Origin of the sequence: Sediminicoccus sp. KRV36 (assembly GCF_023243115.1) — a bacterium.
Lineage (GTDB): Bacteria > Pseudomonadota > Alphaproteobacteria > Acetobacterales > Acetobacteraceae > Roseococcus.
This window is the reverse complement of record NZ_CP085081.1, coordinates 4,490,001-4,546,643: the sequence shown is the minus strand read 5'-3', so window position 1 is coordinate 4,546,643 and position 56,643 is coordinate 4,490,001. Positions and strand designations below refer to the sequence as shown.

Sequence of the window (56,643 nt, the reverse complement as noted above, 5' to 3'; positions counted from 1 at the left end):
GTTTCGCCGGCGGCGGGCTGTGGCAGATCGTGGATGGCGGTGCCACCGAGACGATCAATCTGGGCGGCGCGGTGATCCACGCATCCGATTATCTTTTCGTCTGACGACATTGGAGCTCGATGAGCTCTGGGGCGTGCCGCTTCGGTGGCACGCCTTTTTTGTGGCTGCACGGGTCCAGCCCGTGGCGCATCGTGCAGCTGGCTCTTTCGGCGCCGGCCTGGAACCGCCTATAAGTGCAGCATGCCCTGGGCCTCTTCGCGCGTCCTGCTGAACCTGTCCCTGGATGGCCTGCTGGCCGTCCTTGCGCTGCCGCTTGCCCTGTTGCTGGCCGGCCCGGGAAGCACTCCGCCCCATGGATGGTGGGGTCTGGCCTTGCCTCTCGCGGTGTTGGTCCTGGCGCCGCCCGGCTGGGCCCTGGGCTTGCCGCGCCAGTATTGGCGCTATTCCGGCGTGCAGGATCTGCTGGCCGTGCTTGGCGCATGCGTGGTCGCGGCCTTGCTCTTCACCGCGACGCTCTGGCTGGCCGGCCAGTGGCATTCGCCCAATCTGGCGTTTCCGGCGCTGCATGCCGTGGCGTTGACCGGGCTGCTGGGTGTGCCCCGCCTGGTCGGCCGCGTCCGCGCCATCCGCCGCGCCGCCGAGGAGGGCGGGACGCAGCCCGTGCTGGTGGTCGGCGGGGTGGATCAGGCTGATCTCTTCATTCGGGCACTGGCGCAGGAGCGCCGGCCCGCCTATCGCGTCCAGGGCATCCTGGCGCGGCGCTCGCGCCAATCCGGCCGACGGATCCAGGGCCATCCCATCCTCGGCACGCTGGAAGAGACCGACGCCGTGCTGGAACGCCTGCGCGCCGAAAGCCGCCTGCCGGCGCTTCTGGTGCTTGCTTCCCCCGATCTCAACGGCGCAGCGCTGGAGGCGGTGCTGGATGCAGCGGACCGCCACGGCGTGCCGATCCGTCGCGCGCCCCAGCCTACAGCCCTCGGCCATGCCGCGCGCGGCAGGGATGAAGCGACGCGCATCGATCTGCGCCCCGTCTCGATCGAGGAATTGCTCGACCGTCCGCAGGTTCCACTGGACCGTGAGGGGATGGCCCGGCTGGTGCAGGGGCGCCGCGTGCTGGTTACCGGCGCGGGCGGCACGATTGGTGGCGAATTGGCGCGGCAGGTGGCCGCCCTCGGGCCTGCCATGCTGACGCTGCTCGATCACGGCGAATACGTGCTCTACGAGATTGACCTGGAACTCTCCGAGCGCCATCCCAATGTGCCGCGCCGCGCCATGCTCGCCGATGTGCGGGATGAGGCGCGGATGCGCCGTCTGATGGAGGAAATCCGCCCCGAGCTGGTCTTCCACGCGGCGGCCCTCAAGCATGTGCCGATGGTTGAGAATGATCCCCTGGAGGGTCTGCTCACCAATGCGCATGGCACGCGCATCGTGGCCGATACGGCGCGGGCGGCCGGTTGCGGGCTGATGGTCTTCATCTCGACCGACAAGGCCGTGAACCCGACCAGCGTCATGGGGGCCTCGAAGCGCCTCGCCGAAATGTATTGCCAGGCGCTGGACCGGGATGCGCGCGCCACGGGCCAGGGCATGCGCTGCATCACCGTGCGCTTCGGCAATGTGCTGGGCAGCACCGGCTCCGTCGTGCCGCTGTTCCGCCGGCAATTGGAGCGCGGTGGGCCGCTGACAGTCACGCACCCCGATATGCGGCGCTATTTCATGACCGTGCGCGAGGCGGTGGGCCTGGTGCTGCAAGCCGCCGTGGTCGGTGCCGTGGACCGTGACGATGCGCCCCCGGAACTCCGCGAGGGCGGGATTTTCGTGCTCGACATGGGCAGCGCGGTGAAGATCGTGGACCTCGCGCGGCGCATGATCCGGCTCGCCGGCTTGCGGCCCGAGGAGGATGTGGAAATCCGCTTCACCGGGCTGCGCCCCGGCGAGAAACTCTTCGAGGAAATGTTCCACGGCCAGGAGCCGCCGCGCCCCACCCAATTCGATGGCTTGCTGGTGGCCACGCCGCGCACGGCCGATGCCGCACTGGTCGGCCGCGCGCTGGACGAGATCGCCGCCGCGGCGCGCGGTGGGCATGGGCGCATGGCCCTGGCGCAGCTGGCGCGGCTGGTGCCGGAATTCGACCATCAGGACGGCAAGGCTGCGCAAAAAAGCAGCCTTTGACGACGGGCTGACACCTTCGGTCACACGGGTTGAATCCCCGGGGGCTTGATCCATCCGCGGCGGTGGATCACGAAGCTGGGATGAACCACACGCCCCCGATCCCGTCCACTGGCCCATCCACTGGCCCTTCCGCTGGCCCATCCGCCAACCACGCCACGCGGCCCATCGCGCTTTTCGACATGCAGGCCCAGCAGGCCCTGATCCGGACCGAGCTGGACCGCCGTGTGGAGCATGTCATCTCCTCGGGCCGTTTCATCAACGGGCCTGAGGTGGCCGAGCTGGAAGCCCGCCTCGCGGCGTTCTCGGGCGTGCATGCGGTCGGCGTCTCGTCCGGCACCGATGCCTTGCAGATCGCCATGATGGCCGAAGGGATCGGCCGGGGTGACGCCGTTTTCCTGCCCGCTTTCACCTACACCGCGACAGCCGAGGTGCCGCTGGTGCTGGGTGCCACGCCGGTCTTCGTGGATGTGGACGCGGACAGCTTCAACATGGATCTCGCGGATCTGGAGCGCCGGATTGCGCTCGTCCTCGCCGAGGGCAAGCTCCGGCCGCGCGCCATTGTGGGGGTGGATCTGTTCGGCCTTCCGGCGGATTGGGATGCCATCCGGATGATCGCCACCCGGCATGGCATGTTCACCCTGGATGACGCGGCGCAGGCTTTCGGCGCCACGCTGCACGGCAAGTCCCTCGGCCAGCATGCCGATGCGACGACGTTGAGCTTCTATCCCACCAAGACCCTGGGCTGTTACGGCGATGGTGGCGCAATCCTGACCCCATCGGAGGAGCGCGCGGCGCTGTATCGCTCCCTGCGCACCCATGGTGAGGGTGGTGGGCGGTATGAGGTGCTCCGCATCGGCATGAACGGGCGCCTCGATACGATCCAGGCCGCCATCCTGCTCTGCAAGATGGATCTCTTCGACCAGGAGCTGAAGGACCGCGCCAAGGTCGCCGCCTGGTATGGCGCGCGCCTGGCGGGCCGTGTCGCCTTGCAGCGCGTGCCGAATGAGGCGCAGAGCGCGTGGGGCCTCTATACCATCCGCTGCCGGGACGCGGCCGAGCGCGCGCGCGTGCAGGAATCGCTCAAGGCCGAGGGCATTCCCTTCGGCGTCTACTACCCCAAGCCGCTGCATCATCAGCCGGCCTATGCGGCAAGCCATGCCGAGGCCCTGGCCGGCGGCGCGCCCCCGCTGCCGGTGAGCGAGGCGCTGTGCCACCAGGTGATGTCGCTGCCCATGCACCCCTATCTGACCGAGGACGAGGTGGATCGCGTATGCGGGGCGGTGTTGCGTGGTCTGGGTCAGACCGCCGCACCGCGCAACTAAGGATTGCAATTCGCCTCCTGGTGACGGTTTCATGGCAGCTCCTGATGGAGGTTCAGTGCCATGCGCCGCCGTTCCCTGCTTGCCGCCTCGGCTGCGCTTCCGCTGGGTGCGCGGGCCCAGGCGCCCGAACCGGTGGATGTGCTCCTCGTGCTGGCCGTGGATGTCAGCCGCTCGATTGACGAGGATGAAGCGCGGCTGCAGCGCGAGGGCTACCGCAACGCCGTCAGCGATCCGCGCGTGGTGGAGGTCATCCGCCGCGGCATGATTGGCGCCATCGGCCTCGCCTATGTCGAATGGGCGGGCTTTGAGTATCAGCGCCTGGTGTTGCCCTGGACGCGTATCGGCGCGCAGCGCGAGGCCGATGCCTGGGCCTCGGCGCTGGCGGAGGCGCCGCGTGCCTCGCTCTCCTGGACTTCCATTTCGGGTGGCATTGATTTCGCGCGGCGCGCCCTGGCCGAGGCGCCTTTCGAGGGCACGCGGCGGGTGATTGATGTCTCAGGCGATGGCGTGAACAATTCCGGACGGCCGGCTGAACTCGCGCGGGATGAGGCCGTGGCGCAAGGCATCGTCATCAACGGGCTGCCCATCATCAATGACCGGCCCACCTTCGGCCGGATGCCCCAGGTTCCGCTGGACCAGTATTTCCAGCAGAGCGTGATCGGCGGTCCGGGCGCCTTCATGATCGTGGCGGAGGATTTCGACGCCTTCGGCACGGCGGTGCGACGCAAATTGATCCGGGAGATCGCTTGACGCCCCGCCGCGCGGCGCGGAAAAAGGTGGGATGGAGCCCATTCTCGAGAATACCCCGAATGTCGAGACGGTGCGCTGGGCCTATCGCTTCATCCTGGGCCGCGAACCGGAGAATGAGGCGGTCCTGGCCCATTGGGCATCGCTTGCCGATGGGCGTGTCATCCTCGCCTATTTTGTTCAATCGCCAGAGGCCCTGACGCAACAGGCGGCGGGCTTTCCCGCGCATGGCGCCTGGATCGCGGGCCCGCTGACAGCGGATGCGATCCAGGCCGCGTATCATCTGCGGTTCAATGCATCCCCCTCGGCCGAGGAAATCGCTGTTGAGGTGGCGGCCCATCGCAGCCTTGCCGCTTTTCGCCGCGCCTTGCTGGCCAGTCCGGAGGCGAGCGCCGCCGCGGCCGCCAGGCTGCCCGCCGCGGTCCCGCAACCCGCCAGTGCCGTCCCGGACAATTCAGGCCAGATCGAGGAGCACGGCTTCACCGTCCTCGGCCAGAGCTTCACGCTGCGCGGTGACCCTGCCGATGCCTATTGGCGCAGCCTTGTGGGTGGCGCGCCGGACCCAAGCCTCGAGCGACTTGCCCGCCTGCTCAACGCCGCTTTCCCGGATGGCGGCGCCGGGCGCGTCCTGGTGGATGCGGGCGCCAATATCGGGTTGACCAGCCTCGCCATGGCGATTGGCGCGCCCTATCACGCCGACCTGCTGTGCTTCGAACCTGATGAACGCAACCACGCCCTCCTGCGGCGCAACCTTGCGGCGCATGACCTGGGCCGGGCGCGCGTGCTGCCGGTGGCTCTGGCGGAGCGCGACGGCACGGCGCGGCTGCGCTGCGGCGCCGGCAACGCGGCCACCAGCGTCCTGATCGAGCCGCATAGCCGGGCCCAGAGCAATGGCGCGGTCTTCAAGCAGATCGAGGTCCGCCGCCTGGATAGTGTTCTGGCCGAACAGGGCGTGCAGCGGCTGGACGTGCTCAAGATCGATGTGGAGGGTGGCGAGACTTCGGTCATGCTGGGCGCCGCGGAAGCCATGGCGCGGGACAAGCCCTTCATCTTCGTGGAGTTCAACCTCTGGACCCAGATGACCGTCGGCGCGCGCAACCCGATGGAGGTGCTGGAGGAATGGCGCGCCGCCTTCCGTCACATGGTGGCCTTCGGCCCGACGGGGCAGCCCGTCCCCATCATGGATCATGACGGGCTGCTCTGGGTGCTGCACACGGTCATGACGGAGCGCGGCAGCGTGGATGACCTGATCCTCTGCGACCGGCTGGACTGGCTGGAGCGTTGGAATTGAGTGAGGCCGATGAGCGGCTGACCCCACCCATGGTCCGGTGGGGATATCGCTTCCTGCTCGGCCGGGACCCTGAAAGCGAGGCGGTGATCGAGGCCTGGTGCGGGGCCGGCAGCCTGCGGGCCCTGCGCGAGGGGATCCTGGTCAGCCCGGAGATGGCGGCACTTGCGATGGCCGATTTCCCGGAGCGGGGCGGCTGGATTGACAATCAGGCGACGGATGAGGCGGTCCGCGCCTGCCTGATGCTGCGCGACGGGACGGCGCCGGATGATGAGCAGGTTCAGCTGCTGCGGCTGCGTTGCCCCAGCTTGCGCGCCCTGCGGCGCTTCCTGCTCGGCAGCGCTGAGATCGCGCACCGGCTGCCGCGCCCGGATGGCCCGCGCAGCCGCAGCATCCGGCTGCTTGGCCAGGATTACTCACTGAAGGGCGACAGCCGCGAGCCCGAATTCATCGCTGCCCCCGGCCTTGCACCTCGGTTGGCCGCCTTGCTGCGTGCCGCCTGGCCCGATGGTGGTGCTGGCCGCGTCCTGCTGGAGGCAGGGGCCGGCATCGGCGTCAACACGCTCGGTCTGGCCGCCGGTGCGCCGCGCCATGCCGCGCTGATCGCCCATGAGGCTTCGCTGCGGCGGGCAGCGGCGCTTGCGGAGAATCTCGCCGATAATGGGTTGGAAGCGGCCTCGGCGCGCGCAATTTCGATGGGCCAGGTGCAGGAGGCCATGCAGCGCGAGAGCCTGCAGCGCCTCGATTTTCTACGACTGAACGAGGCTGATGCCGCGCGCCGGGCGCCCGAAATGGCGCCATGGCTGCTGGAACGCGGGGTCCTGACCATCGTCAGCTTCGACCTCGCGGAACTGCTCAGCGAGGCTGGCCCTGGGCCACGGGACTTGCTGGCCGCCTGTGTGGCGGCCTTCCCGCATGTCGTCGCCTTCGATGCGGCGCATGAGCCGCAGCCCCTGCTGGATGGCGTGGAAATCAATACCGCCCTGCATCGCGCCCTGATGCGCCCCGACCGCCGGGACGAATTCCTGCTCTGCCCGGACCTCGACTGGCTGGAGCGCTATGTGGCGCAGTGACGCGCCACGCCCCTCCCACCCTTTGGCCGCATGGCGCATGTTGCGCGATCGGGGCGGCCGAGCAGAACGGTATCTGACCCATGGCCGAAGCCGTCACGATCCTGGGCGCGGTCCGCGCCTCCGCCGCCCTGATGGCGCGGATGGAAGCCGATACGGCCATGCAGGAGGCCGCGACGCGCGCCGCCGAAGCCTGCATCGCCGCCCTTCGCGCGGGTGGCAAGGTGATGATCTGCGGCAATGGCGGCAGCGCCGCCGATGCGCAGCATTGGGCGGGGGAGTTGGTGAGCCGCTTCCATTATGATCGCCCTGGCCTCGCGGCCATCGCGCTCAGTACCGACAGCTCCATCCTGACCGGCATCGGCAATGACTATGGCTATGACCGCGTCTTTTCCCGCCAGGTGGAGGCGCTGGGCCAGAAGGGTGATGTCCTGTTCGGGCTGACAACCTCGGGCCGCTCGGCGAATATTCACGCGGCCATGCGCGCCGCGCGTGAGCGGGGCATCCTCACCGTGGGCTTTACCGGGAACGGACCCGGGACGGCGGAATTGGCTGCCCTGTGTGACCTGCTGATCCGGATCCCCAGCGCATCAACGCCCTCCATTCAGGAAGGGCATGAGGTCCTGGGCCACGCCATCTGCGCCATGGTCGAAGCCGCGATGTTTCCGCGCAAAGACTGAGCGCCGCGCGCCTGGCAGCGGCTGGAAGGCCTCTGCCGCGGCGCTGCTGTCAGCGTGACGCGCTCAGGCTGAACAGCCAGGCCAACCCTGCCTCAGCGTTCCACTTCTTCGATGGCGAGGCCGAAGGCGCCGGCTCCTTCGGTCAGAAGATCGGCCAGGCCTTCCAGGCCTGAAAGATAGGCGCTGGCATCGCCGCGGGCATTGCGCTCGGCGGCGAGTTTCAGCGCCTCCTGCCATTCCTCCGGCTCGTAATCGCCGCGTCCCATCCAGGCGAGCGCGATGAGCGCCACCTGCTGCTCCTCGTTCAGCTCGTCGATGTAATCGGTGAGCATCTCCTCGGTGATTTCGTCTTCCTCGTCGTCATCGAGTTCCTCATCATCGTCATCGCCGCCGATGCGGGCCTCCTCGGCCTCTTGCACGGCATTGGCCAGGTCTACGACGGTCGCGACGATCTCCAGGCTGATGCCGAGATCGAAGCCCTCCTCCTCTTCCTCCGCTTGCGACATTTGAAGGTCCTCCATGTGTCTGCCCGGGGCGGATCATAGCGCCCCCGGGGAAAATCTTCGACCTTCGGCTTATGCCGAGGGCGGGTCCCAGGCCGGAGCGAATTCCGGGTTCACGAAGCGCCGGTTCTTCGGCAGGGCCGGGAGGGCCGCGAGATCCGTCGCGCTCAGCACAAGCCGCGTGGCGGCCAGGTTCTCCGCCTGGCGGGCTGCGCTGCGGGCCTTGGGCACGGCCGCGACCAGGTTCTTGGAGAGCAGATAGGCCAACGCCACCTGGGCCGGCGTGGCACCGAGGCGGGCGGCGATGCCGGTCAGCACCGGGTGCTCCAGAACCTCACCCTTGCCGAGGGGGGTATAGCTGGTCATCACAATTCCGGCCGGCTGCGTGATGTCGAGCAGGGTTTGCTGGCCGAGCATGGCGTGCTGCTCCACCTGCAGGCAGGCGATGGGGGCGATGTCGAGCGCCAGGGCCTGCCGCAGCAGGGCACTCGGGAAGTTCGAGACGCCGACAGCCCGGGCCAGCCCCGCCGCATGGATCTCGGCCAGTGCCGTCAGCACGGAGGGCAGGTTCAGCGCGGGCGAGGGCCAATGCACCAGCAAAAGATCCACATAAGGTTGCTTGAGCCGCTCCAGCGAGGCGGTGAAGGCGGCGCGGAAGGCTGGCCCCTCGGGCTTGTCATGCCAGATCTTCGTGGTGAGGAAGATATCGCCGCGCGGGATGCCGCTGGTGGCAAGGCCGGCGCCGACGGCAGCTTCATTGCCATACATCTCGGCCGTATCAATGTGCCGGTAGCCCAGGCCCAGGGCCGATTCCACGGCCTCCTCGCAATCCTGTCCCTTGAGCGGCCAGGTGCCGAGGCCCAGGGCAGGCATGGTCATTCGGGCGGTGGTCAGCAGGGGCGTGCTCATCGGGCGGAGAGGTCCAGGATGCCGACGAAACCGCTTTCGGTTCCGAAGGCGAGGTGGGAGCCGGCGGGGTTCCAGGCCAGGGCGGAAACCCCCCCATGCCCGGGCGGGGCCACCGGCAGGACCCGCCCCGTATTGATGTCGGCGAGCAGCACGAGGCCATCCTCGAAGCCGGCGGCCACCATCTCATGCACGGGGTGGCACAGCACCTGGGTGCACATCACGCCATCGCCGCCGGCGAGTTCGGTGGGCGCCTTGCCCATCGGCCCGCCGCCGAAAAACGGCCAGAGCACCACCGCCTCGGCGCCGCTGGTGGCCAGCCACTTTCCCTTGTGCGTGAAGGAAAGGCTGTGCGTCTTGGACGGATAGCCGGACATGCGCATGTGCTGCCCATCGCTCAGCCGCCAGCCATGCAACGACATTTCCTGCATGGCGGTGACGACATGCCCCCCCTCGGGATGGATGGCGATGGCTGCGTGGCTGCCCTTCCATTCCAGCAGGCGCGGCTTGTCTTCCTTCGCATTCACGAACCAGAGCGAGGCGCCGTTGTAATGGCTGGCGGCGACGCGCTTCCCCTTCATGTCAAAGGCAATGCCGCCGACCGTGGAGGGATGCGCCAGCGATTTCAGGGTGGCGCCCTTCGCGTCGAGAACATGCACGGCCTTGGCGACGGAAGCGGCCCGGATGCCGCTTTCATGCGCCACCACATGCTCCACCCATTTGCTGCCGAATTTGGCGAGTTCCGTGGCCGTGCCATCGGGGGCGATGCGCATCACGCGGCCATCATCGCCACCGGTCAGCGCGCCATCCTGGCCATCGGCGCAGAGGGAGAGCACGGCGCCTTTATGCGCCGGCACGCTCAGCCAATCCGCGGGCGCGCTGACCTGGGCGACCCGCACCGTGCCGTCACCAAGGCCGGCATGAAGTGAGCGGCCCTCCCGCCCGAAGGCGAGGCCAATGACCCAGGCGCCCAGCGCATGCGAGGTGCCGCGCTGGCCCAGCAGGAATTCGATATCGGTGCTCTCGGACATGGCCTTTCTTGCCGCGTTCCGCGGGCGGTGGCAACGCGGCCCCACCGCACGGCATACACCGAGCCGGATGGATGCGCGTCCGGGTGAGCATGGCAATCCGAGCGGCTTATCCGGTCACTTCACCGGACATGACCCGTGCCTCTGGGGCTGCTGAAACCGGTCTGACGGTGAGAGGGCTTTGCCCCCTCGCGTTGTCTCCGCTTTGCGGCCAACCCCACCAGCAAACCCGATTTCTTGGAACTTCGCTTGTACAAATCCCCTGATGAAGGTGCAGGAAACGCGTTTCCTGCCGGGGTGTTCGAGGGGCTGGCCCCTCGATTTCGTCACGCGGGTTTTCAGCGGCTGCTGCGCACGTCCCACGCGCGGCCGTTGGCGGCGCAAGCTCCAGCGGGTTGCTTTTCAGATGTCCTGAACGACCGAAGCGATACCGCTTCAACGCATGATGCTCTAATATCCAAACGATGCGCGCTTTTCTCTGGCTTGCCGTTCTCCTTGCCTGGGCCAGCCCCGGCTTTGCGGAATCGTCGGAAAGCATGACCCTGGGCGGCCAGGCGCGCACGGGGACAGATCAGCGCGCGGTGCGCTTCACCTTCCTCTGCTCCGCCAGCCGCGGGCCTGATATCACGGGTGTGCTTGGCCTGGACCTTGTGGTGCCGGCGCATGACACGCTGCGCGCGGTGTTCGATTTTGATCCCTTTGAAGGTCCGGATGCACGGGCGGGACGCCTCACCCAGTTGGAGAGCGCAGCGGAAGCCGGCTCAGGCGCGATGCGCGCCATGGTCAGCGGTTCGATCGGCGTGGATGCGGATTCGCCCTTCATCTTCAGCGTCAATGCGGCGCGCCGGCGCGATGCGGCCCGCCTCGCTGAGTTGAGCCGGCTCCTCGCGCCGCTGACCACCGGGGCCTCGCACCTCATCTGGACCCAGGGGAACACACGCGCCGGCGGGCCTGCCATCACGGCGCGGCTGGAGGCCAGTGCCGAGGATGCGGCGCGGCTGCGCGCCCTGCTGGGCCCCTGCCTGCCGCGATAGCGGCGCGGCGCGACCGGCTTGGTATCACGCGCCTTGCGGATCAGCCTGCAAGGGCGGCAAGGCGTGAACATCCCGGATCATGCGGCACGACAAAGGCCCCAGGCCCTGGGCACTTCATCCGCCAGGGAGCGATGCTGCCTGGCCCCTGCTCCAGGACACCTGCTCCAGGGCACTGGCGCAGAGGCATCCGGGCTGCTCCGGCCGGCTCGGTGGCGGGCGGCGAAGTTCAGCGGCTGGCGCTGGTGCGGCGGATGGGCGTGCCCGGGAAGTTGCGGTTGAACTGGGCCTGGCGGGCGGCGCGGGCGGCGCGCTCGGCCGCGGTGCCGGAGCCCTGGGCGGCCTGCATCCGCTCCAGCGTCGAGAAATCCTGCGGCAGGTTCCAGCCCTGGCCGAACACCACGCCATTCGGCGCGATGCCCTGCGCGGCGGCGCCATGGGCGAAGGCCGCGCCAGCGAAACCGGCGATCAGCAGGGCGGCGGTCAGGGTGAAGCGGCGCATGGGGATCTTCCTCGTCTCGGCGGCGGGGGGATTTCCCCGCCGGTGAGAGAAGAATTAGCGCGCGGCCCTCAATAGGCGTGAGGGCAAGAAATCAATAGCCGCGATAGGCAAGGCCGATCAAATGGCATTGCTCCAATCCGCCGGCACGAAGCGGAAGCCATCCCCCATGCGCTGGATGAAGCCATTGGCCGGGAAGGGGAAATGATATGCCGTCATCCGCGCGCGCTCGGCCGCGATGCGGGTGAAGATGGCCACGCGGCTGGCGGTCGCGGTCGGCCCGTCAATGTCGAAGATGCTGCTCCAACCAGGATTGCGCAGGAAGAGCTCGGGGCGGGAAGAGGTATCGGCGGTGACGAAAAGCTGCTCCGTGCCATCGGCCACATGGAAGATCGTGTGGCCGGGCGTGTGGCCATAGGCGGCCACGGCGCGCACGCCCGGCAGGATTTCCGCCCCGGCCGCGAAGCGCTCGATCTTGCCCTGATAAGGGCCAAAGCGGCGCGTCACATTGGCGAAGGTGCTGCGCTGCGCCTGCGGCACGCGGGATTCGTTGCTGGCATCGGCCCAGAACGCCCATTCCACCTCAGGAACAAAGACCTGCGCGTTGGGGAACAGCGCGACATTCTCGGCCGTGGTCAGCCCGGTGATGTGATCGCCGTGGAAATGGCTGACCACGATTCGCGTCACCCGCGCGGGATCAATTCCGGCGGCGGTGAGATTCTCCCGCATCCTGCCGGCGGTGGGCGCCAATTGCCCGCCCGTGCCGCTGTCGAACATGGTGAGGCCGGCGGGCGTCTCCAGGAAGGTCACGATGAAGGGATTGTCCAGCCGCGTGGTGGAGAGCATCGCGTCCCGCAACGCACCCTCGACGGCGGCCTGGTCGGCATTGGTGATCCAGCCGGTGCCTGGATTCTGGCGCGGGGCGAAGCCATCCCACACGGTGGTGGCAATAAAGCTGCCCACCCGGAAGCGATAAAACCCCGGGGCCTGGGCTGGGCCGGCTGGCGCCGCGGTTTGAGCCCGCGCCCGGCCGATCAAGGCCGGGGCAGCGAGCAAGGCAGCGCTGGCAACAAGCAGGTGACGGCGTTCTGTCATGACATGTTTCCTCATGGAGTGTCTGGCAAAAGCCGGCCTTGCGCCGGCGGGCAGGTGGTCAGACGGCGCTGGACCAATCGGCGGGCACGAACATGAAGCCCTGCACGCCGCCCGAGACATGGCGCGCGAAGTACCCATTGGCCGGGAAGGGGAAGTGGTAGCCCGTCACGCGAACGCGGTCCGTCGCCACCATGTCCAGGATGCGGCGGCGACCGGTGGCGGCGGCATCGCCGTCAAAATCGAAGACGATCTGCCATTCCGGGCGGCGGGCCATGATTTCCGGGCGGTTCATCGTATCGGCCAGGAAGATCATCTGCTCCGCGCCATCCGCGATCCGGAAGATGGTGTGCCCTGGCGTATGCCCATAGGCGGCGATGGAGGTGATGCCCGGCAGCACCTCGCCACCCGGCGTGATCTGGCGCACGCGGCCCTGGTAGGGGGCGAAGCGGCGCGCCGCATTGGCGAAGGTCGGGCGCTGGCCTTCTGGGCTGCGGGTCGTGTTGCCCTCATCCGCCCACCAGGCCCATTCCGGCGCGGGGACGATGACCTCGGCATTCGGGAAGGCGCGGCCATTCTCGGCATTGAGCAGGCCGTTGATGTGGTCGCCATGGAAATGGCTGTGGATGACGTGGGTGATCCGCGCGGGGTCGATGCCGGCGGCGGCCATGTTGGCGATCATCCGGCCATTGGTCGCCGTTGCGGCGGTGACGCCATTGCCGGCATCGAACACCACGAAGGTATCGCCGCGCTGGGCGAAGGTGATGGTGAAGGGAATGGTCAGCTGGTCGCCAGGCATGAAGCTGTCCGCCAGGACGGCGCGGACATCGTCCAGCGGCGCATTGCGCACGAAGTTCTCCACCGGGCGGCGAAAGAAGCCATCATGCACCGTCGTGATGGTCCAGGCGCCCACCTTGAAGCGATAAAAGCCAGGGGCCTGCGTGGCCGGCTGGGCTGCTGCCGGGGCGGCGGCCTGCTGGGCGGCGGCGGGCAGGGCCAGCGCGGTGGCGAGGGCGGCGGAGCCGGCGAACAGCATGCGGCGGTCGGTTGTCAGCATAACGATCTCTCCCTGGAACGAGACGGGAGATAAGGGCTCAGCGGGCAAAGACAACCACACTCTCCAAATGAGGCGACCACAGGAACTGATCCACCGGCACGGCCGAGACCAGCCCGAAGCCCGCCTCATGCAGCACGGCCGCATCCCGCCCCAGCGCCGCCGGGCTGCACGAGACGTAGATGACATGCGGCAGCTTGCTGCGGGCGATCTGCGCCACCTGTTCCGGCGCGCCGGCGAAGGGGGGGTCGAGCACGACGGCGGCGAAGTTCTTGAGCTCGGCCGGCAGCAGGGGTTGCCGCACCAGGTCCCGCCGCTCACCCAGCAGGCGCGAGACCTGGCCGGCATGGGCCGAACCGCGCAGCGCCTCGGCCGAGGCTGCATCCCCCTCATAGGCCTGGACCAGATGGCGCGCCGCCAGCGGAAAGGAGAGGGTGCCGATGCCGGCGTAGAGATCCGCGATGCGCGCGCGGGGCGACATCTTCTTCGGCAGCCCGGCCAGGACGGCGGCGATGATCGCGGCCTCGCCCTCGGCGCTGGCCTGCAGGAAGGCGCCAGGCGGTGGCGAGACGGTGATGCCCGAGAGCTTGTGCCGCACCGGGTTCACCTGGGCCGCCACCTCCGCCGGGCCGCCCTTGCCCTCCCAGGCGATGCGCGGAATTCCGACGCGTGCGGCGAATTCGGCCAGCAGCTTGCGGTCGGGCATGGAAAGCGGCGCATCGGTGCGCAGCAGGATATCCGGGCCGGAATCCAGCATGTTGATGACGGCCGAGCCCAGGCGCTTCAGCGCATTCAGCCCCCGCAGCGCATCCTGCAGGGCCGGCAGCAACGCCACCAGCGCGGGCAGCAGCACATGGCATTCGCGCATGGGCACCAGGTTGGTGGCGCCACGTTCGTGGAAGCCGATCTCGACCCGCCCATCCGGCAGGCGCTCCAGCCCCAGATCCGCGCGCTGGCGCACGGCGCGCGGCGTCGCGACCATGGGCGCCACCGCGGCCTCGGGGTAGCCCGCGCGCGAAAGGGCTTCAGCCAGGCGTCCGCGTTTCCATTCGGCATAGGGCGCATCGGCCCAATGCTGGAGCGAACAACCGCCGCAGATGGTGAAGTGCCGGCAAGGGGCCTCGACGCGCTCCGGGCTGGGCGTGATCACGCGGTCCAGTGCGGCGCGGTCCTTCGTGGTCTGCCGCGCCGCGACGCGATCCCCCGGGAGTGTGAAGGAGATGAAGGCCGAACCGCCATCCGGAAGCGGTGCGATGCCGTCGCCGCCAGCGCCCATCTGCGTGACCGTGAGTTCGAGCATGGGGCCGGGTACAACCTTCAAGAGCGGGGCATCACCGCGTCGGTGTGCCCCGAATGGCCCTCATGTGGCGGGGCCAGATGAGGGTGGGCAAGGCAGCAGAGCTTGGCAAGGCAGCAAGACTGAGCGCCTCAGCCGGGCGCCCAGCAGCAGGCAAGCGGGCTTACGGTGCGCTACCCGAAGGCGTTCAGCCCGGTGATGGCGCGGCCGAGGATCAGCGCATGCACATCATGCGTGCCCTCATAGGTGTTCACCGTCTCGAGATTCATGACGTGGCGGATGACGTGATACTCGTCCACGATCCCGTTGCCGCCATGCATGTCGCGGCTCATCCGCGCGATGTCGAGCGACTTGCCGCAATTGTTGCGCTTGATCAGGCTGATCATCTCGGGCGCGGCCTTGCCTTCGTCAAACAGGCGGCCGACGCGAAGTGCTGCCTGCAAGCCGAGGGTGATCTCGGTCTCCATATCCGCCAGCTTCTTCTGGATGAGCTGCGTCTGGGCCAGCGGCTTGCCGAACATCTTGCGGTTCAGCGTGTAGTCACGCGCCGCATGCATGCAGAATTCCGCCGCACCCAGCACGCCCCAGGCGATGCCGTAGCGCGCGCGGTTGAGGCAGGAGAAGGGCCCGGCCAGCGAGCGCACGCCGGGCAGGCGGTTCTCATCGGGGACGAAGACCTCATCCATCATGATCATGCCGGTGATGGAGGGGCGGAGCGAGAATTTTCCTTCAATTTTCGGCGTGGTCAGCCCTTTCATCCCGCGCTCCAGGAGGAACCCTCCGAGCGTGCCCTCATCATCCTTCGCCCAGACCAGGCAGACATCGGCGATGGGGGAATTGGTGATCCAGGTCTTGGAGCCGGAGACCAGCCAGCCGCCATCCACCTTCTTCGCGCGCGTGCGCATCGAGGAGGGGTCCGAACCCGCATCCGGCTCGGTCAGGCCGAAGCAGCCGACCCACTCGCCCATGCGCAGCTTCGGCAGGAACTTTTGTTTTTGCGCCTCGGAGCCATAGGCGTGGATCGGGAACATCACCAGGCTGGACTGCACGGAGAAGGCAGAGCGGTAGCCGCTATCCACGCGCTCCACCTCCCGCGCCATCAGCCCGTAGGCGACATAGGAAACGCCGGCGCAGCCATAGCCTTCCAGCGTGGCGCCCAGGAAACCCTGCTCGCCAAAGGCATTCATGATGGAGCGATCGAAGGTCTCATGCCGGTTGGCCATCAGCACGCCGGGCATCAGCTTGTCCTGGCAGAAGGCGCGGGCCGCATCGCGGATCATGCGCTCATCTTCGGTGAGTTGCTCGTCCAGCAGGAAGGCGTCGTCCCACTGAAAGGGCGCGGGCTTCGACTTGATGGCGGGGGAGACGACGTTCATGAATTTCTTCCTTCCGGCGACTTGGGGCGCGCGAAGCCTTTAACACGCCTGAGTTGGGCAGGACCATGGCCCGCGCAAGGCATCAGTCCAGCGGCGGCAAGCTGCGGAAATAGGCGAAGAGATCGGCGATGTCCCGATCCGTCATCGCGGCCCAGACCCGTCCGCGCCCCATGGGTGGCATCAGGGGCCGGCCATCGCCGCCGATCTCCTCGCGCAGCGCCCGGGTGAATTGCGCGAGACTCCAGTTGCCGATGCCCGTGCTGGTACTCGGGGTCAGGTTCCGTGCCACCACCGTGCCCCAGGGGCCCGTGAAGGAGAGGCCCTGCGCACCCTCCCGCCCCGGGATGATGCGCATGTCCGGCCCGCGGCCCGAATGGCAATCCAGGCAATGGGCGATGGGGCCGGCGAGGTAGGCGCCGCGCGCGACGGGATTGTCGGCCGGCGGCGGCACCGAGGCGACGGCGGGATGCGCCGGCACGGGGAAGGGATAGCTGGAGCGCCCGGCCACGGCGTTGCGCACGGGCGGCACGCTGCGCAGATAGGCGGCCATGGCGGCCACATCAGCGTCGGAAATGCCGGCGTAGAAATCAATCGGCATCGGCCAGCCGATTGGGGTGCCATCGGGCCGCCGGCCCTCACGGATGGCCGCGATGATCTGGGCTTGGGTCCAGTTGCCGATGCCGGTTTCCCGGTCGGGCGTAATGTTGGGCACGACGGCCCGCATCGGGCCCTCCTGCATCACCCACCCGCCGGCGAGACCCCGCCCGGCGATGGGCTGGCCATCCGGCGCCCGGCTTGCGTGGCAATTGCCGCAATGGCCGACAACCTCGACCAGGTAGCGGCCGCGCTCCAGCTGGGCGTTTGGTCCTTGCGCCCAGGCGGGCACGCAAAGCAGGGCCATCAGGCCCCAAAGCACCGGCAGACGCATCCCTCGGCCTCCTCCATTTCGTTGCTGAACGAGAATGGAAGGCTAAGGAAAAATCGCGCCCAATTGCAAGAACCGACGGCTTCAGGCCGCCGCGTCGGCATCCTGAACGGGTTCGCCGACGAATTCGGCCGGGCTGTCCGCGACGATTGCCTCGGCGACTGGCGCTTCAGCGACGGGCCGCTTGGGGCGGGGGATGGGGATCAGCATGAAGGCGGGGATGCTGTCGCCGAAGCCACGCACGGAGGGGCCCATGTCGTCGCGGTCACGCGCGCGAGGCGAGTCGTCGCGGTCACGCGCGCGGGGAGAATCGTCGCGGTCACGCGCGCGGGGGGCATCCTCGCGGTCACGCGGGCGCGGTGCTTCGTCACGGCGCGGACGCGGGGCCTCGTCGCGCCGGGCTTCGTCGCGCCGGGCTTCGTCACGCGGCGGGCGGGCCTCTCGTGGCGGGGCGGCCTCGCCACGGTCACGGCCTCGGGGCCGATCATCGCGGCGGGGGCGGTCTTCGCGCGGGGCGGCCTCGCGCGGTTCTGCCACGCTCGGCGCTGCTTCGGCGCTGTCAGTGCGGGGGCGATCCTCGCGCGGGCCGCGGCCACGGGTCTCCCCGCGATCACGCCCACCACGACCGGCGCGGGCGGGCTCCGGCTTGCCGCCGGGGCGTGCGCCACCACGACCGCGGCGGCGCGTGGCCGCCTCGGCGATTTCGGCCTCGGTCACCAGGTCGAGGCCTTCGACTTCCATGCGCGGGATGACGCCGCCGGTCAGCTTTTCGATGGCCTGGACCAGCTTGCCGTCATCGGCCGTCGCGATGGTGTAGGCATGGCCCTCGCGCCCGGCGCGGCCGGTGCGGCCGATGCGGTGGACGTAATCCTCGGAGTGGAAGGGCACGTCGAAATTGAAGACGTGCGACAGGCCGCCAATATCCAGGCCGCGCGCTGCCACATCGGAGCAGACCAGCAGGCGGATTTCATTGGCCTTGAAGGCGTTCAACGTCGCGAAGCGGGCGGACTGGTCCATGTCGCCATGCAGCGCGCCGACCGAGAAGCCGTGCCGCTTGAGCGACTTGTAGAGGACGTCCACCTCGATCTTGCGGTTGCAGAAGATCAGCGCGTTCTGCACCTGCTCACGGCGGATCAGGCGGCGCAGCGCCTCACGCTTGTCGCGTTCCTGCACATAGAGGACGCCAGTGGTGATCGTCGTCGCGACCGAGGCCGGCCGGCTGACGGTGATCTCCTTCGGGTTGCGCAGGAAGGCATCGGCCAGGCGGCGGATTTCCGGCGCCATGGTGGCGGAGAAGAACAGCGTCTGCCGCAGCGGCGGCAGCATGCCGACGATCCGCTCGACATCGGGGATGAAGCCCATGTCCAGCATGCGGTCGGCTTCATCAATCACCAGCAGCTTGCAATCGGCCATCAGGATGCGGCCACGGTCGAACAGATCAAGCAGGCGGCCTGGCGTCGCGATGAGGACGTCCACGCCCTTCTCCAGCACATCGCGCTGGTCATTCATGCTTTCGCCGCCGATCAGCAGCGCGTGGTTCAGGTTGAGATACTTGCCATACTTCACGAATTGCTCGGCGACCTGGAGCGCCAATTCCCGCGTCGGCTCCAGGATCAGGCTGCGCGGCATGCGCGCCTTGGCCCGGCTGCCCGAGAGGATGTCCATCATCGGCAGGGTGAAGCTGGCGGTCTTGCCGGTGCCGGTCTGCGCGCAGCCCATCACGTCCCGGCCCATCAGCACGATGGGGATCGCCTGCTCCTGGATCGGGGTGGGATGGATGTAGCCGCTCTCGGTCACGGCGCGCAGCAACTCATCGGACAGGCCGAGATCGGCGAAGGTGGTGCGCGGGGCCTCGGGCTCGGCGTCTTCTTCGTCCTGCGCCGCGTCTTCCGTGGCAGGTTCGGACTCGGCATGTTCCGGGGCGCTGGCTGCGATCGGCGCCGCGGCCTCGTCCATGGCGCTTTCGGCTGTACTGGCTTCGATCACGGCGGCATCGGCGCTCAGCGCCTCGACCGCCGTGTCGGCTTCCACTGGCTCGGCCGCGGTGGACATGGTTGCGGCGATGTCCGGCATGGGCGCGGCCATATCGGGGCCGGGCGTGTCAGTCGCCGGTGTGGCGTTCGGGGTGGTCTCGTTCAAAATGGGGCATCCTGGCCATGGGGGCCGGCGCGGAAAGGCGCACGGCCGCTCGGGCGGTCTTGCCGCCCTCTTCTTCGATGAGCGGCATATGCGCCCGAAGCGAAGCCGTTGCAACCTGAAACCGGCGGATTGCGCTGCCATAGCCCGCGATTTATTCCGCTCTCATGTCCATTCCCCTGCTGCTGCTGCCCGGCCTGCTCTGCGATGCGCGTCTCTGGCGCGATTGCCTGCCACCGGGTGCGGAGCCCCGCATTGCAGACCTGACCCGGCAGGACAGCATTGCCGCCATGGCCCGGCAGGCGCTGGAACTTGTGGCGGGCGAGGGGCGCTTCGCAGTCGCAGGCCTGTCCATGGGCGGCTATGTGGCGCTTGAAATCTGGCGCCAGGCAGGGCCGCGGATTTCGCACCTGGCGCTGCTCGATACCTCCGCCCGCGCCGATACGCCCGAGCAGACCCAGCGCCGGTTGGACCTCATTGCGCTTTCTGGCCGGGGCGCGTTCAAGGGAGTGACGCCCCGCCTGCTGCCCTTGTTGCTGCATCCTTCGCGGCTGGGCGGGCCGCTGGCCGATGAGGTGATGGCCATGGCCGAGCGCGTCGGCGTCGAGGGATTTCTCCGGCAACAGCGCGCCATCATGACCCGCCCGGATTCCCGCGCCGAGCTGCCGGGCATTGGCGTGCCCACTCTTATCGCCTGCGGGGCGGAGGATGCGCTGACGCCGCCCGCCCTGCATGACGAGATGGCCGCGCTGGTTCCTGCGGCACAGCGGATCAGCTTCCAGGGCTGCGGCCATTTGCCGACGATGGAGGCGCCCGGCGCCGTCCGGGGCGCCCTCAGCGACTGGCTCAGCCTGCCACGCAGCGGGTAACGCCGGGCTGGTCGCGCGCCTGGGTTGCCGTGGTGCCGGGCGGGCAGGGCAATTGGGCGCGCGTCGGCGGCGGCAGGCCCTGGTCCCAATCCCGCACTGCGGGGTCATCGCCGAGCCAGCCAGTGCCCACCGCGCCAATTCCCGGACCGCGCGTGCAACGCCCCCGCCCCTGCGGCGTGCCACCATGCGGGCAGAGATAGGCGCGCGCCGAGGCCAGCGCGGCGGCGCTGACGCGCGGAGCCCGCAGGGGCCGCGCCTCCGTGGCCCGGCCGGCCCCCCGGATTTCCGGGCGATCCGGGCCTGCATTGCGGGGGAGATTTTGCCCCTGCGCCGGAGGCAGCCAGCTCAGGGCGAGGAAAAGGATGGCGGGCCAGCGCATGATTCCCGCATCCTAACATCCAACTCCCGGTTGCGCGCGGGCCGGGTCCACATCATGCTTGTGAAATGAACACCACGCCGCCGGAAAGCCCCCCCCTGCTGCTGACCTATGAGTCGAAGCGCAGCTATGGCGTGGTCTGGGGCGCTGTGGCCTTCCTGCTGCTGGGGCTGCCGTTCCTGGGGCGGCAGCGCATCACCATCACGGATCAGCGCATCATCATCCAGCAAGGTTTCTGGACCAAGACCAGCGACGATATCGAGATCTTCCGCATCCGCGACGTGGTGGTGAAGCAAAGCCTGTATCACCGCATGGTCGGCATCGGTGATGTCGTGATCAAGAGCATGGAAGGCCGCTCCGAGGAGTTGCACGTCTTGAAGGGCGTGCCCGGACCGGACGCCGTCTCGGCGGTGATCCGCAATGCCTGGAACGCCGTGGCGCGTCCCAAAGGCCCCGCGACAGCACTCGATTGATGCGAGGCCGGCTGAGCCTGGGGGCATGGGTCCTCATGCTGGGCGCTGCCTTGCCGGGTATGGCGCTGGCGCAGCAATCCGCCCAGGCCTGCCGGATCGCCTGCCGGGCGGATCAGAACCCGGCCCCGCCCAGCCGCCAGGAATGCATCAGCCAATGCCTCGCGGGGCAACCACTGACCCGCGAGGCGCCTGGGCAAACCAGGCCGGCCGGTGCCGCCGCAGCCCCCAGCCAGGCCTCGCCCTTGCCTGTCGCCCGTTTCCCCGCGGTGCCATCGCCCGGCCCGGTCCCGGCCGTTCCCGCTTTCGTCACGCGGGCAGCGCCGCCCCAACCCGCTGCATCGCTGCCGACGCGCGCGCGCGCGTCACTTCAGGCGGCCCCCCTGGCTCAGCGCGCCGATCCGCCCGAAGCGCCGCCCATCCATGGCGCGGTCTATCTCGCGACGCCGCCGAATATGGGCTTCGGAATGGTGGTGGGGCAGCGCGACCGCCTCACGGCCCATCGCGTGGCGGAGGGCGCCTGCCGCAACGCGGGCGCGAATTGCACATTGGCGCAGGATTTCGCCTTGCCCTGTGCCGCGGTCGCCGAGGGCGTCCGGCGTGCGCCCGGCGCCTTCTTCATGACCAGCGACCCCAAGACCTATCGCGTGCGGGCCATCACCTACGCCGTTGCCAGCAACCCCGCCGATGCGGAGCGCCAGGCCCGCGAGGCCTGCACCCTGCGGGAGCGAGGTGCCCTCACCTGCCGCATCATCCAGGCGCAATGCGCGCCCAGATGATCCGGCGGCGGGGATCAGCGCCGGGCTGAGCGTGCCAGTTCCGCCAATTCCCGGTTGAAGCGCGGCGCGTCTTCCCAGAAGGGCGCATGGCCGATGAAATTGTATTCGCTGAGCCTGGCACCGGGAATGATCGCCGCCGTGTGCCGGCCCATGCTGATATCGGAAACCTTGTCCAGCACGCCATGCGTGACCAGCACCGGCACATCCACGCTGCGCAGGCGCTCTTCGAAGGTGATCGGCCGCCCGCCGAGCCCCAGCCGCACATGGCGCGGCACCATCATGTTGAAGGAGAGCATCACCTCGAAGTCATTGGCGCTGGGCTGCACCTCGAAGCAATCGCGCAGGAAGGCGATGGTGGAGGCGATGGCGGCCCCCGGGTCCGGGCTGCCCATGGCGCCCAGATGCCGCGCGGCCCGACCAAAGCGGGAAGTGTCCGCCGTGGAGGAGGTGGCGGACACCCAGTCCATCGCCCCGATCGCGCCGGTGCCATACTCCATCAGGTAGTCGCCCATGACGCGCCCGCCATAGGACCAGCCGACCAGCGTGGGGCGGGCCAGCTGCAACTGGTCGATGGTGGCCTTCACGTCATCGGCCCAGAGCTTGTTCGTGCGATAATGCTCATTGCCGACAGGCTTGTCGCTCATCCCATGGCCGCGCAGGTCCAGCGCCACCATGCGGAAATCCCGCGCCAGGCCCGGGTCCCGCGTCTGGCGGTCCCAGCAGAGGGCGGACTGGGCATAGCCGTGGATGAAGAGAATCGCGGGGCCATTGGGGTTGCCATATTCATAGGCCGCCAGCGTCAGCCCATCCGGCGTGCGGATGGAGTGCGGGCGATACGGCAGAGTGGGCGCGGCAGGTGCCGCCGGCGCGGGCGTCGCCGGCGTTTGGGCCAGGGTGACGCCGCCTGGCAGGCCGGCGGCGGCGGCGAGGCCGGCGGTGAGGGTGTTGCGGCGGCTGGTCATGAGGTTCCTCCCTGGATTTTGGGAAAAGCCTAACGCTTCTGGCTCCGCGGATCGAGAGCGTCGCGCAGCCCGTCGCCCACCAGGTTGAAAGCGAGCACCACCAGGAAAATCGCAAGTCCCGGGAACACCGCGAGCCAGGGTGCCGACTCGATGAAGCGCTGCGCCGAATTCAGCATGGACCCCCAGGAGGGATTGGGCGGCTGCTGGCCAAGCCCGAGGAAGCTCAGCGAGGCTTCGGCGATGATCGCTTCGGCAATCGCCAGCGTGGCCTGCACCAGCAGGGGCGGCAGGATATTGGGCAGCACATGCACGAGGCCGATGCGCCAGGGCGGGTTGCCCATGGCGCGCGCCGCCTCCACCCAATCCGTGTTGCGCGCATCCAGCGCCATGCCGCGCGCCAGCCGCACGAAGATGGGCGAGGCCGAGATGGCGATGGCCAGCATCGCATTCTCCAGCGCGGGGCCGAGGAAGGCGGCGAGCGCGATGGCCAGGATCAGGAAGGGGATGGAGAGCATGGCATCGGCCACGCGGCTGATCACCATGTCCATCCATTTGCCGCCGAGGCCGGCCAGCAGCCCGATGGGCACGCCGATCAGCACGGCACCACCGACGGCAATGACGCCCGCCATCATGCTGGCGCGCGCGCCATGCAGCACGCGGCTCAACACATCGCGGCCGTTTTCATCGGTGCCGAAGGGGTGCGTCCAGGAGGGTGGCTGCCGCAGGCGGGACCAGCTGGTCTCCAGCGGGTCGAAGGGCGCGATCCAGGGGGCGAGGGCCGCCGCGGCCACGAAGATGACAACGATGACGAGGCCGAACATGGCCAGCTTGTGCTGCGCGAAGCGGCGCAGCGCGCGGCGGCCCGGGCTCTCGCCCGTCTCGATGGCGATCTGTCCGGCGTTGCTCAGGAGGGGGCTGCTCATGCTGTGCGCAGCCTTGGATTGATGGCCATGTAGAGCATGTCCGCGATCAGACTGAGGGTGACGAAGATCAGCGCCGTTGCCATCACCACGCCCTGCACCACCGGGTAATCCCGGTTGAACACCGCATCCACGACGAGCTTGCCGAAGCCGGGGATGCTGAAGATCTGCTCGGTCAGCACTGCACCCGCCAGCAGCCGCCCGAATTCGATGGTGCCGAGTGTCACCACCGGGATCAGCGCATTGCGCAGCGCATGCTTGCCGACGACGAAAGTCTCCGAGAGGCCCTTGGCCCGTGCCGTCCGCACGTAATCTTGGCTGAGTGCGCCGAGCATGGCGGCGCGGGTGTGCCGCATCAGCACGGAAGCGACGCCGGTGCCGAGCACGAAGGCCGGCATGATGGTCGTCTCCAGGCTCAGCCAGGGATCTTCCCAGAGCGGCACATAGCCACTCGGCGGCAGCCAGCCGAGCTGCACGGAAAACAGCAGGATCATCATGATGCCGAGCCAGAAATTCGGCATGGAAATGCCGAACAGCGCGATGCCGTTGATGGCCCAGTCGGCCGGCTTGTCGCGCCAGACCGCACTCAGCACGCCGCAGGGGACGCCGATGGCGACGCCGATGACGAAGCTCATCGCCGCCAGTTGGAAGGTGACCGGCAATTTGGTGAGGATGAGCTCGCCCACCGGCATGCGAATGCGCCAGGAGAAACCGAAATCCCCATGCAGCACGCGCCAGAGCCAGTGCAGATATTGCTCATGCAGCGGCCGGTCGAGCCGCAATTCGGCGCGGATCTGCGCCAGCACCTGCGCATCGCCGCGCTCCTCGCCAGCCAGGATCAGCGCGGGATCGCCGGGCATCAGTTGCTGCAGGCCGAAGACCAGGATGGAGAGGATGAGCAGCGTCGGGATGACCTGCCCAAGCCGGCGGAGGAGCCAGAGCCACATGCTAAAGGTCCGATCGCGGCTGTCGGCTTTCGACGGCCGCGTGAATCGGCCCGGCGAGATCCAGGTCCGATCGCGGCTGTCGGCTTTCGACGGCCGCGTGAATCGGCCCGGCCATGAAGATCGTCGGGGCGGAAATCGCGCGCATGTCTATTGCAGCCGAATGCCCTGCGGCCGAATCAGCCCATCCGCCACATTGACGAAGCCCGAAAGCCGCGCCGTATGCGCCACGATGTTCTTGCGGTGCCAGAGATAGATGCGATGGCGGTCCTGCCGGAAGGCGATCTGATAGGCCTGGGCATAGAGCGCGCGCCGGGCATCGGCATTGGCCTCCGTGCGTCCCGCATCCAGCAGCCGGTCCACTTCGGGATTGGCGTAGCGCCCGTCATTCTGCGCGCCGCGCGAATGGGTGAAGGCCCAGAGATTGCCATCAATATCCACCCGGCCTGACCAGGCCACCAGATACAGCTCGAACTCGCCGCGCGTGGCGGCTTGCAGCGAGGTGGCGAATTCCGTCGCGTTCAGGCGCAGCTCGAAGCCGGCCTCGCGCACCATGGCCTGGATCACCTCGCCCGCCTGGCGCAGATCGGGGTTGTTCGGCACGGTCATTTCCACGCGCAGCGGCGTCGTGATCCCGGCTTCGCGCAGCAGCGCGCGGGCGCGCTCCAGATTGCGCGGCTCGGGGCGGAAATCCCGGACATGCATGGGGTTGGCGGGGGGCACGGGCTGCGCGGTCGGCGCGAACATCCCCTCATAGACCACGCGATTCACGGCATCGCGGTCAATCGCCAGCTCGAACGCCTCGCGCACGCGCGGGTTCTGGCCCATCGGCGTCTGCGCGCGCGCGCCATTGCCGGTGTTGATGGTGATGCCCTGATAGCCCAGCTCATCGCTGATCGAGATGCGCAGGCGGGAGTTGCGGCGCACGGCGGGCACGTCATCGGGGTCAATGGTCTGCACCATCTCCAGCGCGCCGGATTGCAGGTTGGCGAGACGCACCGTGCTGTCCGGGATGGGCAGGTAGGTGATGCGGTTCACATGGATGGCGCCGGCATTCCAGTATTCCGGGAAGCGCTCCACCACGATGCGGTCCTGGGCCACCCGCTCGACGAAACGGAAGGGGCCGGCGCAGACCGGGCGATTGCCGAAATTGCGGCCCGCGGCTTCAGCGGCGCGCGGGCTGACCACCATGCCGGCACGGTCGGTGAGCTGGCTCAGGAAGGGTGCTGAAGGCGCGGTCAGCCGGATGCGGATCTGCAGCGGGTTGACCACCTCCATGGCTTCGATGGTGTTGATCTCGCTGCGGCGGAAGCTCCCCTGCATCGTCAGGTGACGGTTCAGGCTGTAGCGTACGGCCTCTGCGTCCATCACATCGCCGTCATGGAAGCGCACGCCCTCGCGCAGCGTGATGAGCAGCGTGCGCGGGTCCTCCCAGCTATAGCCGGTGGCGAGCTGCGGGACGATTTCCAGCTTGTCGTTGATGTCGAACAGCTTGTCGCACAGGCTCGCGAAGACGATGCGGCCGACGAAGGTGCGCGCCAGCGTGGGGTCGAGGATGTCGGGGTCTTCGCGCAGGCCGATGCGGAGGTTCTGGGCTGGCCCCTGGGCCTGCGCGGCAGCGGCGGAAAGGCCCAGCGCGGCGCAGGCGGCAAGTCCGAGCCGCATGGCGGTGGGCAGGATATGACGGCGGATCATGCGGTGGGCTCCGTGAAATAGGCTTGCAGACGGGCGAGGCGCGCATCGGCGGCGGCCTCGCGGATGGGGGCGGCGGCGGGCAGGCTGTCCTGCAAATGGCAGGCGGCCAGGTGGGTGTGCCGGCCGGCCAGTTCACCGGCGCGGGCTTCGGCCTCGGCCGATGGCGCGGCAAGAAGCGGCACCTGCGTGCGGCAGATCTCCTGCACATGCGGGCAGCGTGTGTGAAACCGGCAGCCGGAAGGCGGCGAAACGGGCGAGGGGATATCGCCCTCCAGCAGCTTCAACGCGCCCCCCTGACCCGGAACCGCGGCCAGCAGGGCGCGGGTATAGGGATGACGAGGGCTGTGGAACAGCTCTTCGGCCGGCGCCTGCTCGACGATCTGGCCGAGATACATCACGGCCACCTCATCGGCGATCTGCCGCACGACGCCGAGATCGTGGCTGATCAGGATGAAGGTCAGCCCAAGGTCACGGATCAGGTCACCCAGCAGATTGACCACCTGCGCCTGCACCGAGACATCGAGCGCGCTGACCGGCTCATCACCGATGATCATGCGCGGTTCGGACGCCAGGGCCCGGGCGATGGCAATGCGCTGGCGCTGCCCGCCGCTGAATTCATGCGGCCAGCGGCGCGCGAGTTCGGGGCGCAGGCCGACGCGCTCCAGCAATTCCGCCACGCGGGCCCGCTCCCGGCCGCGATGCAGCTTGTGCAGAATCAGCGGCTCGGTGATCGCGGCCTCGACCGTCATGCGGGGATCGAGGCTGGCGAAAGGGTCCTGGAAGATCAGCTGCATCTCGCGCCGCTTCGCGCGCAATGCGGCGGGGGAGAGCGCCAGGACATCCTCGCCCTCGAACCGCAGGGTGCCGGCATCGGGCTCGATCAGCCGCAGCAGCAGCCGGCCGAGGGTGGATTTGCCGCAGCCGCTTTCGCCCACAATGGCGAGAACCCGCCCCTGCGGCACGCTGAGCGAAACGCCATCCACCGCGCGCACCGCGCCCCGCGCCCGGCCCAGGCTGTCGCGGAAGGGGAAGTGCTTCACCAGCCCCGAGGCCTGGAGCAGGGGCGTTGCGCCCGGCCGGCTAACGCCCCCACTGGCGCTCACGCGATCGGTCGCTGCGCCCGGCCGATTGACGCCCCCACTGGCGCTCACGCGATCGGTCGCTGCGCCCGGCCGATTGACGCCCTCGCTGGCGCTCACGCGATCGGACGGAGTCATGCCGCAATCACCGCATCGAGCGGCGCGCGATGGCAGGCCGCGAGGTGGCCGGGCGCCGTCTCGGCCAGGGGGGGCGCCGTGTTGCATGCGGCGATGACGAAGGGGCAGCGCGGTGCGAAGCGGCAGCCAGGGGGCGGGTTGCGCAGATCAGGCACCGTGCCTTCGATGGAAGCGAGGCGCGCGCGGCGGGAATCCAGCCGCGGCGCCGCGCCCAGCAGGCCGATGGTGTAGGGATGCTCGGCCTGCGCGAAGAGCTGCGCCGTCGGCGCCTGTTCCGCGAGGCGGCCGGCATACATGACCACCACATCATCCGCATGGTCGCGCACCACGCCGAGGTCATGGGTGATGAGCACGACGGCGGTGCCGGTCTCGCGCTTCAATTCATCCAGCAGGGCCAGGATCTGCGCCTGCACCGTGACGTCCAGTGCCGTGGTCGGTTCATCGGCGATCAGCAGCTTCGGCTTGCAGGCGAGCGCGATGGCGATCATCACGCGCTGCCGCATGCCGCCCGAAAGCTGGTGCGGGTATTGCCTGGCGCGGCGCGCGGCATCCGGGATGCGCACGCGCTCCAGCATGGCGATGGCGCGGTCCATCGCCGCGCGCGGGCTCAGCCCCTCATGTAGGCGCAGCGCTTCGGCCACCTGCTCGCCCGCGGTGAAGGCGGGGTTCAGGCTGGTCATCGGCTCCTGGAAGATCATCGCCAATTCGCGGCCACGCGCAGCGCGTTGTGCTGCGGGCGAGAGCGGCTGCCCGGCCAGGCGGATCATCCCCGACACCTCGGCGTTTTCGGCGAGCAGGCCCAGAATGGCCAGCGCCGTCGCGGATTTGCCGCAGCCGCTTTCGCCGACAATGGCGAGCGTCCGGCCCGGTGCCACGGAAAAGGAGAGCCGGTCCACCGCGCGCAGCACACCGCGCTCGGTGTGGAAATCAATGCAGAGCCCTTCGACGTCCAGCGCGTTCATGCGACCCCCGCCGCCTTCAGCGCTGCCGCAATCACGCCCCGGTCAAAGACGCCCGGATGATCGGCACCGGGCAGGAAGCGGCGGAAATGCACGAAACGCTCCTGCGCCACGCCATGCAGGCGGCGGAGTTCGGCCAGCGGGTCGGCATGGTCATCCACGCGCAGGTCAAGATCGGGATAGGGATTGCTGGACGCCACCACCAGGGCGGCCGATTGCTTGCCGCGGGAATCGCCGCCCGCGGCCTCGCCCGCTTCCATGGCCTGGATCATCCGCAGGTCGAGCGGCAGGTGCTCGGCGGCGAGGAAGGCGGCCAGCGTGTCCTCGACCACGCGCGGGCCGGCCAGCATGTTGCCGGCCACCGACACATTCGGGGCACTCACTGCGCCGCACCAGGGCACGCAATCGCTGCCGGTGTGCTGGGCGATGCGGCCATCGGCGGCCAGGATGTGGCATTGCCGCGCCTCCCGCCCCGCATCCGCGTCGAGCAGCGCCGCCAGGGCCTCGTCCGGCCCGGCGCCGTCGCGCAGCAGGGCCATGCCGCGCGGCGCATAGAGCGGGTTGATCAATGCCTGCGTGGCGAGCGCGGCCACCCCGGCCTCGACACGCGGACACAGGGCACCCACCGCGAAGAAGCGCGTGGCAACAATGACACCCAACTCGCCGCTCTGCGGGTCGTGGGCGAGGAGGGACCAGGTCATGAGGGCGAAATGAAACCAGTCGCCCGCGAACGCAAGAGGGGGAAACTCCGAGCCCGCACCTGTGCCGGACCGGCCGTGCCCTCTGCTTGGGCACTTCGCCCCCATGGCAACATCAGGCAGGGCAGCGGTGCCGCGCCGTGCTGTCGTCCCGGGTGAGCCTGTGTGGGGCTCGACGCCGCGCCGCGCCTATTCCGCGGCTGGCTTGAGAACGCCCCGCCGCACCTGGTCCAGCTCGATGCTCTCGAACAAGGCGCGGAAATTGCCCTCGCCGAAGCCCTGGTCGCCCTTGCGCTGGATGAGCTCGAAGAAGATCGGCCCGATCACGGTGTTGGTGAAGATCTGCAGCAGCCGCCCGCCGGAGGGGGAGCCATCCATGAGGATCCGGTTGCGCTGCATGCGGGCGAAATCCTCCTCCGTGCCGGGCAGGCGCTGCGGCAGGAGTTCGTAATAGGTATCGGGCGTGTCCAGGAATGCGACGCCCTCGCGCCGCAGGCCCTCCACGCTCGCGTAGATGTCGGTGGTGCCCATCGCGATATGCTGGATGCCCTCGCCGCCATAGGCGCGCAGATATTCCTCGATCTGCGACCTGTCGTCGCTGCTTTCGTTGATCGGGATGCGGATCTGGCCGCAAGGGCTGGTCATGGCCTTGGATTTCAGCCCGGTCAGCTTGCCCTCGATGTCGAAATAGCGAATTTCGCGGAAGTTGAAGAGCCGCTCATAGAAGCCGGCCCAGGCGTCCATCCGGCCGCGATGGACGTTGTGCGTCAGGTGGTCAATCACCGTCAGGTCATGGCCCTTGGGGTGCGGGTCCACGCCGTTGGTGCCATGGCGTCCCTCCGGGGCGACCCAGCGGAAATCCACGTCGTAGATCGAGCCCCTCGTGCCATAGCGATCCACGAAATAGATCAGCGAGCCGCCGATGCCCTCGATGGCCGGGATGTTCAGCTCCATCGGGCCGACGCGGCCGTGGAAGGGGCGGGCACCGAGGCTGATGGCGCGCTCGAAGGCGGCGGCCACATCGGCCACGCGGAAGGCCATGGCGCAGGCGGAAGGCCCGTGCACGCGGCCGAAGGACTGCGCAAAGCTCGCGGGCTCGGCATTCAGGATGAAGTTCACATCGCCCTGGCGCCAGAGCGTGACATCCTTGCTGCGATGCCGCGCCACCATGGTGAAGCCCAGGCGCGCGAAGACATCACGCAGATGCGCCGTATCGGGGCCGGTGAATTCCACGAATTCGAAACCATCCGTGCCCATCGGGTTGGCCTCGCAGATGCGGCCGGCGATGTCGGTGCGGTCGGGCGGGATGTCCATGATGGTGTCCTTGGTTGGCCATCAGGTTTTAGCTGAGGCTGGCGAGGGAAACTCACCTGATGCGCCGCGCGTTGGGGTATGGGTTTAGTGATTTCACCCACGGGAGCCAGTTTTATGGCGGAATCCAGCAAGATCACCCTCGATGCGGCAGACCGGCGCATCCTGCGCGCGTTGCAGCGTGATGGCCGCATGCCGATCACCGCCCTGGCGGAAGCGGTCGGGCTTTCCGCGACACCCTGCCAGCGCCGCATCAAGCGCCTGGAGGAGGCGGGCGTCATCGCCGGCTATGCCGCGCGCGTCAGTGCCGTGCGGGTGGGCCTGCCGCTGCAGGCCTTCGTGCAGGTGGCGCTGGAAAGCCATTCCGAGGAGGTGGCCGAGCGCTTTCACACCGCCCTGGCTGCCCGGCCCGAAGTCATCGCCGCCTACACGATGAGCGGCGAGATGGACTATCTGCTGCATGTCCTGGCGCCGGACATGGAGGCCTTCGGGGATTTCGCCACGCGTGGCCTGCTTCGCATGCCCGGCGTCAAGGAAACCCGCAGCAGCTTCGTCCTGGCCACGCTGAAGGAAGCGGGGGAGGTGCCCGTCTGATGGGCCTTGTCTGGTTTGACCCGCCCAGTTTGGTTTGCCGGGACAGAAGCTATTCGCCTATGCTGCGACGCACTCTGAAGGAATATTGCATGACGCCGGACCAGATCATCCTCGTGCAGCAGAGTTTTCAGCAGGTCGAGGCCATCAGGGAAACCGCGGCGAAACTGTTTTATGCCAGGCTTTGGGAGATTGACCCTTCCACCGCGCCGCTCTTTGAAAAGAGCGATATGGGCCTGCAGGGCCATAAGCTGATGGCGGCGCTGGCGCTGGTCGTGAGCGGCCTGAGCAACCCGGAGTCCGTCATTCCGGTGGCGCAGGACATGGCGCGCCGGCATGTCGCCTACGGCGTGACCAGGCGCCAATATGCGAGCGTCGGTGCCGCCTTGCTCTGGACGCTTGGCCAGGGCCTGGGCGCCGGCTTCACGCCGGATGTCGAGGCCGCCTGGACCGCCGCCTACGAACTGCTCGCCGCCATCATGACCGAGGCCGCTTACGCGGAATGAACCGCGAGGCCGGCTCCGGCACGCCGGGGTGATTGGGTTCGCGTGGCCGCCTCGGCCTCCATGCGTGGCATCGGCGCGCGGCGGGCCCATTCCAGCGCCGAGGGCGGCGGTGCGGGGAACAGGCTTCTCAGGCCGCTTTCCAGCTCGATCCCGGCCTCGACGCCCAGCACATGGATCGCCTCATTCGGATCGCCGAGCAGGGCACGCAGATCGCCAGGACGGGCGGGGCCGAACTGCACCAGGGGAATGCGCGCCCCGGCGATGCCCAGCGCGTCGGCCAGGCCACGGATGGTCGTGCCGCGGCCGGTGCACAGGTTCAGGACCATCGTCTGGGGGTGCATCTGCAGCATCTGCATGCCCGCGAAGAAATGCCGCACGACATCCGCGACATGCACGAAATCCCGGCATTGCTGGCCATCCCCGTGCAGGGTGATCACCTGGCCGGCCAGGATGCGCTCGGCGAAGATGGAGACCACATCGCGGTGGCCCAGGGCGTTGCCGCGGCGGGGGCCATAGATATGGAACATGCGCAGGCCCAGATTCGGCACGCCATGCTGGGCGAAGGCCACCGCGCCATGATGCTCGGAGCCCAGCTTGTCGGCGCCCAGGCTGCCGCGTGGGCGGAGCTTCGCACCTTCCTGGATGGCCCGGCTGCCCTGGTCTCCATATACCGCCGCGGAGGATGCGTAGCAGACGGGCAAGCCACCCGCTTCGCGCGCGGCGTCAAACACCGCGACCGTTCCGCCCTGGTTGACCCGGTGCGCCACCGACCAGTCGTCGCGGCAGCGCGTGTCCGAGGTGATGGCGGCCAGGTGGAAAATGCCCGCGGCACCCGCAACGGCCTTTCGCATGACGGCCAGGTCCGTGACGTCGCCATCGATGAACTCCACGGCGGGGTCCAGCGCGTCACGCCGCCCGGTGGAGAGATCATCCACGACGCGGACGCCATGGCCGGCGCGCAACAGGGCCTCGGTCAGATGGCTTCCGATGAAACCGGCGCCGCCGGTGACGACATAACTGGACATGGGCATGCTCCTCGGGGGGGAAGGCGCTGCGAAAGGACGGTTCAGGCGAAGCGTGCGGAAAGATTCTCGGCGGCCGCGGAAATGGCTGCTGCAAGGCCAGGGATGGCCGCGATCATCGCCATGGCGACGAAGGCTGCGACCAATCCATATTCAAGCGACGTCATTTCATCCCGATGGATGAGCCTCTGGCGCAGATCGGCGAGCATCTTGGTCATTGGGAGTCCTCACGCGGCTGTCTTTTGGCCATCCTTCTGCCGGGAGGCTCTTTGGGGGGAGTCGGAAACGCCTCATAAGACGTCTCGGCAATGATTTTTTAGACGAATGACTCGCCTGTGACAAGTCTTGGTTCAATAAAATATGAAAAAAGAGCTTTTCTGAATGAAATCATGCGTTTTCAGACGGGCGAAGCGTCTGGCGCGGTGCGCGGCGGCCCGGTGCCGGCTGTCCAGCCTCCAGCCATGAAAAAACCCCGGCCGCCACGTCCCTGACAGGGGAGTGGCTCCGGGGTCAGGCAGGCCGCCCCCAAAGCAGGGAGGTGGCGGCCTGGTTCAGGTCAGGATCAGAGGCGAACGCGCAACCAGTTGCCGATCTCACCCACCACGCCGCGGCGGAAGGCCAGCACGCAGAGTACGAAGATGACGCCCTGGATCACGGTCACCCAGGCGCCGAATTCGGCCAGGTAGTTCTGCATGGTGATGATGACCGCGGCCCCCACCACCGGCCCGAAGATGGTGCCGAGCCCCCCCACCAGCGACATCAGCACCACCTCACCCGACATCGTCCAGAAGACATCCGTCAGCGTTGCGATGCCAAAGACGATGGATTTCAGCCCGCCCGCCACGCCCGCCAGGCCGGCTGAGAGGATGAAGGCCATCAGCTTGTAGTCATCCGTCCGGTAGCCGAGCGAGGTGGCGCGGGGCTCATTCTCGCGGATGGATTTCAGCACCATGCCGAAGGGCGAATGCACGATCCGGTGAATCAGCAGGAAGCCGATTAGGAAGATCCCCGCCGTCATCCAGTACATGCTCAGATCCGGGCTGAGGTCCACGATGCCCAGGAACTTGCCGCGCGGGATGGACTGGATGCCGTCCTCACCGCCTGTGAAGGGCGCCTGGACGCAGAAGAAATAGACCATCTGGGCGAAGGCCAGCGTGATCATGGCGAAGTAGATGCCCTGCCGCCGGATGGCGATCCAGCCGATGACCAGGCCGAGCATGGCCCCCACCGCGCCGCCGATGAGGATCGAAAGCTCGGGCGAGAGACCCCAGACCTTCGCCGCATGGCCGGCCAGGTAGCCGCCCATGCCGAAATACGCCGCATGCCCGAAGCTCAGCAGGCCGACATAGCCGATCAGCAGGTTGAAGGCGCAGGCGAACAGCGCGAAGCACAGGAGCTTCATCAGGAAGACGGGATAGAGGAAGAAGGGGCTGATCGCGATGAACGCGACCATCGCGAGGAAGGCCAGGAGCTGGGCCTTGGAGAAGCCGAGGAAGACGCCTTCCTCCTGCTTGAAATCCGTGCCGCTGAAACCGCCGGGAGCCGCCATGTCTCAGCTCCTCCCGAACAGGCCGGCGGGGCGCGCCAGCAACACGATCGCCATGACGACGAAGATCACAGTGGATGACGCCTCCGGATAAAACACTTTGGTCAGCCCCTCGACGACGCCCAGCCCGAAGCCGGTGATGACCGAGCCGAGGATGGAGCCCATGCCGCCGATGACGACGACGGCGAAGACGATGATGATCAGGTTGCTGCCCATCTGCGGGTTCACCGAATAGATGGGGGCCGCCAGCACCCCCGCGAAGGCGGCGAGTGCCACACCCGCGCCATAGGTCAGCGTCATCATTCGCGGCACATTGATGCCGAAGGCCTGCACCAGCGCCGGATTCTCGGTCGCGGCCCGCAGGTAGGAGCCGATCTTGGTCTTCTCGATGACCAGCCAGGTGGCCAGGCACATCACCACCGCCACGACGACGACCCAGCCGCGATAGATCGGCATGAACATGAAGCCCAGATCCCAGGCGCCGGTCAGTTCCGGCGGGATGCGGTAGGGCAGGCCGGAGGAGCCGAATTCATTGCGGAACAGCCCCTCGATGATGAGGCCGACGCCGAAGGTCAATAACAGGCCATAGAGGTGATCGAGCTTGTACAATCGGGCGATCATGGTGCGTTCGAGGATGACCCCCGTGATCCCCACGATCAGCGGCGCCAGGATCAGCGCCCCCCAATAGCCGATGCCCAGATAGTTCAGCAGCATCCAGGCGACGAAGGCGCCCATCATGAACTGCGCGCCATGGGTGAAGTTGATCACATTCAGCATGCCGAAGATCACGGCAAGCCCGAGCGAGAGCAGCGCATAAAAGGCCCCGTTGATGAGGCCCAGCAGCAACTGCCCGAACAGCAGCGGCGTGGGAATGCCGAAAATCTCTTCCATGCGTGGTCCGTTTCCTGGCTGCGTCGTCAATGCGTCGGCGGCCGGCGAACTGGCCGGCCGCATGGAGGGAAGTCTGCGCTTTCCTCAGGTGCGGAGGAAGGCGCAGTTGCCATCGGCCAGCGGGCGGAAGGCTTCTTCCGCCGGCGTGGTGCCGATCAGCTTGTAGTAATCCCATCGGCCGCGGCTTTCGGCGGGCGCCTTGACCTCGAACAGATAGGAGGGGCAGAGCTTGCGCCCATCGGCGCGGATGGTGCCCGGGCCGAATGCGTCATCATCGCAGGGCATCGCCTTCATGCGGTTGATGACATCCACGCCCGAGGCCTTGGCCGCCGGCACGCCCATATCGGCCACCGCCTTCAGGTAATGCAGCGCACCCGAGTAATTGGCGACCGAAGCCATGTTCGGCACCTGGTCCCTGAGGCGGGGTTGCAGGCGCTGGGTCAGGGCGCGGGTGCGGTCATTCAGATCCCAGTAGAAGCTCTCGGTCAGCACCAGGCCCTGGGCCGTTGCCAGGCCGATGGAATGCACATCGGGCAGGAACATCAGCAGCGCGGCGAGCTTGATGCCGCGCCGCGTCACGCCGAACTCCGCCGCCTGCTTGATGCTGTTGATCAGGTCTGCCCCGGCATTGGCGAAGCCGATGACCTTCGGCCGGGCCGACTGCGCCTGGAGCAGGAAGGAGGAGAAGTCGGTCGTCGCGGGGAAGGGATAGCGCACGCTGCCCACCACTCGGCCGCCCGCGCTGCGGACGAAATTGCCGGTATCGCGCTCCAGCGCATGGCCGAAGGCGTAGTCGGCCGTGATGAAGAACCAGCTGTCGCCGCCGGCACGCACCATGGCGGCCCCGGTGGACTTGGCCAGCATGTAGGTGTCGTACATCCAATGCACGGTGTTCGGGCTGCACTGCGCGCCCGTGAGATCGGAGGTGGCGGAGCCTGTGTTGACGTAGGCCTTGTTCTTCTCGCGCGCGACACCGTTGACCGCGAGACCGACCGAGGAGGTCGGCACGTCAATGATCATGTCCACGCCCTGGTCATACCATTGCCGGGCGATATTCACGCCCACATCGGGGCGGTTCTGGTGGTCGGCATTCACGACTTCGACGTTGAAGCCGCGATTGCCGAATTCCTGCACCGCCTGCAGCGTGCATTGCACGCCATAGGGGCCCGACAAATCGCGATAGGGGCCGGACTGATCGTTCAGCACGCCGATGCGGATGGTGTTGGCGGCCTGGGCGCGCGCCTTCCAGCTCGGCAGGGCGCCGAGGGCAGCGGTGCCTGCGATCAGGCTGCGGCGGTTGATTTCGGTCATTGGACTTTGCTCCCTTGGTGGGGGCGGCAGGTCTGGCGCCCACCTGCCCCCGGTTGAAGATCAGGTGCGGAGGAAGGCGCAATTGCCCTCGGCGAGAGGGCGGAACGCCTCATCGGCCGGGGTGGTGCCGAGCAGCTTGTAGTAGTCCCAGGGGCCGGTGCTCTCGCGCGGGGATTTCACCTCCAGCAGATAGGAGGGCTGGATGCGGCGGCCATCCGGGCGGATCATGCCCTGGCCCATCGCATCATCATCCGTCGGCTGCGCCTTCATGCGGTTCACCGTCTCCACGCCGCTCGCGCGGGCTGCCGGCACGCCCATCTCGGCCACCGTCTTCAGGTAATGCATGACGGCCGAGTAGCAGCCGGCCTGCGCCATGCCCGGCCGCAATTGCTGCGGCATGGAGGGCAGGACGCGCCGGGTGAAGGCGCGGGTGCGGTCATTCAGATCCCAGTAGAAGGTCTCGGTGCAAACCAGGCCCTGGGCGGTTTCGAGGCCCAGCGAATGCACGTCGCTGATGAACATCAGCAATGCGGCGAGTTTGGTGCCGCGCCGCATGATGCCGAATTCGGCCGCCTGCTTGATGGAGTTGATGGTATCGCCACCTGCATTGGCAAGGCCGATGACCTTGGCCCGGCTAGCCTGCGCCTGCACCAGGAAGCCCGAGAAATCCGTGCCCGGGAAGGGCGTGCGCACCGCACCCAGCACGCGGCCACCGGCAGCGCGCACGAAGTTGGAGGTATCGCGCTCCAGCGCATGGCCGAAGGCGTAGTCGGCGGTCAGGAAGAACCAGGTATCCCCGCCCGCGCGCACCATGGCGCCGCCCGTGCTCTTGGCGAGCATGTAGGTGTCATAGGTCCAATGGATCGTGTTCGGCGTGCATTGCGCGCCCGTCAGATCCGAGGTGGCGCCCGAGGAGTTGATGTGGATCTTGTTCTTCTCACGCGCGATCTGGTTCACCGCCAACGCCACCGAGGAGGTCGGCACATCCAGCAGCAGGTCCACATTGTCCCGGTCGAACCATTGCCGGGTGATGGTGGCGCCGACATCGGGGCGGTTCTGGTGGTCACCCACCACGACCTCGACATTGATGCCGCGCGCGGTGACGCCGGAATCCTGGATGGCCTGGCGCACGCAGGAGACGGAGCCCGGGCCGTTCACATCGCGATACAGGCCGGACTGGTCGTTCAGCACGCCGATCTTGACGGTGTTCGCGGCCTGGGCGCGCGCCTGCCAGCTGGGCAGGGCGCCGAAGGCGGCGGTGGCGGCGGCGCCACCGATCAGGCTGCGGCGATTCACATTGGACATTCTTGGAAACTCCCTCTGGGGGGCGGGCGGTCTTTGCCGCCTCGCCCCGTGGTTGTCATGCAAATCAGCTGCGGATCAATGCGCAGCCCCCGGCGGTCACGGGGCGGAAGCTGTCCTCGGCGGAGGTCGTGCCCAGCAGCTTGTAGTAATCCCACGGCGCGCGGCTTTCGGCCGGCGCCTTCACCTCGAACAGATAGGAGGGATGCAGCTTGCGGCCATCGGGGCGGATGCTGCCCGGGCCGAAGGCGTCATCATCGGTCGGCATGGCCTTCATGCGGTTCACCACCTCGACCCCGCCGGCCTTGGCGGCGGCGATCCCCATCTCGCCCACGGCCTTCAGGTAATGCAGCGCGCCGGAATAGCAGCCGGCCTGCACCATGGAGGGCTTGATGTTGCCCGGCATGGCGCCCATCCGTGTCGTGAAGGCGCGCGTCTTGTCGTTCAGATCCCAGTAGAAGGTCTCGGTCAGCACCAGCCCCTGCGCCGTCTGCAGGCCGAGCGAATGCACATCCGTGATGAAGACGAGCAATCCGGCCAGCTTTACGCGGCCGCCGCGCGTCAGGCCGAATTCCGCCGCCTGCTTGATGGTGTTGATGGTGTCACCGCCCGCATTGGCTAGCCCGACCACCTGCGCGCGGGATGATTGCGCCTGGAGCAGGAAGGAGGAGAAGTCGGTCGTCCCCGGGAAGGGCGTGCGCACCTGGCCCAGCACCCGGCCGCCGGCCGTGCGGACGAATTCTCCGGTATCGCGCTCCAGCGCATGGCCGAAGGCGTAATCCGCCGTGATGAAGAACCAGGTCTGGCCGCCCGCGCGCACCATGGCGCCGCCGGTGCTGCGCGCCAGCATCCAGGTGTCATAGGTCCAATGGATGGTATTGGGCGAGCAGGCGCTGCCCGTCAGATCCGAGCTTGCGGCGCCCGAGCTGATGAAGATCTTGTTCTTCTCGCGCACGATCGTGTTGACGGCGAGTGCGACCGAACTCGTCGGCACGTCCATGACCAGGTCCACGCCGTCGCGGTCAATCCATTGGCGCACCACGGTGCTGCCCACATCGGGGCGGTTCTGGTGGTCCGCCTGCACGACCTCGACATTGATGCCGCGCTGGGTGATGCCGCTTTCCTGGATGGCAAGGCGCACCGCCTGGGTCGAGCCCGGGCCGGAGAGGTCCCGGTAGGTGCCCGACTGGTCGTTCAACACGCCGATCTTGATGGTATTGGCCGCCTGGGCACGCGCCGAGCGGAAGGGAAGCGCGCCCCAGACGGGGGCGGTGGCGGCGGCGCCGATCAGACTGCGGCGGCTGGTTTCGGTCATGTTTTGCGGTCCTGCTCAGTGAAGTGAGGCGGTGGGGGGATCAGGGGCGGATCAGGCTGCAGCCGCCCTCGGCGAGGGGGCGGAAAGCCTCCTCCGCCGTCGAGGTCTGCAAGAGCTTATAGTAGTCATGCTGGTGGCGGCTTTCGGCCGGCGACTTCACCTCATAGAGGAAGGCCGGATGCAGCTTGCGTCCATCGGCGCGGATGCTGCCTGCGCCAAAGGCGTCATCCTGCGTCGGCATCGCCTTCATGCGTTCGACCGTCGCGCGGCCGCTCGCCTTGGCCGCGGCCACGCCCATATCGGCGACCGTCTTGAGATAGTGCAGCGTGCCGGCATAGTCGCCCGCATGGCTCATCGCCACCGGCGTGTCGCCGCCGGCGATGGCGCGGATGCGCCGCGTCAATCCGCGGGTCTGGTCATTCGCGTCCCAGTAAAAGGTGTTCGCGCAGACCAGGCCCTGCGCCACTTCCAGCCCCAATGCATGGACATCGGTGATGAAGAGCAGCAGCGAGGCGATCTTTACGCCGCGCCGGGTGATGCCGAATTCGGCCGCCTGCTTGATGGAGTTGATGGTATCCACCCCGGCATTGGCCAGGCCGATGACCTTGGCGCGGCTGGCCTGGGCCTGGAGCAGGAAGGAGCTGAAATCCGTCGTGCCCGGAAACGGCGTGCGCACGCTGCCGACCACGCGGCCGCCGGCAGCGCGCACGAAGGCCGAGGTATCGCGCTCCAGCGCATGGCCGAAGGCGTAGTCAGCGGTCATGAAGAACCAGGTATCGCCGCCTGCGCGCACCGTGGCGCCACCGCTGGTCTTGGCCAGCATGTAGGTGTCATAGACCCAGTGGATGGTATTGGGATTGCAGGCGCGACCGGTCAGGTCCGAGGTCGCGGTCGAGGTCGCGATGGCCACCTTGTTGCGTTCGCGGGCGACATCGGCCACGGCCAGCGCCACGGAGGAGGCAGCGAGGCTGGTCACCACATCCACATTCTCGCGGTCGAACCATTGGCGGGCGATGTTCACACCGACATCGGGGCGGTTCTGGTGGTCGGCGACCACCACTTCCACATTGAAGCCGCGGCCGGCGAATTCCTGCGCGGCAAGCCGCGTGGCGGCCACGGTGTTCGGCCCGTTCAGGTCGCGGAAGGTGCCGGAGAGATCGGTCAGCACGCCAACCCGGATGGTGTTGGCGGCCTGCGCCCGGGCGGAAAGCGGCATGGCCAGAAGCGGCGCTGCGGCCGCCGCGCCCATCAAGCTGCGGCGAGTGCTCTCGGTCATGATCTCACACCTTTCTTTCGATACCCTGGCCATCCGATCCCGTGGTCCCGACACGTCAAACGCCCAGGTATTCATGCAGCCGGTCGAGCGAGGACATGAGCTCCGAATTGGGCACCATATCCACCACGCGGCCATGCTCCATGACGTAGTGCCGGTCCGCCACGGTCTGCGCGAAGCGGAAATTCTGCTCGACCAGCAGCACGGTAAAGCCGCGCGTCTTGAGCTCCCGGATGGTGCGGCCGATCTGCTGGACGATCACGGGGGCCAGGCCCTCGCTCGGCTCATCCAGCAGCAACAGCCTGGCGCCGGTGCGCAGGATGCGCCCGATGGCCAGCATCTGCTGCTCGCCGCCCGAAAGCTTGGTGCCGGGGCTGCGCGCGCGCTCTTTCAGATTGGGAAACAGCGTGTGGATTTCCTCGATGGAGAGCCCGCCCGGCCGGATGATCGGCGGCAGCATGAGGTTTTCCGTGACATCGAGCGAGGCGAAGATGCCGCGCTCCTCCGGGCAATAGGCGATGCCGGCACGGGCGATGAGGTCCGAGCGCAGGCCGATCGTCTCCTGCCCCTCGAAGCGGATGGAGCCGGCGCGGCGGCCCACCAGGCCCATGATGGCCCGCAGGGTGGACGTCTTGCCCGCGCCATTGCGGCCGAGCAGGGTGATCACCTCGCCCTCGCGGATTTCAAGGCCCACGCCGTGCAGCACATGGCTCTCGCCGTACCAGGCCTCCAGGCCCTCAACCTTCAGCAGCGGCTCAGCCATGGATGGCGCTCTCCGGCACGCCAACCGAGGCGGGATCGGTGCCGAGATAGGCGGCCTGCACATCGGGATTTCGGCTGACGGCCATGTAGTCTCCCTCGGCCAGAACCTCGCCCCGGGCGAGGACGGTGATGGTGTCGCAAAGCCCTTCGACGACCTTGAGATTGTGTTCCACCAGCAGCACGGTGCGGCCCTTGGAAACGCGCTTCACCAGTGCCACGATGCGGTCCACATCCTCATGCGTCATGCCGGCCGTGGGCTCGTCCAGCAGCATCATGGTAGGTTCCAGGGCGAGGGTGGTGGCGATTTCCAGCGCGCGCTTGCGGCCGTAAGGCAGCGATCCCGCCTGGACCTCGGCATATTCGGTGAGGCCCACATCCTCGAGCAATTCCCGCCCGCGGCCGTCAAATTGCTTGAGAATGGAATCGGAGCGCCAGAAATCGAAGCTGTTGCCGCGCGCGCGTTGCAGCGCAAGGCGGACATTCTCCAGCACGGTCAGGTTCGGAAAGACGGCGGAAATCTGAAACGACCGGACAAGTCCTAGCCGGGCCACTTCGGCCGGCTTCATGTTGGTGATGTCGCGCCCGTCATAGGTGATCTTGCCGCGTGTCGGGATCAGGAATTTGGTGAGCAGGTTGAAGCAGGTGGTCTTGCCCGCGCCATTCGGGCCGATCAGCCCGTGGATCGTGCCGCGCCGGACCCGGAGGTTGACGCCCTGCACCGCGAGAAAGCCGCGGAACTCCTTCGTCAGGCCTTCCGTTTCAAGGATCGTATCGCTCACTCGGACCTGTCCCCTTATCTCTTGGCTTGCCACATTTCCGGGCAGCCTTACCGCCTGTATGGCGAGGCTGTGACTGGCTTGCAAGCGCCTTTCATCAAGCGGTTTTTTGTGCCCTCAAATTAAGCAGAAGCCGCTCGGGCGTGGCTGGCAAATCCAGATGCGCAACCCCTGCCGCGGCACGCAGTGCGTTGACCACCGCGGTCGCCAGCAGCAGCGGCGGCTCGCCCACCGCCTTGCTGCGGAAGATGGTCGCGGCCCGGTTGGGCGCGCCTTCCAGGAGGCGGGTGCTGAAGACCGGCGGCACATCGCGCGAGCCCGGGATCTTGTAGGTGGAGGGGCCAAGATTGCACTGGCGCCCCTCCGCATCCCAGAACAGCTCCTCGCTGGTCAGCCAGCCCAGCCCCTGCACGAAGGCGCCTTCGATCTGACCGAGGTCAATCGCTGGGTTCAGGCTGCGCCCGCAATCCTGCACGAGATGCGCCGAAAGGCAGCGATGCTCGCCGGTCAGCGTATCCAGGATCACCTCGGCCACCGCGGCGCCGTAGCTGAAATAGAAGAAGGGCGCGCCGCGCATCGCCTGCGCGTCCCAATGGATATCGGGCGTCTTGTAGAAGCCGGTGGCGGAGAGGCTGACGCGGGCCTTCCAGCAAAGCTTGGCGAGGTCCCCGAAGCCCAGCCGCTCATTGCTGCCCGGCCGCGCCGGAAAGACCGAGCCATTTTCAAAGATGACCTCCTCGGCCGCGCAGCCGAAATGTGCGGCGGCGACGCTGGCCATGCGTTCGCGCAGCGTGGTGGCCGCCGCATGGGCGGCCCAGCCATTGAGGTCGCTGCCGGTGCTGGCGGCGGTGGCACTGGTATTGGGGATTTCCGCCGTCGTCGTCGCGCTGATGCCGACCTGGCCGACGGGTACGGAGAACACCTCGGCCACCACCTGCGCCACCTTGATGAATAGGCCCTGCCCCATCTCGGTGCCGCCATGCGCGAGGCGGATCGAGCCATCGGTATAGATATGCACCAGCGCCCCGGCCTGGTTCAGATGCGGAATGCCGAAGCTGATGCCGAAGGCGCAGACGAAGCTGCCAAGCCCGCGGCGCAGCGTCGGGTGCGCGGCGTTGAAGGCGGCGATCTCGGCCTGCTTTTCGGCCCATCCCGCATCGCGCCTGGCCTCCGCCCAGACCCGCCGCGTCAGCTCCGGTTCCAGCGCTTGCCCATAGGGTGTGCGTGCGGCGATATTGATCGCACGCAGATCCTCGACGTCGCGGTCCAGATGCCGCGCGATGGCATGGAGCACCTCCTCCATCAGCAATGCGCCCTGTGGCCCGCCAAAGCCGCGAAATGCCGTGTTGCTGACGTGGTTGGTCTTCACCGCGCAGGCCGTGATCGTCACATCCGGCACGGCGTAGCAATTCAGCGCGTGGGTGACGGCCCGGAACACCACGCCGCCTGACATGTCGAGGCTATGCCCGCCATCGCCGGCCAGCAGGGCATCGAGAGCCAGGAGCTTGCCGTCGGAATCGAAGCCGACGTGCCAGCGATAGAGAAACGGATGCCGCTTGCCCGTCGCCGCCATGTCGGCGCAGCGTGGCAGGCGCAGCTTCACCGGTTGGCCAGTCAGCGCGGCCGCGGCGGCAGCTGCGGCGGCCACCCAGCTCGCATTGCTTTCCTTGCCGCCAAAGGCGCCGCCCATGCGGCGGCATTGCACGGTGACGCGGTGATAGGGCACGCCCAGCACGCGGGCGATGACATGCTGCCCCTCCGTCGGGTGCTGGGTGGAGGCATGCACCAGCATCTCGCCATCCTCGCCTGGAATGGCGAGCGTGATCTGGCCTTCCAGGTAGAAATGCTCCTGCCCGCCGGCCTGGAATTCGCCACGCAGCGCATGGGGCGCCCGGGCCAATGCGGCGGCGGCATCGCCCTCGCGGATGATCTGCGGCGGGATGATCCAGGCCTCGCGGGCCAGGCCCTCCTCGATGCTGAGGATGGGCGGCAGCATCGCGATGCGCGGTGTGATGGCGGCGGCGGCGCGAAGTGCCGCATCGCGCGTCCGTGCCACCACGAGCGCGATGGCCTGGCCGTGATGCTCCACAAGGTTTTCGGCCAGCATCGGCTCGCCGCTGCCAATGGGTGCGATGTCATTCTCGCCCGGAATATCGCGGGCGGTGATGATCCGCACCACGCCCGGCATGGCCGCCGCGGCCGCGGTCTCCAACCCCAGCAAATGCCCATGCGCGACGGGCGAGAGTGCCAGGGCCGCATGCAGCGTGCCGGCGGGCTCGGGCAGGTCATCTAGGAAGCGCGCCTCGCCCGTGGCGTGTTTCAGCGCGCTGTCATGGCGCATCGCCTGGCCGGCAAAGCGCAGCCTGGGTGTTGCGTCATCCATCACGCATGCACTTCGGCGGCGAGATGCGGATGGGTGTGGCGCAGTGCCACGCGGCGCAGCAATCCGCGTGCCGCTTCCAGGCGATACTCGGCGCTGGCGCGCGCATCGCTCATCGGCGTGAAATGCAGCGCGGCACCGGCCGCGCGCATTGCGGCGTCATCCAGGGTGCGGCCCTTCAGCGCAGCCTCGGCCGCAGGCGCGCGCTCGGCCCTGGCCGCCATGCCGCCGAAGGCGAGGCGCGCGTCCTGCACCACGCCATCGCGCAAGCTCAGGCAGGCGACCAGGGAGACGGCGCTGATATCCTGGTCATGCCGCCGCGAGAGTTTCTCCGCCGCCAGCAGCGCGCCGGCGGGTGGGCGTGGCAGATGGATGGCCAGGATCAGTTCGTCCGGCTGGAGCGCGTTGCGGCGATAGCCGGTGATGAAATCCTCCACCTTCAGGCGCCGTATGGCGCGCGGTGCGGCCAGCTCCACCTCGGCGTCCAGCGCGAGCAGGATGGGCAGCGCGTCGCCGATGGGGGAGGCGGTGCCAAGATTGCCGGCCACCGTACCCAGGCCCCGGATCTGTCGCGAGCCGAGCCGCGCCAGATAGGGTGCAAGCGGCGCGAAATCCACATCGGCGCGGCAGGCCGCCAGGAGTTCCGCATAGGGGGCGGCGGCGCCGATGCTGAGCCCCGTTGCACTGCGCGTGATGCCCTGCATCTCCGTCACGCTCAGCAGGCAGATGACCTCGGCCGGATGCTCGCGATGCTCGGCGAAGCGCAGGCCCAGATCGGTGCCGCCCATCAGCAGCCAGGCGGCGGGAAGGGCCGCGCGCAGGGCCAGCGCCTCGGCCAGGCTCGCCGGCAGGTGAAAGCCTCCGAAGCTTGCGCTGGAGCTTTGCGGCAGGGCGGGCGGCACGGCCTCCTCTTCCGCAAGGCTCGCCATGGCATCGAGGATCGGTCGATATCCGGTGCAGCGGCAAAGGTTGCCGGCCAGCGCCTCATGCGCCTCGCCGCCCTCGCTTGCTTGCGCCCAGGCGGACATCACGATGCCCGGCGTGCAGAAGCCGCATTGTGTCGCATCCGCCGCGGCCATGGCGCGCGGGATGGGGTGATCGGGCCCCAGCCCCTCGACGGTGCGGATGGCGCGGCCATGCAACTGGCCCAACGTGCAAAGGCAGGCATTGATGGGCGTGCGGGCGCTATCGGCAGCTTCCAGCACCACGGTGCACGCGCCGCAATCGCCCTCGGCGCAGCCTTCCTTGGTGCCGGTCATGCCTTGCGCGCGCAGCCAGTCGAGCAAGGTCTGGGTGGGCAAGGTTTCGCGCGGCAATTCGCGCGGAATCTGGTTCAGGGTGAAGCGGATGGCGTCATGCATGCAGTGCAGCATAAGTGACGCCTACCGAAGTTTCATCAGATTATCGCAAGCCATCCTGGCCGATGATCTCGCCCGTCGTCAGCCCGCCGACGCGCGGCAGTGGCCGCCCTCCCGTGGTCAGCGCCAGGCAGAGCAGGATTTCATCGCGCATCGGCGCATCGGTGAGCCGCGCCTCGATGGCGTCGAAATGGCTGCGCACGAAGGCGGCATCCTTGTGGCCGAGGGGGATGTCAATCGGCGTGCCCGGCCCGCCGCGCTTCTTGGCCGAAGGAATCAGCGCCGGCCCCTTGCCGAGTGCCGCGCGAACGGGCGCCCCCATCTTGGGATGCAGCAGGGCGGCGGCGTGTTCCAGCTCGCCATCCTCGCCCACGATGGCCGCCTTGCCGAAGCTGTGCACCTGGTCACCGGGGATGCCGAGGGCCGCGATGGCGCGCGCGGCGAGTTCGGCGCCGAGCGGCACACTGGCCTCGATCAGCTCCGAGAGGTCTTCCACATAGCGGCCGGCGAAGGGGTTCTTCAGCACCATGGCCGCGATGGCGCGGCGGATGGGGGGTGAGACCTCGCGCCCCATCTCCAGGCGCGTTTCCTCGACGCTCGTGAATATCTTGCGGATGATCATGACAGAACCACCGGAATGCGGGCCGCGGGCGGGGTGTTGCGGCTGCGCATGGTCTTCACCTCGCCATCCACCATCACCATGCCGATGCCGGGCAATTCGCCATAGGTGAAGGCCTCGCTCGCATCGCGGCCGGCGCCGCCGATGGGCGCGTCCAGGAACACCAGATCCGCCGCCGCCCCCAGCTTGATCACGCCGGCCTGGATGTTGCGCCAGCGCGCCGTATTGCCCCCCGCCGCCGCGATGGCGATGGCCGGATCCAGCCCGCCCAGCGAACAGAGCAGCGAGATGGTGCGCATCACGCCCAAGGGCTGCACGCCGGAGCCGGCGGGGCTGTCGGTGCCGATCACCAGCCGGTCCAGCCGGCCCATCTCGGTCAGCACCTTCAGCGCATGGATGGCGTTGCGCGGATTGCCATTGTGCACGATCTCGATGGCGCGATGGGTGCCGGCGATCACCTTGGTGAGTTCGGCGGCGGGCAGCGAAGTCGGGCCGCCATTGATATGCGCCACGATATCCGCATCGGCGGCGATCACCACCTCGGCCTGCATCAGGTTGGAGCCTGCAATGGAAGGCCCGCCGCAATGGATCATGGCATTCAGCCCGGCCTTGCGCGCCCAGCCCATGGTCTCCACCACCTCATCGGCTTCCTTGAGGGTGCCGAGGCCGATTTCGCCCAGCAGCGTGACACCGCCGGCCGCCATCTCCTGGTAATCGGCCTCGGTGAAGCCACGTTCGGGCACCGGCGCGCCGGCGATGACGCGTGCGCCCATCGGGCGAAACGCCGAGAAGCAGCGCTGGGCGGCGATGGCCAGCGCCTTCACCCCCACCGCATCCTTGGGGCGGCCGGGCAGATGCACCTCACCCGCGCTGATCAGCGTTGTCGTGCCGCCATGCACCATGGCCTCGATGAAGCCGAGCTGGTTTTGCCGCGGCGTCCAGTCGCCGAAGGCCGGGTGGACGTGATTGTCGATCAGCCCAGGCATGACGGCGCAGCCCTGGGCGTCGAACACCGTCTCGGCCTCGAAATCCTTCGCCGCTCCGATGCCGACGATCCTTCCGCCCTCGATCAGGATCGCTTCCGCATCGAGACGCGGTGCCGCGAAATCGCCCGAAAAGATGAGGCCAAGCCCCTTCACCAGTATGCGCGCCATGCCCGATCCCCTTAAGCTGCCACGACAGGTTACGTGCCGATGGAGCGCCGCGCCAAGGGGCCATCGCGTTGGAGGGATTGGGTTTGTATCGAAGGCCGCATGAGTTGTCCGCTGCGTTGGAAGCGCTGGCGCAAGGCCCCTGGCAGGTGATGGCGGGTGGGACTGATCTCTTTCCGGCCCGCGCGCATCGGGCGGCCTGGGGCAATCCGGAGCAGGCTGATCAGCTGGACATCACGGCCATTCCAGAGCTGCGCGGCATCACCCGCGCGCCGGATTCCTGGCGCATCGGCGCCGCCACCAGCTGGGCCAGCCTGCGCGATGCGGATCTGCCGCCCGGCTTTGACGCGCTGCGGGAAGCGGCACGCCAGGTGGGCGGGCGCCAGGTGCAGGCACGCGGGACCATTGGCGGCAACCTCTGCAACGCCTCGCCAGCGGCGGATGGCGTGCCGCCCCTGCTGGTGCTCGATGCGGAGGTGGAATTGGCCAGCCAGCGCGGCCGCCGTCGCCTGAAACTGGCGGAATTCATCTTGGGCAATCGCCGCACGGCGCGCGCGCCTGATGAGCTGCTGGTCGCGCTGCATGTGCCCATGGCGCGGGCCGCATGGCGTTCCGTGTTTCTCAAGCTGGGGGCGCGGGCGCATCTGGTGATTTCCATCGTCATGGTCGCCGCCAATGCCGAGGGGCGCATCGCCATCGGCTCCTGCTCGGAAGTGGCGCGCCTGTGGGGTGAGGGCGCGCTGACACCCATGGATGATGTGCGCGGCACGGCGGATTATCGCCGGGCGGCGGCCGCCGAACTGGTGGCGCGGGCCCGTGAAAGCCTCGCGGCATGACCGCCCTTCTGGTGAATGGCGTGCCGCGCGAACTGGCCCTCGATGGCGGCACGCGGCTGGCTGACGCGCTGCGGGATTCGCTGGGGCTGACCGGCACGAAGCTTGGCTGTGATGCGGGCGATTGCGGCGCCTGCACCGTGCTGGTGGATGGCGCCCAGGCCTGCGCCTGCCTGACACCGCTCGGCCAATGCGCGGGCGCCGAGGTCGAGACCATCGAGGGCATCGCTGCAACGCCCGAGGGCCAGGCCTTGATGGCGCGCTTCCATGCCCATGGCGCCGCGCAATGCGGCATCTGCACGCCGGGGATGATCGTCGCGGCCACGGAATTGCTGCGGCGAAATCCGACGCCCAGCGAAGCCGAGGTGGAACAGGCCCTGGGCGGCGTGCTCTGCCGTTGCACGGGCTACCGCCTGATCATCAACGCTGTCCGCGGCCTGGATGCGCATGCCGAGCTTGGCATGGTCGGCGCCCGGCTGCCGCGCGTGGATGGCCCGTCCAAGCTGGACGGCACGGAGCGCTACGGCGCCGATCTCGCCCCCGCCGATGCGCTCTGGATGCGCGCCATCCGCAGCCCGCATGCCCATGCGCGTTTCACCATCTCCGATGTGGCGGCGTTCCTGGCCGCGCATCCTGGCATTTCACGCCTTCTGACGGCGCGCGATGCTCCGGGCCGGAATGGCTACGGGATCTACCCGCACATCAAGGACCAGCCGGTTTTCGCTGATGGCGAAGCGCTGTATCGCGGTGATGCGGTGGCGGCGGTGATCGGCACGCGCGAGGCGGTGGAGGCACTCCGTTTCGAGGCGCTGCCCATCATCTGGGAGAAGCTGAAAGCCCTCGATGATCCGCGCGCGGCGCTGCAGGCGGCGGCGCTGCACGCCCAATTCCCCGACAATGTCCTGGCCGAGGGCCTGGTGCGCTGTGGCGATGTGGACGCCGCACTGGCCAGGGCCACGCATGTCGTGCAGGGCGATTGGCGAACGGGGTTTGTCGAGCATGCCTATATCGAACCGGAAGCCGGTTACGCGCGCCGCATCGGTGAGAGCATCGAAGTCTGGTCCAGCACCCAGGCCCCGGCGATGGACCGCGAGGAAGTGGCGGGCGTGCTTGGGCTCTCGATGGATGCGGTGCGGATCATCCCCTCGGCCTGTGGTGGTGGCTTTGGCGGCAAGCTGGATGCGGGCATCCAGCCCATGCTGGCCGTGGCCGCCTGGGTGATGGATCACCCGGTGCGGGCCATCTGGTCCCGCACCGAGAGCATGGCGGCCAGCACCAAGCGCCACCCCGCGCGCATCACCGCCCGCGCCGGATGCGACGCCGAGGGCCGCCTGGTCGCGCTGGATTTCGAGGGGCTTTACGACACCGGCGCCTATGCCAGTTGGGGCCCGACCGTGGCCGGCCGCGTGCCGGTGCACGCCACGGGCCCCTATCGCGTGCCGCATGTGCGCGCGCGGGCGCGGGCGGTGCATACGCATCAGCCGCCTGCCGGCGCGTTTCGTGGATTTGGTGTGCCGCAGGCGGCCATCGCGCAGGAGGGCTTGTGGGATCGCCTCGCCGATGCCTGTGGGCTGGATCGGCTGGAATTCCGCATTCGCAATGCGCTGGTGGCGGGCGACGTGACGGCGACGGGCCAGCGCCTGGAGCATTCGGCCGGGCAGCGGCTCTGCCTCGAAGCGCTGCGCCCCGCCTGGACGGCGCTGCGTGCGGAAGCGGCGGCGAAGAACGCCCAGGGCGGCGTGCTGCGGCATGGCGTGGGTGTGGCCGGCATGTGGTACGGCATCGGCAATACCGGCATGTCCAACCCGTCGGAGATGCGCCTGGTGCTCGGCACCGACGGGCGGATCACCTTCTTCAATGGCGCGGTGGATATCGGCCAGGGTTCCTCCACCGTGCTGGCGCAGATCGCGGCGGAGGCACTGGGCCTGCCCGTCGCGGCACTGGCCCATGTGAATGGCGATACCGCCACCACCCCGGATGCCGGCAAGACCAGCGCCTCTCGCCAGACCTTCGTCAGTGGCCGCGCCGCGATGGAAGCCGCACTTGATCTGCGCGCGAAGATCCTGCGCGGCAGCAATGGCGTGTTGGGCTGGAGCGGCGGGCTGACGCTGGATGGCGCGCCATTCCGGCCGGCCGCGCCCATCGAGGGGTTTGGCCGTTTTGACCCGCCGACGATCCCGCTCGACGCGAATGGGCAGGGCATTCCCTACGCCACCTATGGCTTCGCGGCGCAGCTCTGTGCGCTGGCCGTGGATGTGAAGCTCGGCACCGTGAAGTTGCAACGCTTTGTCGCCGCGCATGATGTGGGGCGTGCCATCAACCCCACGCTGGTGGAGGGACAGATCCATGGCGGCATCGCCCAGGGCATCGGCCTCGCGCTGATGGAGGAATACATCCCCGGCCGTACCGAGAATCTGCACGACTACCTGATCCCGAGCTTCGGCGACGTGCCGCCCATCGAGTGCATCCTGATCGAGGAGCGTGAGCCGCTGGGCCCCTATGGCGCCAAGGGCGTGGGCGAGCCCGCGCTGGTGGCGACGGCACCGGCCATCTTCTCGGCGATTCGCGATGCGACGGGGGCGGAGTGCCATCGCATTCCGGCGCTGCCGCATCGGGTTTTGGAAGCGCTGAAGGGGAAAGGCCGGTGGTAAAGATAAGAGGTCTCCGGCGGCTGGGGCCATGGGCCCCAGACCCCGATTGTTCAGTTTGCCCATCACCTTCGCCGCAGCGGCGCTTCGCCAGGGAACGGGGTCTGGGGCCCATGGCCCCAGCCGCCGGAGGCGGACGTCTCTCGCCATGAATCGGCGCAACGGAGATTTCACGTGGTAGACCGCACCTCCATCTTCGGCGCCGCCGAGGCCGATGGCATCGTCCGCTGCGATGCCTGCCCCGTGCTCTGCCGCATCCGCCCTGGCCGCGCCGGCGCCTGCCATCGCTACGCCAATGAGGAGGGCCGCCTGGTCCGCACCGACCCGCTGGTGCTGCTGACCCGGACGGACCAGCCGCTGGTGCCCTTCCTCGACGCCGCCGAGGCTTGGGATGGCGGCATCGCCCAAAACACCTTCGTCACCGCCATCGGCGCCGGCACCACCTATCCCGACTACAAGCCCGCCCCCTTCATCGTCAGCAGCATTCATGCGGGGGTGGATACCGTCACCGTCGTGACCGAGGGCATCTTCAGCTATTGCGGCCTGAAGGCGAAGATTGATACGGACCGCCATCTTGGTCCGGAAGCCGCCCGCGTGATGCATGAGGGCGAGCAGATCGGCCATGTCACCACCGCCGAATATGGCTCGCAGATGCTCAGTATCGGCGGCGTGCGGCATTTGACCGGCGGCTCGAAGCGCGAGGGGAATGTGACCTGCGCCGCCATGCTGGCCCTGGCGGGAAAACAGGCGATCGAGGTGCAGATCGAGGGCGGGTCCAAGCTGGTGCTGCAAGCGGGTGCGGCGCCCATCGTGAACGGCGTGCCGGAGCAGCGCATGCGGGTGGGTTGCGGCAGCGCGGCCGTGGGCATCTTCGCGCAGCAATGGCAGGGCCATGTGGATGAGGTGATCGTGGTGGATGACCACATCACCGGCGTCCTGACGGAGCACCAGGCCGGGAAATGCCTGAATATGCGCCCCTCCGGCATTCGTGTGCGCGGCCGCCGCTCCACGCCCGGGCGCTACTTCCAGGTGGCGCATCCCGGCACGGGCTGGGGCGGCACCGACGTGACCGATCCGCTGACGCTGATCGAAAGCATTGACCCCAAGCTCGCCTGGCCCGGCATGCGCCTGCTGCTGACCAGCACCACGGGCGAGGATTTCCTCTATGTGGAACTGGATGAGGCGCTGCGCCCCATCCCGGCCGCCGTTCCGGCCGCCATCGCGAAAAGCGTTGCCCGCATCGGGGAGAATTGCGAACCGGCGCTGACCTCCATCCTGTTCATGGCCGGGGCGGGGGGCTCGCTGCGGGCGGGCGTCACGGACAACCCCATCCTGTTGACGCGCGCGGTGCAGCGCGGTGAAGTCCGCATCACGATGGGGGGAGCGCCCTGCTACCTCTATCCGGGAGGCGGGATCACCCTCATGGCCGATGTGTTGCGACTGCCGGACAAGGCCTTTGGCTATGTGCCGACCCCCGCCTTGGTGGCGCCTCTGGAATTCACCTTGCGGGCCGACCTCTATGCCGCGATGGGCGGGCATCTGGGCCAGGCACTGAGCCTCGCTTCCTTGTTGGAACAATATGGCTCGGCCGCTGCCCAAGCGCCCTGGCCCGCCGGCAACCCCTGGCCGACAGCGCCGACATGACGCGCGCGCCGGATCATGAATGGCCTGCCCCGCGCCGCGCCTTGCTGCCCGATGGGCGGCTGCACCTGCAGGATGGCCCGATTGACCTGGTGATTGGCATTGAAGGCGCGCGCCCGGCCGTGCTGGAAGCGCGGGAGGCCGCCTGGCGGGCGCTGCATGGCGTGCTGCCTGGGCTCTCGCAGGAACTCTCTCTCTTGCGGGCGCCCCTGTTCGGCCGGATGCCCAGCCTGCGGCACCCGGTGGCGCAGCGCATGGCCGAGGCCGCCTGGCCGCACCGCATGCACTTCGTCACGCCCATGGTGGCGGTCGCCGGCGCGGTGGCCGAGCATGTGCTGCTGGCCATCATCGCGGTGCCGGGCATCAGCCTCGCGCATGTCAATAATGGTGGCGATATCGCGCTGCATCTCTCGCCCAGCAGCACCTTGCGGGTTGGCCTGGTCGAGGATCCGGCGCGGGCGGAATCGAGCGGCCTTGCGGTGATCCGTGGCGGGGATGCGGTGCGCGGCATCGCCACCTCAGGCTGGCGCGGGCGCAGCTTCAGCCGGGGCATTGCCGATGCCGTGACGGTTCTGGCGCTGCGGGCGCCGGAAGCGGATGCGGCGGCCAGCATCATCGCCAATGCGGTGGATGCCGACCATCCCGCCATCACCCGCCAACGGGCTTGCGACCTTGATCCCGACAGCGATCTCAAGGATTTGCCGGTGACCGTGGCGGTGGGAGAATTGCCGGCCGAAGTGGTGGCCGCGGCCCTGGAAGCGGGTGAGCGCTGCGCCGAAGGGCTGTTGGCGCGCGGCTTGATCCTGGGGGCCTGTCTGCGGCTGCAGGGGCGGTTGCGGCTGCTGGGTGCGGCGGGCGCGCTGGCCGCCATGGAGCAGACCGCGGCCCAGCCATAGGCCTCGGCCTCAACATGACGGGAAATCAATGTGACCGGAAAGCCGGATGGCGTGCATTCAGCGCGGATGCGGCCTAGCCTTACCAGCAATGTGGAGGCCTAGATGACCAAATTCGACCCCAGGCTCAGGCGACGTTTGCTGGTGCTGAACATCGCGGCACTGGGCGGGACCGCCGTCACCGCTGAAAGTCATGCCCAGGGAACCAAATCCGGCCCCCGTCCACCGCAGACCGGCGTGACCGATGCGGACCCGAATGACCAGCCCGGCAATGGCAGGGGTGGCAATGCGCCACGCCCCAATCAGGGCCAGGGACAGAGCGATTCCGACCCGAGCGATCCGCCGGGCCAGGGGCGCGGCGGCAATGCACCCCGGCAGGGTCAGAGCGATTCCGACCCGAACGATCCGCCCGGCCAGGGGCGCGGCGGCAATGCGCCCCGGCAAGGTCAGAGTGATTCCGACCCGACTGATCCTCCCGGCCAGGGGCGCGGTGGCAATGCGCCACGCCCCAATCAGGGCCAGGGACAGAGCGATTCCGACCCGAGCGATCCGCCGGGCCAGGGGCGCGGCGGCAATGCACCCCGGCAAGGTCAGAGCGATTCCGACCCGAACGATCCGCCCGGCCAGGGGCGTGGCGGCAATGCGCCACGCCAGGGCCAGCCGCGCGGCGTGAGCGACAGTGACCCGAATGACCCGGCCGGCGCTGGCCGCGGCGGCAACCGCCCTGCGCCAACTGGCCCCACCGACACCGACCCCAATGATCCGCCCGGACGCGGAAGGGGGGGCCGGCCCGAGCAGAAAGGGGCCTGAAGCGGCGGCTACCAGGCGGTCGCCGCTTCAGCGGACGGGCCAACGGGAATGCGGCTCCGGTGTGAGGCACGGCCTGCTCATGCGGGTGCCTGGTTCAGCAGGCTGGCTCCAGGCTGGCAGGTTGCTCAAAGAGGCGAGGCTTCGAGACGGTTTTGCCCTCTCGCCTTGTCTCCGCTTTGCGGCCAACTTCGCCAAGAAACAGAGTTTCTCGGATCGTCGATTTTGCGAACCCAGCTGATGAAGGTGCAGGAAACGAGTTTCCTGCCGGGGTGCTCGAGGGGCTGGCCCCTCGATCTCGTCCAAGGATTTTTTCGGCTGCCTGCCGGACCCGTGCCATGGGAAGCAAGGAGGGTGAAACGCCTCCCGGCCGTTGCTCGCACGCCGTTTCCGAGCCGCCTTGCGAGGCCGCACGGCTTGAACATGCGTCAGGTCGGGCTCAGCGCCTCCAGCGAATCCCCGATCGAAACCCGGCCGCCGTCCAGCACCTCCGCCTGAACACCAAGATCGGCATGGCCGAAATGCTCGCGCAGCACGCGGGGGGGCTTGGCGTCGCGTTCGGCTGTTTCGGGGTTCACCTCCGTGGCCGGGCAGCGGACGATGCGCTTCCAGACGCGCAGCCGCGCCTGGCCCAGCTGGATTTCCTGGCCCATCAGGTCGAAATCGCCCCATTCCTTCCCGCCGGAGACATAGATGTTAGCCCGGAAGCGAATCGGATCGAGCCGCATGCCGGCCGCCCGTTCCAAGGCGTGCAGGCTGGCCAGCGAGATGATCGAGACGGATTTCTGCGGGATATCGGTGAAGTTGTAGCCCGGCGCCTCGACGAAGCGCAGGCGGCCGCGGGCTTCCTCGCCCATGAATTGCGTCAGGTATTCCTCGGCGAGGTTGCGGCCCTCCGCCGTGTGGATATTGGCGATGAGCGGCTGGCCTTCGGCCGGGCGGATGGCCCATTCGCCGGTCTTGGGGTCATAGGCCGTGTGCAGCTTCGCCAGCCGCGCATTGGCCATGAGGCAGGCGAAATTGGTCTTGCGCATCCACACGGGTGCGGCCGTATCGAAGCCTGAATCGGCCTGGGCCAGGGCGAATTCCCGGTCATGCGGCAGGCATTGGCCGGGGGTGAGGGTCACCTCCTCCATCGCTTCGGCGGAGAAACCCTTCACCGGGTAACGGTAGATGTGTTCGACACGCATGGCTCAGACCTCGATTGCCCTTGAATCCCAGGCTCGCGCGTTACCACAATAACAGCAAGGCGGTGTTGCCCGATCGGGGACGCCGCCGGAACTGTCGCCCGTCGGGCGCGGGGAATTGTCGCCTCCAGGAGGGACCTATGGATATCGAGAAGTTTACCGAGCGCGCGCGCGGATTCATCCAAGCCGCCCAAACCATCGCCATTCGCGAGTATCATCAACAGCTGACGCCCGGGCATCTGCTCAAGGCGCTGCTGGATGATGAGCAGGGCGCGGCCTCCGGGCTGATCGCCGCGGCGGGGGGGGACACCAACGCCGTGCGCGGCGCCATCGAGGCCGAGCTGCGCAAGATTCCCGCCGTGCAGGGCGGGGGCGCCGGCCAGGCGCCGCAACTCACGCCCGAGCTGGTGCGCGCGCTGGACGCGGCACAGCAGGCCGCGACCAAGGGCGGCGACGCCTATGTGGCGCAGGATCGCATGCTGCTGGGCTTGGCCATTGCCGAAAGTGCCGCCTCGCGCGCGCTGAAGGCTGGCCGTGCCACCCCCGAGGCGCTGGAGGAGGCCATCACCCGCCTGCGCAAGGGCCGTAAGGTGGATGCGCCGGCCGCCGAGGAGAGCTTCGACGCGCTGAAGAAATACGCCCGCGACCTGACCGAGGCCGCGCGGACCGGCAAGCTCGACCCTGTGATCGGGCGGGACGAGGAGATTCGTCGCGCCATCCAGGTGCTGGCCCGCCGCACCAAGAACAATCCGGTGCTGATCGGCGAGCCTGGGGTGGGCAAGACCGCTATCGTCGAGGGGCTGGCCATCCGCATCGCCAAGGGCGACGTGCCGGAGGCGCTGAAAAACAAGCGCGTGATGTCCGTGGATTTGGGCGCCATGGTGGCGGGTGCGAAGTATCGCGGCGAATTCGAGGAACGGCTGAAGGGCCTGCTGAAAGAAGTCGAAGATGCGGCTGGCCAGGTGATCCTGTTCATTGATGAGCTGCACACGCTGATCGGCGCGGGCAAGGCGGATGGCGCGATGGATGCGTCCAACTTGCTGAAGCCGGCCTTGGCTCGGGGTGAGCTGCATTGCATTGGTGCCACCACGCTCGATGAATACAGAAAGCATATCGAGAAGGACGCGGCGCTGGCACGTCGTTTCCAACCCGTGATGGTGGGTGAGCCGAGTGTCGCGGACACCGTCAGCATCCTGCGCGGCATTCGCGAGAAGTATGAGCTGCACCACGGTGTGCGCATCACCGATGGCGCGCTGGTGGCCGCGGCGACGCTGAGCAATCGCTACATCACTGACCGATTCCTGCCCGACAAGGCGATTGACCTGGTGGATGAGGCCGCGTCCCGCCTGCGGATGGAAGTGGACAGCAAGCCTGAGGAGCTGGACGAGCTGGACCGCCGTCTGCTGCAGCTCAAGATCGAGCGCGAGGCGCTGAAGCGCGAGGAGGATGCTGCGTCCAGGGATCGCCTGGTGAAGCTGGAGGCGGAGCTCTCGGAGTTGGCCGAGAAA

At 68.1% G+C, this 56,643-nt stretch carries 53 protein-coding genes (2 of these 53 running past the window's edge); 19 read left to right on the top strand and 34 right to left on the bottom strand.

Translation table 11 applies throughout. The features are described 5' to 3' along the window. From LHU95_RS21610 to LHU95_RS21580, 7 genes are all read left to right on the top strand, one after another. Positions 1-104 carry the 3' end of a calcium-binding protein gene (locus LHU95_RS21610; RefSeq protein ID WP_283094274.1) on the top strand. It extends 943 nt beyond the left edge of the window, so only the last 104 of its 1,047 coding nucleotides appear in the window; the start codon falls outside the window, past its left edge; its stop codon occupies positions 102-104. Positions 105-240: 136 nt separating this feature from the next. Then, on the top strand, positions 241-2,169 hold the full coding sequence (locus tag LHU95_RS21605; protein ID WP_248709017.1) for a nucleoside-diphosphate sugar epimerase/dehydratase: 1,929 nt from the start codon (positions 241-243) through the stop codon (positions 2,167-2,169). A gap of 179 nt (positions 2,170-2,348) precedes the next feature. Beyond that, positions 2,349-3,491 (top strand): DegT/DnrJ/EryC1/StrS family aminotransferase, encoded by a 1,143-nt coding sequence (locus LHU95_RS21600; RefSeq protein ID WP_248711599.1) that lies wholly within the window; start codon positions 2,349-2,351, stop codon positions 3,489-3,491. Positions 3,492-3,551: 60 nt separating this feature from the next. Continuing rightward, the gene (locus LHU95_RS21595) at positions 3,552-4,241 is read left to right on the top strand and encodes a DUF1194 domain-containing protein (protein WP_248709016.1); all 690 of its coding nucleotides are present in this window, start codon (positions 3,552-3,554) and stop codon (positions 4,239-4,241) included. A 31-nt stretch (positions 4,242-4,272) separates the two neighbouring features. Next, on the top strand, positions 4,273-5,529 hold the full coding sequence (locus LHU95_RS21590) for an FkbM family methyltransferase (protein ID WP_248709015.1): 1,257 nt from the start codon (positions 4,273-4,275) through the stop codon (positions 5,527-5,529). Next, entirely contained in the window at positions 5,526-6,599 is a 1,074-nt protein-coding gene (locus LHU95_RS21585) for a hypothetical protein (protein WP_248709014.1), read from the top strand. The genes LHU95_RS21590 and LHU95_RS21585 overlap by 4 nt, the downstream gene beginning before the upstream one ends. Positions 6,600-6,679: 80 nt before the next feature. Further along, positions 6,680-7,276, top strand: coding sequence for a D-sedoheptulose 7-phosphate isomerase (locus LHU95_RS21580; RefSeq protein WP_283094273.1), 597 nt, complete (start codon positions 6,680-6,682; stop codon positions 7,274-7,276). Positions 7,277-7,368: 92 nt separating this feature from the next. On the opposite strand, the gene LHU95_RS21575 is transcribed toward LHU95_RS21580, so the two are convergent. From LHU95_RS21575 to LHU95_RS21565, 3 genes are all read right to left on the bottom strand, one after another. Beyond that, positions 7,369-7,782, bottom strand: coding sequence for a DUF3775 domain-containing protein (locus LHU95_RS21575; RefSeq protein WP_248709013.1), 414 nt, complete (start codon positions 7,780-7,782; stop codon positions 7,369-7,371). 69 nt (positions 7,783-7,851) lie between these two features. Continuing rightward, positions 7,852-8,688, bottom strand: coding sequence for an aldo/keto reductase (locus LHU95_RS21570; protein ID WP_248709012.1), 837 nt, complete (start codon positions 8,686-8,688; stop codon positions 7,852-7,854). Then, positions 8,685-9,716, bottom strand: coding sequence for a WD40 repeat domain-containing protein (locus tag LHU95_RS21565; protein ID WP_248709011.1), 1,032 nt, complete (start codon positions 9,714-9,716; stop codon positions 8,685-8,687). The genes LHU95_RS21570 and LHU95_RS21565 overlap by 4 nt, the downstream gene beginning before the upstream one ends. Before the next feature lie 533 nt (positions 9,717-10,249). Between LHU95_RS21565 and LHU95_RS21560 the strand changes: the two genes are divergently transcribed. Continuing rightward, positions 10,250-10,747 (top strand): hypothetical protein, encoded by a 498-nt coding sequence (locus LHU95_RS21560; protein ID WP_248709010.1) that lies wholly within the window; start codon positions 10,250-10,252, stop codon positions 10,745-10,747. Positions 10,748-10,973: 226 nt separating this feature from the next. On the opposite strand, the gene LHU95_RS21555 is transcribed toward LHU95_RS21560, so the two are convergent. The 7 genes from LHU95_RS21555 to LHU95_RS21525 form a co-directional block, all read right to left on the bottom strand. Next, positions 10,974-11,246 (bottom strand): hypothetical protein, encoded by a 273-nt coding sequence (locus tag LHU95_RS21555; RefSeq protein WP_248709009.1) that lies wholly within the window; start codon positions 11,244-11,246, stop codon positions 10,974-10,976. A 117-nt stretch (positions 11,247-11,363) separates the two neighbouring features. After that, positions 11,364-12,338, bottom strand: coding sequence for an MBL fold metallo-hydrolase (locus tag LHU95_RS21550; protein WP_248709008.1), 975 nt, complete (start codon positions 12,336-12,338; stop codon positions 11,364-11,366). 58 nt (positions 12,339-12,396) lie between these two features. Continuing rightward, positions 12,397-13,392, bottom strand: coding sequence for an MBL fold metallo-hydrolase (locus tag LHU95_RS21545; RefSeq protein ID WP_248709007.1), 996 nt, complete (start codon positions 13,390-13,392; stop codon positions 12,397-12,399). Positions 13,393-13,429: 37 nt separating this feature from the next. After that, a complete protein-coding gene (locus tag LHU95_RS21540) occupies positions 13,430-14,689 on the bottom strand; it encodes a class I SAM-dependent RNA methyltransferase (protein ID WP_248709006.1) in 1,260 nt (419 codons plus the stop codon). A 170-nt stretch (positions 14,690-14,859) separates the two neighbouring features. Next, a complete protein-coding gene (locus LHU95_RS21535) occupies positions 14,860-16,062 on the bottom strand; it encodes an acyl-CoA dehydrogenase (protein WP_248709005.1) in 1,203 nt (400 codons plus the stop codon). Positions 16,063-16,144: 82 nt separating this feature from the next. After that, a complete protein-coding gene (locus LHU95_RS21530) occupies positions 16,145-16,990 on the bottom strand; it encodes a c-type cytochrome (protein WP_248709004.1) in 846 nt (281 codons plus the stop codon). A gap of 81 nt (positions 16,991-17,071) precedes the next feature. Continuing rightward, entirely contained in the window at positions 17,072-18,943 is a 1,872-nt protein-coding gene (locus LHU95_RS21525; RefSeq protein WP_248711598.1) for a DEAD/DEAH box helicase, read from the bottom strand. Positions 18,944-19,290: 347 nt separating this feature from the next. On the opposite strand from LHU95_RS21525, the gene LHU95_RS21520 reads away from it, so the two are divergent. Then, on the top strand, positions 19,291-19,992 hold the full coding sequence (locus tag LHU95_RS21520; RefSeq protein ID WP_248709003.1) for an alpha/beta fold hydrolase: 702 nt from the start codon (positions 19,291-19,293) through the stop codon (positions 19,990-19,992). On the opposite strand, the gene LHU95_RS21515 is transcribed toward LHU95_RS21520, so the two are convergent. Continuing rightward, positions 19,970-20,371, bottom strand: a complete 402-nt coding sequence (locus LHU95_RS21515; RefSeq protein WP_248709002.1) for a hypothetical protein — start codon at positions 20,369-20,371, stop codon at positions 19,970-19,972. The genes LHU95_RS21520 and LHU95_RS21515 overlap by 23 nt on opposite strands. A 65-nt stretch (positions 20,372-20,436) precedes the next feature. Between LHU95_RS21515 and LHU95_RS21510 the strand changes: the two genes are divergently transcribed. Together LHU95_RS21510 and LHU95_RS21505 are read left to right on the top strand one after the other, a co-directional pair. Next, a complete protein-coding gene (locus LHU95_RS21510) occupies positions 20,437-20,841 on the top strand; it encodes a PH domain-containing protein (protein ID WP_248709001.1) in 405 nt (134 codons plus the stop codon). A gap of 35 nt (positions 20,842-20,876) precedes the next feature. Then, positions 20,877-21,617 (top strand): DUF4189 domain-containing protein, encoded by a 741-nt coding sequence (locus LHU95_RS21505; protein ID WP_248709000.1) that lies wholly within the window; start codon positions 20,877-20,879, stop codon positions 21,615-21,617. Between the two features lie 14 nt (positions 21,618-21,631). Here the strand turns inward: LHU95_RS21505 and LHU95_RS21500 are convergent, their stop codons facing one another. The 8 genes from LHU95_RS21500 to hppD form a co-directional block, all read right to left on the bottom strand. After that, positions 21,632-22,579, bottom strand: a complete 948-nt coding sequence (locus tag LHU95_RS21500; RefSeq protein WP_248708999.1) for an alpha/beta hydrolase — start codon at positions 22,577-22,579, stop codon at positions 21,632-21,634. A gap of 29 nt (positions 22,580-22,608) precedes the next feature. Beyond that, entirely contained in the window at positions 22,609-23,502 is an 894-nt protein-coding gene (locus tag LHU95_RS21495; RefSeq protein ID WP_248708998.1) for an ABC transporter permease, read from the bottom strand. Beyond that, entirely contained in the window at positions 23,499-24,446 is a 948-nt protein-coding gene (locus LHU95_RS21490) for an ABC transporter permease (RefSeq protein WP_248708997.1), read from the bottom strand. Before LHU95_RS21490 ends, LHU95_RS21495 begins: the two co-directional genes overlap by 4 nt. A 147-nt stretch (positions 24,447-24,593) precedes the next feature. Beyond that, a complete protein-coding gene (locus LHU95_RS21485) occupies positions 24,594-26,138 on the bottom strand; it encodes an ABC transporter substrate-binding protein (protein ID WP_248708996.1) in 1,545 nt (514 codons plus the stop codon). Further along, the gene (locus LHU95_RS21480; protein WP_248708995.1) at positions 26,135-27,355 is read right to left on the bottom strand and encodes an oligopeptide/dipeptide ABC transporter ATP-binding protein; all 1,221 of its coding nucleotides are present in this window, start codon (positions 27,353-27,355) and stop codon (positions 26,135-26,137) included. Before LHU95_RS21480 ends, LHU95_RS21485 begins: the two co-directional genes overlap by 4 nt. Beyond that, positions 27,352-28,317 (bottom strand): ABC transporter ATP-binding protein, encoded by a 966-nt coding sequence (locus LHU95_RS21475; protein WP_248708994.1) that lies wholly within the window; start codon positions 28,315-28,317, stop codon positions 27,352-27,354. Before LHU95_RS21475 ends, LHU95_RS21480 begins: the two co-directional genes overlap by 4 nt. Then, a complete protein-coding gene (locus LHU95_RS21470) occupies positions 28,314-29,015 on the bottom strand; it encodes a DUF1028 domain-containing protein (protein ID WP_248708993.1) in 702 nt (233 codons plus the stop codon). The genes LHU95_RS21475 and LHU95_RS21470 overlap by 4 nt, the downstream gene beginning before the upstream one ends. 186 nt (positions 29,016-29,201) lie before the next feature. Further along, entirely contained in the window at positions 29,202-30,326 is a 1,125-nt protein-coding gene (gene hppD, locus LHU95_RS21465) for a 4-hydroxyphenylpyruvate dioxygenase (RefSeq protein ID WP_248708992.1), read from the bottom strand. 114 nt (positions 30,327-30,440) lie between these two features. Here hppD and LHU95_RS21460 point away from each other — a divergent pair, with 114 nt between their 5' ends. After that, positions 30,441-30,917, top strand: a complete 477-nt coding sequence (locus tag LHU95_RS21460) for an Lrp/AsnC family transcriptional regulator (RefSeq protein ID WP_248708991.1) — start codon at positions 30,441-30,443, stop codon at positions 30,915-30,917. Between the two features lie 89 nt (positions 30,918-31,006). After that, the gene (locus LHU95_RS21455) at positions 31,007-31,420 is read left to right on the top strand and encodes a globin family protein (protein WP_248708990.1); all 414 of its coding nucleotides are present in this window, start codon (positions 31,007-31,009) and stop codon (positions 31,418-31,420) included. Here the strand turns inward: LHU95_RS21455 and LHU95_RS21450 are convergent. From LHU95_RS21450 to LHU95_RS21385, 14 genes are all read right to left on the bottom strand, one after another. Continuing rightward, positions 31,408-32,445, bottom strand: coding sequence for an NAD-dependent epimerase/dehydratase family protein (locus LHU95_RS21450; RefSeq protein WP_248708989.1), 1,038 nt, complete (start codon positions 32,443-32,445; stop codon positions 31,408-31,410). The two genes, LHU95_RS21455 and LHU95_RS21450, sit on opposite strands and share 13 nt — an antisense overlap. Before the next feature lie 41 nt (positions 32,446-32,486). Beyond that, entirely contained in the window at positions 32,487-32,651 is a 165-nt protein-coding gene (locus tag LHU95_RS21445) for a Flp family type IVb pilin (RefSeq protein WP_248708988.1), read from the bottom strand. 353 nt (positions 32,652-33,004) lie between these two features. Continuing rightward, on the bottom strand, positions 33,005-33,991 hold the full coding sequence (locus tag LHU95_RS21440; protein ID WP_248708987.1) for a branched-chain amino acid ABC transporter permease: 987 nt from the start codon (positions 33,989-33,991) through the stop codon (positions 33,005-33,007). 3 nt (positions 33,992-33,994) lie between these two features. Then, a complete protein-coding gene (locus LHU95_RS21435) occupies positions 33,995-34,879 on the bottom strand; it encodes a branched-chain amino acid ABC transporter permease (RefSeq protein ID WP_248708986.1) in 885 nt (294 codons plus the stop codon). Positions 34,880-34,963: 84 nt separating this feature from the next. After that, a complete protein-coding gene (locus tag LHU95_RS21430; protein ID WP_248708985.1) occupies positions 34,964-36,190 on the bottom strand; it encodes an ABC transporter substrate-binding protein in 1,227 nt (408 codons plus the stop codon). Positions 36,191-36,250: 60 nt separating this feature from the next. Further along, positions 36,251-37,495 carry an ABC transporter substrate-binding protein gene (locus tag LHU95_RS21425; RefSeq protein ID WP_248708984.1) on the bottom strand — a complete coding sequence of 415 codons (1,245 nt, stop codon included), beginning with the start codon at positions 37,493-37,495 and terminating at the stop codon, positions 36,251-36,253. 64 nt (positions 37,496-37,559) lie between these two features. Then, positions 37,560-38,807, bottom strand: coding sequence for an ABC transporter substrate-binding protein (locus LHU95_RS21420; RefSeq protein WP_248708983.1), 1,248 nt, complete (start codon positions 38,805-38,807; stop codon positions 37,560-37,562). 40 nt (positions 38,808-38,847) lie between these two features. Then, positions 38,848-40,083 carry an ABC transporter substrate-binding protein gene (locus tag LHU95_RS21415; RefSeq protein ID WP_248708982.1) on the bottom strand — a complete coding sequence of 412 codons (1,236 nt, stop codon included), beginning with the start codon at positions 40,081-40,083 and terminating at the stop codon, positions 38,848-38,850. A 55-nt stretch (positions 40,084-40,138) separates the two neighbouring features. Continuing rightward, entirely contained in the window at positions 40,139-40,843 is a 705-nt protein-coding gene (locus LHU95_RS21410) for an ABC transporter ATP-binding protein (RefSeq protein ID WP_248708981.1), read from the bottom strand. Next, the gene (locus LHU95_RS21405) at positions 40,836-41,621 is read right to left on the bottom strand and encodes an ABC transporter ATP-binding protein (protein WP_248708980.1); all 786 of its coding nucleotides are present in this window, start codon (positions 41,619-41,621) and stop codon (positions 40,836-40,838) included. Before LHU95_RS21405 ends, LHU95_RS21410 begins: the two co-directional genes overlap by 8 nt. Positions 41,622-41,715: 94 nt before the next feature. Then, a complete protein-coding gene (gene xdhB, locus LHU95_RS21400) occupies positions 41,716-44,001 on the bottom strand; it encodes a xanthine dehydrogenase molybdopterin binding subunit (protein WP_248711597.1) in 2,286 nt (761 codons plus the stop codon). Continuing rightward, positions 44,001-45,359, bottom strand: a complete 1,359-nt coding sequence (locus tag LHU95_RS21395; RefSeq protein ID WP_248708979.1) for an FAD binding domain-containing protein — start codon at positions 45,357-45,359, stop codon at positions 44,001-44,003. Before LHU95_RS21395 ends, xdhB begins: the two co-directional genes overlap by 1 nt. A 40-nt stretch (positions 45,360-45,399) precedes the next feature. Continuing rightward, positions 45,400-45,978 (bottom strand): amino acid synthesis family protein, encoded by a 579-nt coding sequence (locus LHU95_RS21390; protein WP_248708978.1) that lies wholly within the window; start codon positions 45,976-45,978, stop codon positions 45,400-45,402. Continuing rightward, entirely contained in the window at positions 45,975-47,129 is a 1,155-nt protein-coding gene (locus tag LHU95_RS21385; protein ID WP_248708977.1) for an amidohydrolase family protein, read from the bottom strand. Before LHU95_RS21385 ends, LHU95_RS21390 begins: the two co-directional genes overlap by 4 nt. Before the next feature lie 104 nt (positions 47,130-47,233). Here LHU95_RS21385 and LHU95_RS21380 point away from each other — a divergent pair, with 104 nt between their 5' ends. The 5 genes from LHU95_RS21380 (at position 47,234) to LHU95_RS21360 (ending at position 53,951) form a co-directional block, all read left to right on the top strand. Continuing rightward, on the top strand, positions 47,234-47,962 hold the full coding sequence (locus tag LHU95_RS21380) for an FAD binding domain-containing protein (protein ID WP_248708976.1): 729 nt from the start codon (positions 47,234-47,236) through the stop codon (positions 47,960-47,962). Continuing rightward, entirely contained in the window at positions 47,959-50,610 is a 2,652-nt protein-coding gene (locus LHU95_RS21375) for a molybdopterin cofactor-binding domain-containing protein (RefSeq protein WP_248708975.1), read from the top strand. The genes LHU95_RS21380 and LHU95_RS21375 overlap by 4 nt, the downstream gene beginning before the upstream one ends. A gap of 171 nt (positions 50,611-50,781) precedes the next feature. Continuing rightward, positions 50,782-52,251, top strand: coding sequence for a 6-hydroxynicotinate reductase (locus LHU95_RS21370; protein WP_248708974.1), 1,470 nt, complete (start codon positions 50,782-50,784; stop codon positions 52,249-52,251). Further along, on the top strand, positions 52,248-53,144 hold the full coding sequence (locus tag LHU95_RS21365) for a UPF0280 family protein (RefSeq protein WP_248708973.1): 897 nt from the start codon (positions 52,248-52,250) through the stop codon (positions 53,142-53,144). The genes LHU95_RS21370 and LHU95_RS21365 overlap by 4 nt, the downstream gene beginning before the upstream one ends. Before the next feature lie 102 nt (positions 53,145-53,246). Then, the gene (locus LHU95_RS21360; protein ID WP_248708972.1) at positions 53,247-53,951 is read left to right on the top strand and encodes a hypothetical protein; all 705 of its coding nucleotides are present in this window, start codon (positions 53,247-53,249) and stop codon (positions 53,949-53,951) included. Between the two features lie 425 nt (positions 53,952-54,376). Here LHU95_RS21360 and LHU95_RS21355 read toward each other — a convergent pair whose 3' ends face one another. Further along, positions 54,377-55,138: an MOSC domain-containing protein gene (locus LHU95_RS21355; RefSeq protein ID WP_248708971.1), complete on the bottom strand. Its 762-nt coding sequence runs from the start codon at positions 55,136-55,138 to the stop codon at positions 54,377-54,379. A 137-nt stretch (positions 55,139-55,275) separates the two neighbouring features. On the opposite strand from LHU95_RS21355, the gene clpB reads away from it, so the two are divergent. Then, positions 55,276-56,643, top strand: the 5' portion of a protein-coding gene (gene clpB / locus LHU95_RS21350) for an ATP-dependent chaperone ClpB (RefSeq protein ID WP_248708970.1). The gene runs 1,221 nt beyond the window's last position; only the first 1,368 of its 2,589 coding nucleotides appear in the window; its start codon is at positions 55,276-55,278; the stop codon falls past the right edge of the window.

Coding starts and splice junctions, on each gene's coding strand:
- LHU95_RS21570 (WP_248709012.1), bottom strand. CDS start 8,688: ATGAGCACGCCCCTGCTGACCACCGCCCGAATGACCATGCCTGCCCTG.
- LHU95_RS21600 (WP_248711599.1), top strand. CDS start 2,349: ATGCAGGCCCAGCAGGCCCTGATCCGGACCGAGCTGGACCGCCGTGTG.
- LHU95_RS21575 (WP_248709013.1), bottom strand. CDS start 7,782: ATGTCGCAAGCGGAGGAAGAGGAGGAGGGCTTCGATCTCGGCATCAGC.
- LHU95_RS21455 (WP_248708990.1), top strand. CDS start 31,007: ATGACGCCGGACCAGATCATCCTCGTGCAGCAGAGTTTTCAGCAGGTC.
- LHU95_RS21560 (WP_248709010.1), top strand. CDS start 10,250: ATGACCCTGGGCGGCCAGGCGCGCACGGGGACAGATCAGCGCGCGGTG.
- LHU95_RS21505 (WP_248709000.1), top strand. CDS start 20,877: ATGCTGGGCGCTGCCTTGCCGGGTATGGCGCTGGCGCAGCAATCCGCC.
- LHU95_RS21540 (WP_248709006.1), bottom strand. CDS start 14,689: ATGCTCGAACTCACGGTCACGCAGATGGGCGCTGGCGGCGACGGCATC.
- LHU95_RS21445 (WP_248708988.1), bottom strand. CDS start 32,651: ATGCTCGCCGATCTGCGCCAGAGGCTCATCCATCGGGATGAAATGACG.
- LHU95_RS21385 (WP_248708977.1), bottom strand. CDS start 47,129: ATGGCGCGCATACTGGTGAAGGGGCTTGGCCTCATCTTTTCGGGCGAT.
- LHU95_RS21415 (WP_248708982.1), bottom strand. CDS start 40,083: ATGACCGAGAGCACTCGCCGCAGCTTGATGGGCGCGGCGGCCGCAGCG.
- LHU95_RS21365 (WP_248708973.1), top strand. CDS start 52,248: ATGACGCGCGCGCCGGATCATGAATGGCCTGCCCCGCGCCGCGCCTTG.
- LHU95_RS21515 (WP_248709002.1), bottom strand. CDS start 20,371: ATGCGCTGGCCCGCCATCCTTTTCCTCGCCCTGAGCTGGCTGCCTCCG.
- LHU95_RS21550 (WP_248709008.1), bottom strand. CDS start 12,338: ATGACAGAACGCCGTCACCTGCTTGTTGCCAGCGCTGCCTTGCTCGCT.
- LHU95_RS21545 (WP_248709007.1), bottom strand. CDS start 13,392: ATGCTGACAACCGACCGCCGCATGCTGTTCGCCGGCTCCGCCGCCCTC.
- LHU95_RS21490 (WP_248708997.1), bottom strand. CDS start 24,446: ATGTGGCTCTGGCTCCTCCGCCGGCTTGGGCAGGTCATCCCGACGCTG.
- LHU95_RS21430 (WP_248708985.1), bottom strand. CDS start 36,190: ATGACCGAAATCAACCGCCGCAGCCTGATCGCAGGCACCGCTGCCCTC.
- LHU95_RS21495 (WP_248708998.1), bottom strand. CDS start 23,502: ATGAGCAGCCCCCTCCTGAGCAACGCCGGACAGATCGCCATCGAGACG.
- LHU95_RS21425 (WP_248708984.1), bottom strand. CDS start 37,495: ATGTCCAATGTGAATCGCCGCAGCCTGATCGGTGGCGCCGCCGCCACC.
- LHU95_RS21480 (WP_248708995.1), bottom strand. CDS start 27,355: ATGACTCCGTCCGATCGCGTGAGCGCCAGCGAGGGCGTCAATCGGCCG.
- LHU95_RS21580 (WP_283094273.1), top strand. CDS start 6,680: ATGGCCGAAGCCGTCACGATCCTGGGCGCGGTCCGCGCCTCCGCCGCC.
- LHU95_RS21470 (WP_248708993.1), bottom strand. CDS start 29,015: ATGACCTGGTCCCTCCTCGCCCACGACCCGCAGAGCGGCGAGTTGGGT.
- LHU95_RS21355 (WP_248708971.1), bottom strand. CDS start 55,138: ATGCGTGTCGAACACATCTACCGTTACCCGGTGAAGGGTTTCTCCGCC.
- LHU95_RS21395 (WP_248708979.1), bottom strand. CDS start 45,359: ATGCATGACGCCATCCGCTTCACCCTGAACCAGATTCCGCGCGAATTG.
- LHU95_RS21525 (WP_248711598.1), bottom strand. CDS start 18,943: ATGGACGAGGCCGCGGCGCCGATCGCAGCCAGCGCCCCGGAACATGCC.
- LHU95_RS21520 (WP_248709003.1), top strand. CDS start 19,291: ATGTCCATTCCCCTGCTGCTGCTGCCCGGCCTGCTCTGCGATGCGCGT.
- LHU95_RS21510 (WP_248709001.1), top strand. CDS start 20,437: ATGAACACCACGCCGCCGGAAAGCCCCCCCCTGCTGCTGACCTATGAG.
- LHU95_RS21435 (WP_248708986.1), bottom strand. CDS start 34,879: ATGGAAGAGATTTTCGGCATTCCCACGCCGCTGCTGTTCGGGCAGTTG.
- LHU95_RS21590 (WP_248709015.1), top strand. CDS start 4,273: ATGGAGCCCATTCTCGAGAATACCCCGAATGTCGAGACGGTGCGCTGG.
- LHU95_RS21390 (WP_248708978.1), bottom strand. CDS start 45,978: ATGATCATCCGCAAGATATTCACGAGCGTCGAGGAAACGCGCCTGGAG.
- LHU95_RS21530 (WP_248709004.1), bottom strand. CDS start 16,990: ATGCGTCTGCCGGTGCTTTGGGGCCTGATGGCCCTGCTTTGCGTGCCC.
- LHU95_RS21535 (WP_248709005.1), bottom strand. CDS start 16,062: ATGAACGTCGTCTCCCCCGCCATCAAGTCGAAGCCCGCGCCCTTTCAG.
- LHU95_RS21475 (WP_248708994.1), bottom strand. CDS start 28,317: ATGAACGCGCTGGACGTCGAAGGGCTCTGCATTGATTTCCACACCGAG.
- LHU95_RS21375 (WP_248708975.1), top strand. CDS start 47,959: ATGACCGCCCTTCTGGTGAATGGCGTGCCGCGCGAACTGGCCCTCGAT.
- LHU95_RS21460 (WP_248708991.1), top strand. CDS start 30,441: ATGGCGGAATCCAGCAAGATCACCCTCGATGCGGCAGACCGGCGCATC.
- xdhB (WP_248711597.1), bottom strand. CDS start 44,001: ATGGATGACGCAACACCCAGGCTGCGCTTTGCCGGCCAGGCGATGCGC.
- LHU95_RS21440 (WP_248708987.1), bottom strand. CDS start 33,991: ATGGCGGCTCCCGGCGGTTTCAGCGGCACGGATTTCAAGCAGGAGGAA.
- LHU95_RS21485 (WP_248708996.1), bottom strand. CDS start 26,138: ATGATCCGCCGTCATATCCTGCCCACCGCCATGCGGCTCGGACTTGCC.
- LHU95_RS21410 (WP_248708981.1), bottom strand. CDS start 40,843: ATGGCTGAGCCGCTGCTGAAGGTTGAGGGCCTGGAGGCCTGGTACGGC.
- hppD (WP_248708992.1), bottom strand. CDS start 30,326: ATGGACATCCCGCCCGACCGCACCGACATCGCCGGCCGCATCTGCGAG.
- LHU95_RS21360 (WP_248708972.1), top strand. CDS start 53,247: ATGACCAAATTCGACCCCAGGCTCAGGCGACGTTTGCTGGTGCTGAAC.
- LHU95_RS21565 (WP_248709011.1), bottom strand. CDS start 9,716: ATGTCCGAGAGCACCGATATCGAATTCCTGCTGGGCCAGCGCGGCACC.
- LHU95_RS21605 (WP_248709017.1), top strand. CDS start 241: ATGCCCTGGGCCTCTTCGCGCGTCCTGCTGAACCTGTCCCTGGATGGC.
- LHU95_RS21595 (WP_248709016.1), top strand. CDS start 3,552: ATGCGCCGCCGTTCCCTGCTTGCCGCCTCGGCTGCGCTTCCGCTGGGT.
- LHU95_RS21450 (WP_248708989.1), bottom strand. CDS start 32,445: ATGTCCAGTTATGTCGTCACCGGCGGCGCCGGTTTCATCGGAAGCCAT.
- LHU95_RS21555 (WP_248709009.1), bottom strand. CDS start 11,246: ATGCGCCGCTTCACCCTGACCGCCGCCCTGCTGATCGCCGGTTTCGCT.
- LHU95_RS21420 (WP_248708983.1), bottom strand. CDS start 38,807: ATGACCGAAACCAGCCGCCGCAGTCTGATCGGCGCCGCCGCCACCGCC.
- LHU95_RS21500 (WP_248708999.1), bottom strand. CDS start 22,579: ATGACCAGCCGCCGCAACACCCTCACCGCCGGCCTCGCCGCCGCCGCC.